Source organism: Sporolactobacillus pectinivorans (assembly GCF_002802965.1).
Classification (GTDB): Bacteria; Bacillota; Bacilli; order Bacillales; family Sporolactobacillaceae; genus Sporolactobacillus; species Sporolactobacillus pectinivorans.
Map to the genome: position 1 here is coordinate 2,310,465 of NZ_NXGA01000001.1, position 57,671 is coordinate 2,368,135.

Annotated in this window: 57 protein-coding genes and 1 riboswitch (2 of these 58 cut by a window edge); of the genes, 11 read left to right on the plus strand and 46 right to left on the minus strand. The window is 44.9% G+C overall.

The features are described 5' to 3' along the window. From plsX to COP04_RS11090, 4 genes are all read right to left on the minus strand, one after another. Positions 1-865, minus strand: the 5' portion of a protein-coding gene (plsX, locus tag COP04_RS11075; protein ID WP_100488076.1) for a phosphate acyltransferase PlsX. Its footprint begins 149 nt before the window's first position; the window shows 865 of its 1,014 coding nt (coding positions 1-865); it begins with the start codon at positions 863-865; the stop codon falls past the left edge of the window. A 138-nt stretch (positions 866-1,003) separates the two neighbouring features. Beyond that, a complete protein-coding gene (locus tag COP04_RS11080; protein ID WP_100488077.1) occupies positions 1,004-1,813 on the minus strand; it encodes a hypothetical protein in 810 nt (269 codons plus the stop codon). After that, complete coding sequence (locus COP04_RS11085; protein WP_100488078.1) at positions 1,810-2,232, minus strand: permease prefix domain 1-containing protein; 423 nt, start codon at positions 2,230-2,232, stop codon at positions 1,810-1,812. Before COP04_RS11085 ends, COP04_RS11080 begins: the two co-directional genes overlap by 4 nt. After that, the gene (locus COP04_RS11090) at positions 2,229-2,591 is read right to left on the minus strand and encodes a PadR family transcriptional regulator (RefSeq protein ID WP_239984842.1); all 363 of its coding nucleotides are present in this window, start codon (positions 2,589-2,591) and stop codon (positions 2,229-2,231) included. The genes COP04_RS11085 and COP04_RS11090 overlap by 4 nt, the downstream gene beginning before the upstream one ends. Positions 2,592-3,786: 1,195 nt before the next feature. Here COP04_RS11090 and abc-f point away from each other — a divergent pair. Next, a complete protein-coding gene (gene abc-f / locus COP04_RS11095; RefSeq protein WP_100488079.1) occupies positions 3,787-5,301 on the plus strand; it encodes a ribosomal protection-like ABC-F family protein in 1,515 nt (504 codons plus the stop codon). A gap of 331 nt (positions 5,302-5,632) precedes the next feature. Here the strand turns inward: abc-f and COP04_RS11100 are convergent, their stop codons facing one another. From COP04_RS11100 to COP04_RS11145, 10 genes are all read right to left on the minus strand, one after another. Beyond that, positions 5,633-6,553, minus strand: a complete 921-nt coding sequence (locus COP04_RS11100; RefSeq protein WP_100488080.1) for a branched-chain amino acid transaminase — start codon at positions 6,551-6,553, stop codon at positions 5,633-5,635. 186 nt (positions 6,554-6,739) lie between these two features. Then, on the minus strand, positions 6,740-6,952 hold the full coding sequence (locus COP04_RS11105) for a hypothetical protein (protein ID WP_100488081.1): 213 nt from the start codon (positions 6,950-6,952) through the stop codon (positions 6,740-6,742). Between the two features lie 391 nt (positions 6,953-7,343). After that, positions 7,344-9,206 carry a glycoside hydrolase family 13 protein gene (locus tag COP04_RS11110; protein ID WP_100488082.1) on the minus strand — a complete coding sequence of 621 codons (1,863 nt, stop codon included), beginning with the start codon at positions 9,204-9,206 and terminating at the stop codon, positions 7,344-7,346. A gap of 201 nt (positions 9,207-9,407) precedes the next feature. Next, positions 9,408-11,798, minus strand: coding sequence for a glycogen/starch/alpha-glucan phosphorylase (locus COP04_RS11115; protein WP_100488083.1), 2,391 nt, complete (start codon positions 11,796-11,798; stop codon positions 9,408-9,410). Positions 11,799-11,974: 176 nt separating this feature from the next. Further along, entirely contained in the window at positions 11,975-13,207 is a 1,233-nt protein-coding gene (gene glgD / locus COP04_RS11120) for a glucose-1-phosphate adenylyltransferase subunit GlgD (RefSeq protein ID WP_100488084.1), read from the minus strand. Next, the gene (locus tag COP04_RS11125; protein WP_100489646.1) at positions 13,194-14,339 is read right to left on the minus strand and encodes a glucose-1-phosphate adenylyltransferase; all 1,146 of its coding nucleotides are present in this window, start codon (positions 14,337-14,339) and stop codon (positions 13,194-13,196) included. The genes glgD and COP04_RS11125 overlap by 14 nt, the downstream gene beginning before the upstream one ends. Positions 14,340-14,692: 353 nt before the next feature. After that, entirely contained in the window at positions 14,693-16,120 is a 1,428-nt protein-coding gene (gene glgA / locus COP04_RS11130; RefSeq protein WP_100488085.1) for a glycogen synthase GlgA, read from the minus strand. Between the two features lie 35 nt (positions 16,121-16,155). Next, the gene (gene glgB / locus COP04_RS11135) at positions 16,156-18,099 is read right to left on the minus strand and encodes a 1,4-alpha-glucan branching protein GlgB (RefSeq protein ID WP_100488086.1); all 1,944 of its coding nucleotides are present in this window, start codon (positions 18,097-18,099) and stop codon (positions 16,156-16,158) included. Between the two features lie 212 nt (positions 18,100-18,311). Next, the gene (locus tag COP04_RS11140) at positions 18,312-19,736 is read right to left on the minus strand and encodes a branched-chain amino acid transporter BcaP (protein ID WP_100488087.1); all 1,425 of its coding nucleotides are present in this window, start codon (positions 19,734-19,736) and stop codon (positions 18,312-18,314) included. Between the two features lie 429 nt (positions 19,737-20,165). Next, the gene (locus tag COP04_RS11145; RefSeq protein ID WP_100488088.1) at positions 20,166-21,080 is read right to left on the minus strand and encodes a 5'-3' exonuclease; all 915 of its coding nucleotides are present in this window, start codon (positions 21,078-21,080) and stop codon (positions 20,166-20,168) included. A 462-nt stretch (positions 21,081-21,542) separates the two neighbouring features. Between COP04_RS11145 and COP04_RS11150 the strand changes: the two genes are divergently transcribed. The 6 genes from COP04_RS11150 (at position 21,543) to COP04_RS11175 (ending at position 25,353) form a co-directional block, all read left to right on the plus strand. Further along, positions 21,543-22,310, plus strand: coding sequence for an ABC transporter substrate-binding protein (locus tag COP04_RS11150; protein WP_100488089.1), 768 nt, complete (start codon positions 21,543-21,545; stop codon positions 22,308-22,310). A 42-nt stretch (positions 22,311-22,352) separates the two neighbouring features. Beyond that, a complete protein-coding gene (locus COP04_RS11155; RefSeq protein ID WP_100488090.1) occupies positions 22,353-22,703 on the plus strand; it encodes a hypothetical protein in 351 nt (116 codons plus the stop codon). 19 nt (positions 22,704-22,722) lie between these two features. After that, entirely contained in the window at positions 22,723-23,316 is a 594-nt protein-coding gene (locus COP04_RS11160; RefSeq protein ID WP_100488091.1) for an ABC transporter ATP-binding protein, read from the plus strand. Positions 23,317-23,494: 178 nt separating this feature from the next. Then, complete coding sequence (locus tag COP04_RS11165; RefSeq protein ID WP_100488092.1) at positions 23,495-23,674, plus strand: hypothetical protein; 180 nt, start codon at positions 23,495-23,497, stop codon at positions 23,672-23,674. Between the two features lie 220 nt (positions 23,675-23,894). After that, positions 23,895-24,560 carry an ABC transporter ATP-binding protein gene (locus COP04_RS11170; protein WP_100488093.1) on the plus strand — a complete coding sequence of 222 codons (666 nt, stop codon included), beginning with the start codon at positions 23,895-23,897 and terminating at the stop codon, positions 24,558-24,560. After that, the gene (locus COP04_RS11175) at positions 24,547-25,353 is read left to right on the plus strand and encodes an ABC transporter permease (protein WP_100488094.1); all 807 of its coding nucleotides are present in this window, start codon (positions 24,547-24,549) and stop codon (positions 25,351-25,353) included. The genes COP04_RS11170 and COP04_RS11175 overlap by 14 nt, the downstream gene beginning before the upstream one ends. Before the next feature lie 160 nt (positions 25,354-25,513). Here COP04_RS11175 and COP04_RS11180 read toward each other — a convergent pair whose 3' ends face one another. From COP04_RS11180 to COP04_RS11325, 30 genes are all read right to left on the minus strand, one after another. After that, positions 25,514-26,005: a QueT transporter family protein gene (locus COP04_RS11180; protein WP_100488095.1), complete on the minus strand. Its 492-nt coding sequence runs from the start codon at positions 26,003-26,005 to the stop codon at positions 25,514-25,516. A gap of 7 nt (positions 26,006-26,012) precedes the next feature. Continuing rightward, positions 26,013-26,061: riboswitch (PreQ1 riboswitch) on the minus strand. A 109-nt stretch (positions 26,062-26,170) separates the two neighbouring features. Continuing rightward, positions 26,171-26,854, minus strand: a complete 684-nt coding sequence (locus tag COP04_RS11185) for a zinc metallopeptidase (protein WP_100488096.1) — start codon at positions 26,852-26,854, stop codon at positions 26,171-26,173. An 80-nt stretch (positions 26,855-26,934) separates the two neighbouring features. Further along, positions 26,935-27,720 carry a sporulation protein YpjB gene (locus COP04_RS11190; RefSeq protein WP_100488097.1) on the minus strand — a complete coding sequence of 262 codons (786 nt, stop codon included), beginning with the start codon at positions 27,718-27,720 and terminating at the stop codon, positions 26,935-26,937. A gap of 150 nt (positions 27,721-27,870) precedes the next feature. Continuing rightward, positions 27,871-28,425 carry a YpiB family protein gene (locus tag COP04_RS11195; RefSeq protein WP_100488098.1) on the minus strand — a complete coding sequence of 185 codons (555 nt, stop codon included), beginning with the start codon at positions 28,423-28,425 and terminating at the stop codon, positions 27,871-27,873. 102 nt (positions 28,426-28,527) lie between these two features. Next, positions 28,528-29,784: a tetratricopeptide repeat protein gene (locus tag COP04_RS11200; protein WP_100488099.1), complete on the minus strand. Its 1,257-nt coding sequence runs from the start codon at positions 29,782-29,784 to the stop codon at positions 28,528-28,530. A gap of 228 nt (positions 29,785-30,012) precedes the next feature. Then, positions 30,013-30,834 (minus strand): tryptophan synthase subunit alpha, encoded by an 822-nt coding sequence (trpA, locus tag COP04_RS11205; protein ID WP_100488100.1) that lies wholly within the window; start codon positions 30,832-30,834, stop codon positions 30,013-30,015. After that, entirely contained in the window at positions 30,831-32,069 is a 1,239-nt protein-coding gene (trpB, locus tag COP04_RS11210; protein ID WP_100488101.1) for a tryptophan synthase subunit beta, read from the minus strand. The genes trpA and trpB overlap by 4 nt, the downstream gene beginning before the upstream one ends. Beyond that, positions 32,047-32,712: a phosphoribosylanthranilate isomerase gene (locus COP04_RS11215; RefSeq protein ID WP_100488102.1), complete on the minus strand. Its 666-nt coding sequence runs from the start codon at positions 32,710-32,712 to the stop codon at positions 32,047-32,049. Before COP04_RS11215 ends, trpB begins: the two co-directional genes overlap by 23 nt. Then, positions 32,696-33,478, minus strand: a complete 783-nt coding sequence (gene trpC, locus COP04_RS11220) for an indole-3-glycerol phosphate synthase TrpC (protein WP_193437465.1) — start codon at positions 33,476-33,478, stop codon at positions 32,696-32,698. Before trpC ends, COP04_RS11215 begins: the two co-directional genes overlap by 17 nt. Positions 33,479-33,482: 4 nt before the next feature. After that, positions 33,483-34,508, minus strand: a complete 1,026-nt coding sequence (gene trpD, locus COP04_RS11225; RefSeq protein ID WP_100488104.1) for an anthranilate phosphoribosyltransferase — start codon at positions 34,506-34,508, stop codon at positions 33,483-33,485. A gap of 398 nt (positions 34,509-34,906) precedes the next feature. Next, positions 34,907-35,689: a CheR family methyltransferase gene (locus tag COP04_RS11230; RefSeq protein WP_100488105.1), complete on the minus strand. Its 783-nt coding sequence runs from the start codon at positions 35,687-35,689 to the stop codon at positions 34,907-34,909. 52 nt (positions 35,690-35,741) lie between these two features. Next, the gene (ndk, locus tag COP04_RS11235; RefSeq protein ID WP_100488106.1) at positions 35,742-36,161 is read right to left on the minus strand and encodes a nucleoside-diphosphate kinase; all 420 of its coding nucleotides are present in this window, start codon (positions 36,159-36,161) and stop codon (positions 35,742-35,744) included. Between the two features lie 239 nt (positions 36,162-36,400). Continuing rightward, the gene (hepT, locus tag COP04_RS11240) at positions 36,401-37,369 is read right to left on the minus strand and encodes a heptaprenyl diphosphate synthase component II (protein ID WP_100488107.1); all 969 of its coding nucleotides are present in this window, start codon (positions 37,367-37,369) and stop codon (positions 36,401-36,403) included. A 92-nt stretch (positions 37,370-37,461) separates the two neighbouring features. Then, on the minus strand, positions 37,462-38,178 hold the full coding sequence (locus COP04_RS11245; protein ID WP_100488108.1) for a demethylmenaquinone methyltransferase: 717 nt from the start codon (positions 38,176-38,178) through the stop codon (positions 37,462-37,464). Positions 38,179-38,184: 6 nt separating this feature from the next. Continuing rightward, entirely contained in the window at positions 38,185-38,973 is a 789-nt protein-coding gene (locus COP04_RS11250) for a heptaprenyl diphosphate synthase component 1 (RefSeq protein WP_100488109.1), read from the minus strand. Between the two features lie 80 nt (positions 38,974-39,053). Beyond that, the gene (gene mtrB / locus COP04_RS11255; protein WP_100488110.1) at positions 39,054-39,284 is read right to left on the minus strand and encodes a trp RNA-binding attenuation protein MtrB; all 231 of its coding nucleotides are present in this window, start codon (positions 39,282-39,284) and stop codon (positions 39,054-39,056) included. Between the two features lie 31 nt (positions 39,285-39,315). Then, a complete protein-coding gene (gene folE / locus COP04_RS11260; RefSeq protein ID WP_100488111.1) occupies positions 39,316-39,879 on the minus strand; it encodes a GTP cyclohydrolase I FolE in 564 nt (187 codons plus the stop codon). 318 nt (positions 39,880-40,197) lie between these two features. Further along, the gene (locus tag COP04_RS11265; RefSeq protein WP_100488112.1) at positions 40,198-40,470 is read right to left on the minus strand and encodes an HU family DNA-binding protein; all 273 of its coding nucleotides are present in this window, start codon (positions 40,468-40,470) and stop codon (positions 40,198-40,200) included. Positions 40,471-40,768: 298 nt separating this feature from the next. Further along, positions 40,769-42,256, minus strand: a complete 1,488-nt coding sequence (gene spoIVA / locus COP04_RS11270) for a stage IV sporulation protein A (RefSeq protein ID WP_100489647.1) — start codon at positions 42,254-42,256, stop codon at positions 40,769-40,771. A gap of 377 nt (positions 42,257-42,633) precedes the next feature. Further along, positions 42,634-42,897, minus strand: a complete 264-nt coding sequence (locus tag COP04_RS11275) for a stage VI sporulation protein F (RefSeq protein ID WP_100488113.1) — start codon at positions 42,895-42,897, stop codon at positions 42,634-42,636. Positions 42,898-42,962: 65 nt separating this feature from the next. Beyond that, positions 42,963-44,012 (minus strand): NAD(P)H-dependent glycerol-3-phosphate dehydrogenase, encoded by a 1,050-nt coding sequence (locus tag COP04_RS11280; RefSeq protein ID WP_100488114.1) that lies wholly within the window; start codon positions 44,010-44,012, stop codon positions 42,963-42,965. A gap of 54 nt (positions 44,013-44,066) precedes the next feature. Next, positions 44,067-44,669 (minus strand): glycerol-3-phosphate 1-O-acyltransferase PlsY, encoded by a 603-nt coding sequence (gene plsY / locus COP04_RS11285; protein WP_100488115.1) that lies wholly within the window; start codon positions 44,667-44,669, stop codon positions 44,067-44,069. Between the two features lie 15 nt (positions 44,670-44,684). Continuing rightward, positions 44,685-46,001: a ribosome biogenesis GTPase Der gene (der, locus tag COP04_RS11290; protein WP_100488116.1), complete on the minus strand. Its 1,317-nt coding sequence runs from the start codon at positions 45,999-46,001 to the stop codon at positions 44,685-44,687. 297 nt (positions 46,002-46,298) lie between these two features. Beyond that, positions 46,299-47,459 (minus strand): 30S ribosomal protein S1, encoded by a 1,161-nt coding sequence (gene rpsA / locus COP04_RS11295; RefSeq protein WP_100488117.1) that lies wholly within the window; start codon positions 47,457-47,459, stop codon positions 46,299-46,301. A 102-nt stretch (positions 47,460-47,561) separates the two neighbouring features. Beyond that, on the minus strand, positions 47,562-48,143 hold the full coding sequence (locus COP04_RS11300; RefSeq protein WP_100488118.1) for a lysophospholipid acyltransferase family protein: 582 nt from the start codon (positions 48,141-48,143) through the stop codon (positions 47,562-47,564). Next, a complete protein-coding gene (cmk, locus tag COP04_RS11305; protein WP_100489648.1) occupies positions 48,140-48,817 on the minus strand; it encodes a (d)CMP kinase in 678 nt (225 codons plus the stop codon). The genes COP04_RS11300 and cmk overlap by 4 nt, the downstream gene beginning before the upstream one ends. A 91-nt stretch (positions 48,818-48,908) precedes the next feature. After that, positions 48,909-49,595 carry a flagellar brake protein gene (locus tag COP04_RS11310; RefSeq protein ID WP_100488119.1) on the minus strand — a complete coding sequence of 229 codons (687 nt, stop codon included), beginning with the start codon at positions 49,593-49,595 and terminating at the stop codon, positions 48,909-48,911. 134 nt (positions 49,596-49,729) lie between these two features. Continuing rightward, complete coding sequence (ypeB, locus tag COP04_RS11315; protein ID WP_100488120.1) at positions 49,730-51,058, minus strand: germination protein YpeB; 1,329 nt, start codon at positions 51,056-51,058, stop codon at positions 49,730-49,732. Positions 51,059-51,072: 14 nt separating this feature from the next. Next, a complete protein-coding gene (locus tag COP04_RS11320; protein WP_476749555.1) occupies positions 51,073-52,020 on the minus strand; it encodes a cell wall hydrolase in 948 nt (315 codons plus the stop codon). A gap of 431 nt (positions 52,021-52,451) precedes the next feature. Next, on the minus strand, positions 52,452-53,069 hold the full coding sequence (locus COP04_RS11325; RefSeq protein ID WP_100488122.1) for a genetic competence negative regulator: 618 nt from the start codon (positions 53,067-53,069) through the stop codon (positions 52,452-52,454). A 370-nt stretch (positions 53,070-53,439) separates the two neighbouring features. Here COP04_RS11325 and COP04_RS11330 point away from each other — a divergent pair, with 370 nt between their 5' ends. The 4 genes from COP04_RS11330 (at position 53,440) to COP04_RS11345 (ending at position 56,210) form a co-directional block, all read left to right on the plus strand. Then, on the plus strand, positions 53,440-53,664 hold the full coding sequence (locus COP04_RS11330) for a spore coat associated protein CotJA (protein ID WP_100488123.1): 225 nt from the start codon (positions 53,440-53,442) through the stop codon (positions 53,662-53,664). After that, complete coding sequence (locus COP04_RS11335; protein ID WP_420852752.1) at positions 53,664-53,936, plus strand: spore coat protein CotJB; 273 nt, start codon at positions 53,664-53,666, stop codon at positions 53,934-53,936. Before COP04_RS11330 ends, COP04_RS11335 begins: the two co-directional genes overlap by 1 nt. A gap of 35 nt (positions 53,937-53,971) precedes the next feature. Continuing rightward, positions 53,972-54,538, plus strand: coding sequence for a manganese catalase family protein (locus tag COP04_RS11340; RefSeq protein ID WP_100488124.1), 567 nt, complete (start codon positions 53,972-53,974; stop codon positions 54,536-54,538). Positions 54,539-54,779: 241 nt separating this feature from the next. Next, positions 54,780-56,210 carry a transposase gene (locus COP04_RS11345; protein ID WP_100488125.1) on the plus strand — a complete coding sequence of 477 codons (1,431 nt, stop codon included), beginning with the start codon at positions 54,780-54,782 and terminating at the stop codon, positions 56,208-56,210. Between the two features lie 25 nt (positions 56,211-56,235). On the opposite strand, the gene COP04_RS11350 is transcribed toward COP04_RS11345, so the two are convergent. Both COP04_RS11350 and COP04_RS11355 read right to left on the minus strand, forming a co-directional pair. After that, complete coding sequence (locus COP04_RS11350) at positions 56,236-56,682, minus strand: DUF2663 family protein (protein ID WP_100488126.1); 447 nt, start codon at positions 56,680-56,682, stop codon at positions 56,236-56,238. A gap of 78 nt (positions 56,683-56,760) precedes the next feature. After that, positions 56,761-57,671 carry the 3' portion of a RecQ family ATP-dependent DNA helicase gene (locus tag COP04_RS11355; protein ID WP_100488127.1) on the minus strand. Its footprint extends 628 nt past the window's final position, so 911 of the gene's 1,539 nt are visible here — the last part of the coding sequence; its start codon lies off the right edge, out of view — the gene reads right to left on this strand; the stop codon is at positions 56,761-56,763.

The following is a 57,671-nucleotide window of genomic DNA, read 5'->3' on the forward strand; positions in this document are numbered from 1 at the left end:
GTGCAGAAAGTCCAAAAAGCAATGCGCCGCCATACGCTGAATAATCCATACGCGTTTTAATCGACTTCAATTTTCCATACATCAGTCCGGTAAGCACCTTTGTATATAAAGAGCCACCAAGCGTTTCCTTCAATAGTTGCATCACTGACATAGCCGTTCCTTCGACGCTCTTCAGAACCAGATTTCCAGAAAACCCATCGGCAACGATGACATCTGCCGGGCCATGAAGCAGCTCGCGGGACTCCACGTTTCCGACAAAATTGAGCGGAGCTTCTTTCAACAGCTGATAAGCTTTCTTTGTTAGCTCATTACCCTTCCCGGGTTCTTCGCCAATGTTCAGCAGTCCGATACGCGGGTTCGGCCGGTGCAGGACTTTTTCAGCGTAAATTGAACCCATCAGTGCATATTGCAGCATATTTTCAGGCTTTGTCTCGGCATTAGCACCAACGTCAAGGAAAAGAAATCCCTTATTCTCGTGAATTGTGGGAAGCGTCGGTGCAAGAGCCGGACGGTCAATGCCTTTGATTCTTCCGACACCGAAAAGTCCGGAAGCCATCAAAGCGCCGGTATTGCCGGCGGAGACTGCCGCGGCGCACCTCTTCTCTCTGACCTCCTGAACAGCCAGCACCATTGACGCTTGTTTTTTCCGGCGTACAGCCTGTACCGGCGCATCCGTCCCTTCAATTTTTTCTGTTGTGTGAAGGATCTCGATCCGTTTCTGATCGCCAACAAACGGCTCAATTTTTTCTCGATCACCTACTAAAACAAACTGCAAATCAGGAAACGCCTTCGCTGCAAGAATTGTCCCTTCAACAATAGCTTCCGGTGCATTGTCGCCACCCATGGCGTCAATCGCAATTTTCATTTCATTTTCGCTCCTTTTATATTAACGAACATAAATCACTTGATGTCGTATCGCATATCCTGAGGCGTTTGATTTCACCTGAGTCCGCGCCTCGATTCATAACTCTAACACTTATTACGGCTTCTGTCCAAATAAGTTTCAAATCCTTTTTGCTTTGGGCTCAGAAAAAATACCATGACTTCTCTTCGGCCTACAGACGAAATAATATACCGAGAGCGGCCACCATAATATTGCAAATATCGGATAAGCGGCCCATAGCACCTGAGGAGAATATATGGCATTGATTGCGGAAAAATACGCGATAACCAGCACTGAGCCGCTCACTGCGTAGGCCATCGGTTTCCTTGCCAGCCACATGCTCAAGGGCCACCACAGTGTGGCACAGACAGGGTTGATCGCCCAGTTGATATGAGGTGACGTGACAAAATTAACAACAATTAAAAAAATACTGATTAAAGCTGACCCCGCTATAGCCAGTATTTTCGGCCTTCGCGCAAAGAAAAGAGACAGCGGCCACCAAAGCACAGCAAATGTTATAAAAATACTCCAGGGATACCTCGGTTCATAGAAAAGGTTCAATGCAATATAATACCCGATCAGGGCAAACCCGGAAAAAACAGAGAACGTTTTTGTCAGACTTTTCGTCCCGAAAAACATCATAATCGGACCCATCGCCAAGGGTGCCAAAAGATAAAGTATCCATAAATAATTCGGCGTTTCAATCATATTTTGGATGAAAAAAAGAGCTGTCAGCAAAAAACTCACAAAAAGGACATAAAGTTTCTGCTCCATACCTCTTCTAAGAAGCCAGAAAACAGGAAAAAGCAATAAAACGGCGGAATAGAAAGACCATAATAAAGAAGAATCTGTGAACAGATTGACTGCGATTAGAAAAACACCTGTTAAAACGCATCCGGAGGCTATAAAGCCAATCGTTCCCCGTCTCATGACTGATCCTCGACTTTTTTCCGGTACCAATTATAAAACATCGAGAGTGGCCACCAGGCAATACCAAAAGTCGGATAGATGAACCAAATGATATGCGGTGAATAATAAAAGTTAATAAATACCGACAGCGTGATAACGAGAATACTGCCCCAGATTGAAAAACCAAGATTCAAGCGTGCCAGCTCTTGTTTTCTTCGGCTGGGGTGATCAGGAAGATCGAGTTCCTGTTTTATTTCATCAATATCGCCGAATTCCACAATCGCTTTGTTGATTGCATCTTCCTGGGATTTTCCTTCCTCCATCAAATCAGCCACTTTTTCTTCCAGGTCACGAATGATTTCTTCTTTTGCCTGATCAGCCTGCTCACTTTTTGGGATATTTTCGAATGCTTTATCGATGTATGCATTTAATCTTTTCACTGGCCTTTCCCCTCCAAAAATGTATCTACGATTTTCTTCACTTCCTGCCACTCGTTCACCATTTCGTGAAAATAGGCCTTGCCAAGCGGTGTTATCGTATAATATTTCCTTTTTCCGCCATGCGTCCGTTCACCAAAATAAGAATCGATTAACTGTTTTTTTTCAAGCCGTTGGAATACGGCATATAGTGTGGCTTCTTTAATTTCAAACTTTCCTTCTGTCCAGCGGCTGATTGTCTTAGAAAGTTCGTAGCCATAAGAATCACCATCACGCAGCAATCGCAGGATGATTGAATCCAGATGCCCTCTTAAAATGTCACTGCGAATAAAATTACCCCCACTCTTCCTGATATGTGACAATAATCTGCTTTTTATTCACACCATTCAAACAAAAAGTACTCTATCTGATAAAGTAATGTTAGCACTTATTACTCTACCTGTCAAAGTACTTTTTTGCGTTCTTTAAAAAATGGGTTTTGTTAAACTAATCTGTTGCTTATCGCTCCATGCGCTCGCTTTCCGCGAGCCTGGTTTGCTGTTCCCTCAGGAGTCTCGCACCTTCCGTATCGACAAACTTAGCAACATAATCAACGAAAAGCAGGATTTTATCAATGAAAAACCAGCACTTATCGACTAACCTTTCCAATGTATCAACAAAAATGAATGAGATATCAATAAAGCTGAACTTTTAGACAGCTTATTGTTATTTTTAAACGACTTTATTGTAATAGAACATCTTTATTGTCAGTCTACACATTGCTTACTTCCATAGTGTAATTAACTGACTGAAAGAATATGATCTCTTACTTGGATAACGAAAGAGCTTGTTTCATTTTTTGTATGAAGGAGCCGTATGTATAGGTGAGCACGGATCATTGCAATTATCTCCTACCACTAAAGCCTTCCAGTTTTATACTATCATAGCTTGGGCTCACAATTAAATGGATCACATGTAGCGCAACCGCTTATTTTTTATAGATCTGCCTAAAGTCAATGAAGTGCTTTTATTATGAGTTCGGGTGTGATCTTACTCTTTATTCTGTAGAAACATCCGCCATTCGAGCAAAAAGATCAATTGATTTGTGGACTGACACTAAAGATGTTGCATTACAAATACAGTTGCGCCATGTTACTGCGTCGTGAACATGTACTGTGCTGAACGCGTGAACAGTGAATCGCCAAATATCCTTACCTTTATCTTATTTCCAGTTCATTTGCATTTTTTTAATATGTCTGCTAATATGAGCACAAGTAAATGTGGAAGGGACGTGTAGGGATTGAAAAAATGAGTCGTTTTTAATTGGATACAGACCGGTAAGTGGATTGATCCTCTTTCTGGTTGTCTTCATAAGCGGCTTGCTAACATTTTTCAGTCCGTACAGGTTTCATCACAAAGGTACCACTGCTTTAGTATTTTTTGGGATGTACTTTTCTAGCAGTGAATTCCTGAAAGTGACTTGTAAATGGACGCTAACTTGGCGTCCTTTTCTGTGTATTCATAACCGCTTTAAGGCGACACCATTTCCGGTCTCACAACTAAAATGAGGTGAGCAAAATGGGAACAATACAAATTCGCAACCTAACTTTTCGCTATGACAACATGGTGAAACCACTTTTTGATAACATCACACTTAAAATTGACGAAAGCTGGCGATTGGGTCTAATCGGGCGTAATGGCCGCGGAAAGACAACGCTGCTTCGACTATTACAAAATCAATTGACTTATTCGGGAATAATCGAGACTAATCTGAATTTTTCATATTTCCCACAATCCATTCAAGATCCAACGCAAATAACCTTTAACATTTTAACTGATCTTGGCCTAGTTGCCGATTATGAGATTTGGAAGATTGAGCGAGAACTGACACGATTGCAAGTTGACGTAAGCGTCCTTTATCGGTCTTTTGGCACGCTAAGTCCCGGTGAACAGACGAAGGTTCTCCTGGCCAGCATGTTTGTTGATGAAAATCACTACCAACTTATCGATGAACCAACTAACCATCTGGACCAAACAGGACGCGTCATTGTAGCCAACTATTTACGCCAAAAAACAGGGTTCATACTCATCAGTCATGATCGTCACTTTTTGAATCAAATCATTGATCATGTCATATCCATCGACCGAACTAATATCTCGGTCTATAGCGGAAATTATGAAACTTGGTATACGGCCAAAACGCAACAAGATGCACTTGAGCAGCGGGAAAATGATCAATTGAAATCTGAAATCAAACGTCTGGAAAAAACCGCTCGACAAAAAGAACAGTGGTCAAATAATGCCGAGCGCGGTAAATATGCCGGCGCAAAACGCAAAGACAACAGTGATATCGACCGTGGTTTTGTCGGTCATCGTGCAGCTAAAGTTATGAAACGTTCAGTAACGTTAGAAAAGCGCACAAACAACGCAGTGAACGAAAAAAAGAAACTTTTGAACAATGTTGAGGACATGACGCCTTTGACATTACCCTACCAGGCTGCCAGAGCCGATCAGGTACTGGTCACTGTCGCAGATCTCGTACTGAAGCATAACCAGAAAGTCCTGAATAAACCTTTGGGCTTCACGATAAAAACTGGCGATCGTGTTGCGTTAGTCGGACCAAATGGTGTAGGTAAATCGACGTTGATCAATGCCTTGCTTGATGGTCAACAAAGTCCCTTAATACGCAGCGGCTTCGCACAAATTCACTATGGGGTACGTGTATCCTATTTACCACAGGATTTCGCTAACCTTGCCGGGACAATCGAAAATTTTGCAAGCGAACATGAAGTGCCCTACAACATGTTACTAGCGACATTACGTAAACTTGGCTTCGAACGGCGCCTTTTCAATGATTGCATTGAAAATATGAGTATGGGGCAAAAGCGTAAATTAGCTCTGGCACGCTCTCTTTGTGAATCAGCACAGCTTTACATTTGGGATGAGCCACTGAACTATTTAGATGTCATCACCCGAGAGCAAGTCCAACAAATCATTTCCGAAGTACAGCCGACCATGTTAATCGTTGACCATGATCATGAATTCATAGATGAGGTCACCCTAACAAAAATCAAATTAGAAGGCGCCCAATAACACCTCAAACTTCGCTGCCAAGGCGTATGCCTATAGGAGTATTCATCCTATAGGCATTATTCGTCAACTTCGTAGTAAGTAGCAACGCTATACTTTCTCCGTTGTAAAATGGTATATGATTTATAATAGAGAACTGTTTAAAAAGCTTCATATGTCAATTATCAACGAAAGAATGTGATTTTTCTCTTTATTATCATTGATCATGATTTTGCGTATCGCTATTTTATGATCAGATCTTAAAGCCAGTCATTCAATATTTAAACAAAAAGCCGGATGACAGTTTCTACTGTCAGTCCGGCTTTTTGTTATATTCATAGATTCGTAAGGGTACTTATTTATCATAAACAGGGGTGCAGGATTCCGCATATTTCGGATTCTGCCCGAGTGTCAGTCCAAAGAACAGCTTCTTGATCTGCTTGCAGACTTCTCCTTCATGGCCTGTCCCAATTGTCCGGTGATCCACTTCAACGATCGGAGTGACTTCCATCGCGGTCCCGCTGAAGAAGACTTCGTCGGCCACATAAAGTTCGGACCTCGAAATGCTTCTTTCTTCAACTTCGAGGCCCATTTCTTCCCTGGCCAGCTTCATAACCAGATCACGGGTGATTCCTTCAAGGATGTTGTCGGAAGGCGGCGGAGTCACCAGTTTTCCTTTCTTGAACATAAATATATTTTCGCCGGATCCTTCACAGACATTATCGCCATTTGTCAGGAAGATCGCTTCGTCAAATCCCGCACGCTTCGTTTCCAGAGCGGCAAGGGCTGAGTTCATATAAGCGGCTGTCGCTTTCGTACGCGGCGGCAGCTGGTTGTTCGAGAGGCGTTTCCAAGAAGTAACACCGACACTCAGTTCAGGCTTTCCGGCATATTTATTTAACGGCTGTGTGTAAATAACGACTTTAACGTCCTTACCGTCAAGCGTCGGCCCAATATCCTGTGCGTCATTATAAACAATCGGACGTACATATGTAGTCGTGCGGCAATTGTTCGCTTTCAGAAGATCGATGGTTCCTTGGATCAGTTCGTCAACCGTTAGATCGAAATTCAGATTCACGGTCTTCGCAGACTGCTTCAGCCTTTCGTAGTGTTCCTTCAGTTTGAAACCGTACAGTTGTTCTTTCTCATCATCCCAATATGCACGGATTCCTTCGAAAACACCCAGGCCATAATTAAAAGCTTTGCTGCGGACGCTGATTTTTACATCGTCCTCTTTTACAATTTTGCCTTGAAAAAAAACATAAGACTCTGACATGTAAACTCCTCCTTGTTTCATATCTGTCGACAGATACCAGGCAGATGCCCCCAGATGGGCCTCTTGCAAACAGGTCCTGCCTTTTTTTGTAACCCTATCATAACATAATAGACAAGCACATTTTCAAAAAATCAAAATATTTTTCATAAACTGATTGATTACGAAATCTCAAAAATTGATTCATGATTATTGAACCAGTCCGCCTTTGATCATCGTTGCATGAATACTTTCATAACTGCCCTTAAATTTGAAAACTTCCTCATCATCAAGTGGAATGGCCGGTCTTCGTTCGATTCCATTCCTTCCGATGACACTCGGCAGGCTCAGTGCTGCCGTACTCCCCAACTCAAAATTAATTGTACGAGGAATCGATATGACTACTGCCCAGTGCTTCCTCAACCGCTTCTTCTTTGTCAAAATCTTATAGTATCAATCTCAGCGAAAAGGTTCAGGGCCAGAGCGTCGGTCAAACCTGTGAGCCCACATCTCCGAGCCCGATAATAACTTACTTGCTGTTCTTTATCTGTTTTCGCCTCTTATCTATTTATAGAGGGCCTTTGAAAAATCCCGTAAAAACTGCCGGCGGCTCTCTGCGTCAACCTGAGTTTCCNAACTGCCGGCTCTGCGTCAACCTGAGTTTCCGCTCCTCAAATATAACCGGGGTGTCCTTAAGCCTGCCATCCGGCGATTTGTCCTCCTTTTCGAACAGACTCTTACGTTTTATATTAACACAAAATTTGGAAATATTTTGCAGAATATCAAATTTACGCTGGACAAGTACAGCGTATGATTAACCGCTAACGCTTTCTTTAGTGATGACAAAATCGAGAGGACTGACATTGACGCCATTTCCAAATACCTTTTGCAACACTGAAAAAAGCCATTTTCCGTTAGTTTCATCCATCAGCTGATCCAACTCAAATCTCTGGTTCTCTAACGTTGTATTGAATATGGTCGCGGTAATGTCACCTTTGCCACAGGTTCGGATAAAGCCAAACAGTCTGCCCGCAGAAAAAGGCAGATAATCGCCCGACTGTAAATTCGGATCTGTTCTGCGCGCACGTATCGCTTCGCGAAAGAAAGACTCGATTTCTTTGTTCTCATGCCCCCAGGGGAAAAAACGTCGATTGTCCGGATCCTTTCCCCCCGTTAATCCGGCTTCGTCGCCGTAATAGACACACGGAACTCCCGGAAGGGTCATCAATAACCATACGGCCAGCCGGAGTTTCATTTTGTCACCGGAGAGACAGCTTAATATTCTTTCCGTATCATGGGTTCCGATGTTATTCATATTGGCAAGGAGGGCATCGGGCGGATAATTTGATTTCAAGGTCAGGCTTAACCGGGCAGCTTGTCTTGCATTAATCCGCTCAAGCAACAGATCAAGAATCATTTTTCTGAACGGGTAATTCATTACACCATGCAGCATGCTGCCTTCCAGATAATGGCGTCTTTTTCCGTAAGCCATTTTATTTGATGCGTCTTCCCAGACTTCGCCAATTAAAACCTTTCCATCATTCAGTGAAGCATGCCTTTCCATTGCGGCACGAATGCCCGCAATAAAATCATCAGGCAGTTCATCGGCAACATCTAGGCGCCACCCGCCAATACCTGTTTCAGTCCACATATCAACAATACTTTCATCAGACCGATAAATAAAATCACGATAGCCTTCATTGCTTTTATCGACGGCCGGCAGATCGCTGATGTTCCACCAGCAATCATAGCTGTCAGGATAATGATGAAATGAAAACCAGTCATAAAAGGGAGATTGCCGGTCATTAAAAGCGCCATCTTCCCCATAACGTTTGAAACGATTAAAATAAATACTGTCTGCGCCAACGTGATTGAAAACACCATCCAATATAATGTGCATACCTGCATTTTTTGCATGCGCCACTAGTTTCTGGAATGTTTTCGAGTCACCGAACATCGGGTCTATATGCCTGAAATCTGCAGTATTGTATTTATGATTGCTGCTGGCTTCAAAAATGGGGCTGAGGTAAAGAACGGTTACCCCAAGACCGCGAAGATAATGCAGCTTATCGATAACCCCCTTCAGATTACCTCCGAAGAAATCCCAACGGACAATATTACCTTCATGATCGCGTATATAATAAGGTTCGTCTTCTTCAGTTGCATAAATAAAAGAATTTTTCTTGGGATGATCGATTGTATGATATCGGTTTCCATTATTAAAGCGATCAACAAATATATGGTAGATGACGCCGTGGCAATACCATTCAGGAGCGGGATCCCGCTGTGCATAGACGGTTATCTGGTATTGGCGAATTTGAGACGGATCATTGCAAAGTACACCACTGCCTCCAAAGTCATCTTCCGCTCTACCATAATAAACCATTCTATTACTGCCCCGATCGTCCTGAAATTCAATTTTGAAATGATAGAAATACAGCCCCGCCGGTTCTTCAGTCGCGAATTTACACTTATAAATGTGAGCATCTTCCCCACCGGCTACCATCTCGATTTCTTCAAATGGATGACCGTCTTTCTGCATGACAAGCCGGACCTGCAGAACTTGGCTGAAATTCACCTCAATGGAGAAGTAAATATTCTGACCTGTCCGGACTGCTCCGAAAGGACGCCTGAATTTTTCAGACCACGAATTGAAATAAACCGGTGACGTTTCCATAATGCAATCCTTCTTCCCGGTTAAAAATCGATACTAGAGAACGTTCGAAAAGTTACCCTTTTATACGGGCAGCACTTGATTTCAGTCCTAGCTGCCATCCCAAGTGGTGGCTCAAAAGTCGTGGCATTTCGAATGGGCTTTATAGAGACTTTTATTGAAACCACCATACAGACAAATGAATTCTTTCAACCTGGTTTTTGATTATACGTCCCAAATGTCCGCTGCATATTGGCGTACCGTGTAATCCGACGAAAAGACACCTGCTCCGGCAATATTGATCAGCGCCATTCTCTGCCACTTGATCTGATCCCGATAAAGATGATCAATTCTTTTCTGAGTTTCAATATACGTCTCGAAATCTCTCAGTACAAAATATTCATCGCCGTACTTTACGAGGGAATCAAATATATCCCTGCCCTCAGTCTCAGCACCAGGTATAGTCCCGTCAATCAGCGTGTCGAGCACACGCTTCAACACGGGATCTTTCTCGTAATAGCTTGCAGCATGGTAGGATCCGTCCTGATAATATTGATAAACTTCCTTTTCCGTCAGGCCGAAAATAAAAATGTTTTCGGATCCAACCCGCTCACGGATTTCAACATTCGCTCCATCCAAAGTGGCGAGAGTTACAGCCCCGTTCAGCATGAGTTTCATGTTGCTTGTACCTGATGCCTCTTTCGATGCCAATGAAATCTGCTCGCTGACGTCTGCAGCAGGAATGATCCGCTCGGCCAGAGATACCCCATAATTCTCAACAAAAACGATCTTTAGTTTTCCTTTGATCGCCGCATCATGATTCACAAGATCTGCGACAGAATTTATGAGTTTAATAATTTCTTTGGCGTAAGTGTAGCTTGGTGCCGCTTTAGCGCCAAAGATAAAAACCCGCGGATAAATATCGGCATCCGGATCATCTTTCAGCGCCAGATAAAGTCTGACAATATTTAGTAAATTCAACAACTGCCTTTTATAAGCGTGCAACCTTTTAATTTGCACATCGAAAATGGCATCCGGACTGATTTCCAGATTCATCGTCTTCTGAACGAAATTGGCAAATCTGACTTTATTCTCACGCTTGATAGCACTCAACTCACGCAGTGTGCTTTCATCGTTGCGGAAAGCCTTCAGCATTTTCAATTCGGTCGGTGTTGTTTCCCAGTCATCCCCAATCTTGTCGTTAATCAGATGGCGCAACGGCTCATTAGCGAGCATCAACCACCGCCTCTGAGTGATACCATTTGTCTTGTTATTGAACCGCGAAGGGAAGATGATGAAAAAATCATGCAACACTTTTTCTTTCAGGATCGCCGTGTGTAATTTAGCCACACCATTAATGCTATGGCTGCCGATGATAGCCAGATGAGCCATTTTTACATGTCCGCCTTCAACAATGCGTGTTCGGTTGATAATGTCCCATTCAAATAAAGTACTCATTTTCATGACATAGCGTCTGTCAATCTCCTGAATGATCTGATAGATTCGCGGCAGAAGTGTGCTGATCATTTCAACCGGCCACTTCTCAAGCGCCTCAGACATAATTGTATGATTCGTATAGCTCATAACATTGACGGTTACATTCCAAGCGTGCTCCCAGTCCATTTTCTCATCATCCAGAAGAAGGCGCATCAGTTCGGGAACACAAAGAGAAGGATGGGTATCATTGATGTGTATGGCCACTTTTTCCGCCAGATGTGTCATATCCAGATTCATTTTCCGATAATGGCGCACGATGCTCTGCACACCGGCGGAAACGAAAAAATACTCCTGTTTTAGCCGCAGCAGCCGCCCGTCATAATTCGAATCATCCGGATATAAGACTTCTGAAATACTTTCAATCCGATCCCTTTGCTGTATGTAGGAACGGTAGTCACTGCTTTCGTCCTGCGGAGGCATTTCAGCCGACCAGAGCCGCAGCGTATTTACAGTTTCATTCTTGAATCCGATAATGGGTGTATCATAAGGCACGGCAAGAACGCGCTGGTCATGTTCATAATGGGGGATCAGATAGCCGCTTTTTGTATTTTCCATCCATACATTTCCATAGAAGCTGACAGTTACCGCCATGTTCAGTCGTCTTGTTTCCCATACGTTCCCATTCTGCAGCCAATTCTCAGGAAGTTCAACTTGATAGCCATTGACAAACTTCTGCTTAAACAGACCATATTTAAAACGAATACCATTTCCGTGTCCCGGAATGCGACATGTCGCGATTGAGTCGATAAAACAGGCTGCAAGGCGTCCGAGACCGCCGTTTCCTAGGCCCGGATCAGGTTCAACCTGTTCCAGCGTTTCCAAATCAATGCCAAGTTCTTTCAGGCCGGTGCGTACATTATCCAGGATGCCGAGATTCAGAAGGTTACTCTTTAACATGCGTCCCAGCAGAAACTCCATTGAAAAATAATAGGCCTGCTTTTTCTTTCTACCTAGATAAAGTTGGTTCGTTTTGCCCCAGTTTTTTGAACAATAAGAGCGCACAAGGTTTCCCAGTGTCACGTATTGTTCAGCTGGCGCTGATTGTGCCAAATCCATAGAGTAGAGTTCCGTCAGCATTCGTTTGAAATCATCTTTGAATTTTCTTTTTGAAAGTTCCATGTCTGCACCGTCCTTTATAAATAAAGCGCCCGGCACAGCCAATCAGCCGGGCAGATTGTAGTTTTGGATATACATGGTACATGAATCAGATGGTCACTTACAAAATTAGCATAACCCAAAATCCCGTATATTAAACTATTTTCCAAAAAGCGAAGCCATTCTTCACCGGCCAGCAATCAGGAAAGGGATGGATGGTAGTCTTCCCGGTCACCGGACTTTTCGGGAAGACTTTCAACTTGCGACAGCCCGGAATTTTCTTCAAGAATCCGGCTGATGATCGAGTTTTTCTCAATGACAATCGGCTTATCTTTCGTCCCAATCAGTTTTGTGTTTGCTTCGATTCGGACTTGTTTATCAAGGACGACATAACGAAGTTCAGCCCCGCTGCCGATGTAACTGCCCTGCATGACCAGAGAACTATTCAAAACTGCGCCTTTTTCCACTGTAACATTACGGAAAATAACAGAGTGAGTGACGTTCCCTTTGATGACGCAGCCATTGGCAACCAACGAATCACTGGCATCCGATGTTTTTGAGTAATAAGTGGGTGCCTCATTTTTGACTTTTGTATGGATCGGCTGGCTGCCCTTAAGCAATGCCGTCATGTTTGCATCCTGAAGCATATCCATGTTGGCGTCGTAATAGCTTTTGACTGAATTGATATTTTTTAAATATCCTGTATATTCAAAGCCGTTTGTCGGTAGTTTGACAATCGCCTGGTGAAGCACATCATTCAGATTGCAGTGCTCATTTTCAGCAACCACGTTTCGGATCAACTTCATCAAAAGTGTACTTTTCAGCAAATAAATTTCCATATTGATTAACGCTTTTTCTCCATTATTATGCAATGTACATGACCTCAGGCCCTGAACCAGCCCGTCGTCACCAATAGTCATACACGAAAGCCCTTCATCGCTCTTTGCCACTTGATCCACCGTCTTGTAAACAACGGTGATGTCCGCTCCCTGTTCGATATGATTGCGCAGTACAGCCTGCACATCAATGTTGCAGAGCATTTCCGTGCCCATCACAACAGCGTATTCTGCACCTGATTTTTCAATGAATTCCATGTTCTTGAAATAATTATAAATATCTCCATCCAGCAGTCTGCGCTGGCCCTCTCCAGGATCACTGGTAATTGAGGAGAAAAAGAACAGGCCGCCATGAACACTGTCCATCCCCCACTCTTTCCCGCTGCGGACGTGATCGTAGATCGAACGGATACTGTCATTTAAAAACACGCCGATCGTCTCGACACCCGCGGATGTCAGATTTGACAGAGGAAAATCGACCAGACGATACCTGCTGCAAAAGGGCAGGCTCGCAACCGGCCTGGCAAGTGTTAATGGAAACAACACATGGCGGGGTTCCGTTAAATTGAGAATACCGCATATTTTATTCTTCCTCATCAGTTAAGCCCCCCACTACTTCGTTATAACCGACGACCTCGATCTCATCCTCGCCGACAATCTGGGCGTTGTCGGCAAAAACGGCATGCTCGCCAACAATTGCATGTTCAATCGTTACATTTTTTCCGATCACGGTATTTGACATAATGATCGAGTCTTTAATCTTGCTGTTCAATCCGATTTTCACATTTTGCGAGATGATTGAATGGTCGACTTCGCCGGCAATATAACAACCGTCAACGATGAGCGACTCCTTGACCTTTGCTTCGCTGGTCAGATAATGAGGCGGCGCAACAGGATTTTTTGAATAGATCCGCCATGATTTGTCTCTGATATTCAGTTCGTGATCCGGATTGATGAATGCCATATTGGCATCCCACAGACTTTGAATCGTCCCGACATCTTTCCAGTATCCGTCAAAAGCGTATGCAAAAACATTTTCTCCATTAGCAAGAAATGAAGGAATTACATTTTTACCGAAGTCATCCATATTCTGCCCGGTTGCATGGCTCTCGGTCAAATATCTTCGCAACACTTCCCACGTAAAAATATAAATACCCATCGATGCAAGGTTGCTTTTTGGTTCAGCCGGCTTCTCTTCGAATTCGATAATTCTGTCTGTGTTATCCGTATTCATGATCCCGAACCGTGAAGCTTCTTCCAATGGAACGCGAATCACAGCCACGGTTGCTGTTGCTTTCTTCCTTTTATGAAAGTCCAGCATATGTTCATAATCCATTTTGTAAATATGGTCTCCTGACAAAATGAGAAGATAAGTCGGGTGATGGCTGTCTATATAACTGATATTCTGATAAATTGCGTGCGCTGTCCCTTCGAACCATTTCTCTCCGTCAAGGCTTGAATGCGGCTGAAGGATGGTTACTCCGCCTTCCTTGCTGTCCAATCCCCAATGGGAACCGTTGCCGATATGGCTGTTCAGTTCCAGCGGCTGATACTGAGTGACCACGCCAACCGTTTTGATGCCGGAATTGGAACAATTGCTTAATGAGAAGTCAATAATCCGGTATTTCCCACCGAAAGGCACCGCTGGTTTGGCAATCGTCCGCGTCAGCTTACCCAGTCTTGATCCCTGTCCACCTGCCAAAATCATCGCTATGACTTCATCATTCATCATCTGTGGAAAAAGGTTAAGAAACGGCCTCTTTCCTCTCACCTCCTTTGCGCATTCAAAGAGCTATAATTACATCATATGAACCTGGCAAACGATTAATAAACGTCCGAGACGCTTGCTGTAAATAATTTAATTTGGAAAGCAGAAGAAAGATTATTCCATTTTAAGAAAACGCTTACATATAAATGTTCTTTTAAATTTTTTCCTGCAAATTTATCCCGATGCCAGCATCCAGTGTAAACAAACGTTTCGTTTACACTATTATTATATTACTTTTTGTGGCAATTTCGGTTATATTTATAAAATATTTCTGAATTTTTTTGATTAAATTATGGAAATTTATTTTTTCGTGCTCACACCAGACTTTCGTACAAATTCTTATATTCCCGCGCTGAGGTTTGCCAGCCAAAATCCAAATTCAGCGCACGCTTAACAAGTTCGTTCCATTTTTTCGGGTCAGACTTGTAAAATCCCAGTGCTCTGTTTATCGTATACAGCATGTCATGCGCGTTATAATTGGTAAAACTGAAACCATAACCCTTATCATTCAATTCGTTATAAGGAATGACTGTGTCTTTAAGGCCCCCGGTCTCTCTGACGACGGGGAGGCTTCCATACCGCAAGGCAAGCAGCTGGCCAATGCCGCACGGTTCGAATTTTGAAGGCATAAGGAATAAATCAGACGCAGCATAAATTTTTCTTGCAAGGCCATCATCAAAATAAGTATTGATTGATACCGAACCAGGATACCGGCCCTCCAATGAGCGAAACGCCGATTCGTAATCCTGTTCGCCTGTCCCAAGAAGAACAAACTGTATACCACTGTTCATTAGTTCATGGAAAATGCGCAGAACAAGATCGATTCCCTTCTGTTCAGCAAGCCGTGTGATCATCGCCACAAGCGGTGTCCGGTTATCAATTCGGAGATTCAACTGCTTCTGCAGCTCTGTCTTATTGACTGACTTTCCCTCGGCACTACCATACGGAGCAAACAGGAGACTGTCCGCAGCCGGATTATATCTTTCCCGGTCAATGCCATTGACAATACCGTGAAGGTCTCCGCTGCGCGATCTCAGGAATCCGTCGAGATTTTCCCCATAGTACGGCATCTGAATTTCCTCAGCATACGTTTTGCTGACCGTTGTCAGGCTGTCCGCATAGGCCAGCCCCGCCTTCATATAGCTGACACAGCCGTAAAATTCAAGGCCACCCATCGTGAAAAAGCCATAATCAAGATCCAGCAATTCTTTAAGAACATGTTCCGGATAAACTCCCTGGTATTTTAAATTGTGTATCGTAAATACTGTACGAATATTTTGATAGAACGGGTTATCTTTATAGTGTCCGCTTTTGAGCAATGCACAAATAGGACCCGTCTGCCAATCATGACAGTGGATCACGTCCGGTTTTCCATCCAAATAAGCGAGTGCTTCTAATACGGCACGGGAAAAGAAGGCGAATCTTTCCCCGTCGTCATAATATCCGTAACACCCGTGACGTTTGAAGTAGTACTCGTTATCCAGGAAAAAATAACGGATGCCCTCTTCATCAAAATAGTGAATGCCGCAATATTGGCGTCTCCATCCAACAGGAACATCAATATGCCTGAGAAATGTCAGCTTGTCGCTGAATTCTGAGGGCATATCCGCGTATTTGGGCAAAATAACACTGACCTGAACATTCTCATCCTTGAGCGCTTTCGGCAGCGCGCCGACGACATCGCCCAGTCCCCCGGTTTTAATAAATGGAACGCATTCTGAAGCTGCAAATAGTACATGCATCTCTCTCTCTCCCATCTGATGCGCAGGCTCTTTTATCAATTATTCTGAGTTAAAATCTGGCTGCGTTTTTTTGTTTGTTTCATAAAAATTGATAGTCCAAGAGGCGGAACAGTGACCGCCATGCTGCATAACTGATTATGGTAAGGCTCCTCAACGGACTGGATCGGCTCGATGTTCAACTGCCCTGATCCTCCGAATACCGGCGCATCGCTGTTGAACATTTCCAAATAATTACCCACTGAAGGTACACCGATCTTGAAATTATGATAGACATTCGGTGTAAAATTGCAGATGACGACACAATAATCACCCTTCCTCTTGCCCTTTCTGATGAAACTGATGATACTCTGATCGGCATTATCCGGATCGATCCACTCGAAGCCCTCCTGTTCACGATCAAGTCGCCACAGACAGGAATTATCCTTATAAAATTGGTTTATTGCGATTGAGTAACGATTAAACGCACTGTGGGTATCAAAATCGAACAGTTTCCAGTCCAGTTGTTCTAAATCTTTCCATTCATCAAACTGAGCAAATTCACTGCCCATGAACAACAGCTTTTTCCCGGGATGAGTCATAAAATAGCCGTACAGCACGCGCAGATTAGCGAATTTCTGCCACATGTCCCCTGGCATTTTATTCAGCAGTGACCGCTTCCCGTAAACCAATTCATCGTGTGAAAAGGAAAGAATAAAATTTTCAGTATAGGCGTACAGCATCGAAAAAGTGATGAGATTGTGATGGTATCTCCGTTCAATCGGATCAAATCTCATGTACTGAAGAATATCGTGAACCCAGCCCATATTCCATTTGTAATTAAAGCCCAAGCCTCCCTGATCTACCGGAGCAGATACGAGCGGATAATCGGTGGCTTCTTCCGCAATCATCAGCGCGGACGGGAACTTGATAAATACAGATGCGTTAAGCTTCTTCAGAAAATCAATGGCTTCGAGATTTTCATCCCCGCCGAACTTGTTTTTTACTTCAAAAGGCAGATCACCATTATGATTCAGATAAATCATTGAAGAAACCGCATCAATCCTGAAACCCTCCACGTGATAAACATCCATCCAGAATCTTGCATTGGAAATCAGAAAGCTGACCACTTCTTTTTTCGAAAAGTCAAAGTTGTAAGTGCCCCACTGCGGGCGATCTGCGAGCTTCGGGTCATCAGGTTCATAAAGCGGCAATCCGTCAAATTTTCCAAGCCCATGCGTATCGCGGCAAAAGTGTGCGGGCGTCCAATCAAGAATAACGCCCATACCATGAGCATGACAAGTGTCTACAAAATACATGAAATCCTCAGGACTTCCAAATCTGCTGGTCGGAGCAAAATAACCTGTGATCTGATAACCCCAGGAACGGTCATAAGGGTGCTCCATAATTGGCATCAATTCTATATGAGTAAAATTGTGTTTCGCAACATAGTCCACCAGTTCATCGGCAAGCTCGCGGTAATTGAGCAACTTTCCATCTTTTTTCTTCTTCCATGAACCGAGGTGGCATTCATAGATGACCATTGGCCGATGATAAAAATCCTCTTTATCTTTTTGTCTGAGCCATTTACGGTCCGACCAGTTATAGTGATCCAGACTGCAAGTGAGCGAAGCCGTGTGGGGACGGGTCTCTGCGTAAAAAGCATAAGGATCCGCTTTAAGAAGGACAGATCCGGATGGAGACTGAATGGCGTATTTATAGCGTTGGTTTTCTCCCAATCCCTCCACAAACCCTGTCCACACACCGGAATTTTTAACAGCAGCCAACGGATTTTTTTCGGGCTCCCACTGATTGAAATCGCCAACCACAGATACACCGAGTGCGTGCGGTGCCCAGACCGTGAATCTGAAACCATCCCTTTCTCCGTAAACTTCGCGATGTGCTCCGAATATTTTGTAGCCTTCATGAAGGGTGCCTTCATGGAACAAGTAGAGATCGAAATCTGTTGGAAACTTCTGCGGCATGTTTTCGACGGTTATCATGATTTCACGCCCTTGTCATTTATTAATTACTTAGTATTTCTCCGAAAATCGTCCAGTTCCTTCATGAAATTTGCCCAAATTTTGTCAAAAGCAAAAATATTCTTCGGAAAAGTCGATATACAAAAAAGATTCCCACCTGAAGTGCAAGAATCTTGGTTAAAAATTACTAAGTACCTTATATTTCTGATTTCAAATAACCGTGCCTGTTCAGTTTACTGAAGTTGTTTTTTCAAATCGGACTCTGATTGCTCTGCTGATCCCAACACACTGTGACGATATCCGTAACTGAAATAAATGACCAGGCCGACTGCAAACCAAATAACAAATCTGATCCAGGTTACACCGGTAAGGTTGACCATCAGATAGCCGCAGGACAGGACAGCCAGAAGTGAGACTACCGGGACACATGGCACTTTGAAATATCTTTTGATATCGGGCTGGGTGATTCGGAGTACAGACACGCCGATTGAAACAACGATGAAAGCAAATAATGTACCGATATTGGTTAATTCCGCCAGATCGCTGAGTGGTATGAATGCCGAAAACAGAGTAGCCATCAGCCATGTCAGTAAAATACAACGAGACGGCGTTTTTGTCTTTTCAGTTAATTTGGAAATACTTTTCGGCAGCAGACCATCGCGGCTGATCGCGAAGAAGAGCCGTGTCTGTCCGTACATCATCACAAACAGAACGGTTGTGATGCCAAGAATAGCGCCTAAAGAAACAAAGCCGGCTACCCAATTCTGATGGACAAAATGCAGTGCAAAAGCGACCGGATCGCCAACGTTTAATTTCGCATAGGGGATCATTCCGGTCAGAACGGCTGAAACAGCAATATAAAGAACCATGCAGATGCCTAAGGATGAGAGAATGCCGATCGGCATATCCCTTTGCGGCTTCCTGACTTCTTCGGAAGCTGACGACACAGCATCAAAACCGATATAAGCAAGAAAAGCTGTCGCCGCGCCTTGCATGACACCCCCGAATCCGTGCGGCATAAAAGGTGACCAGTTAGACGGTTTGACATAGAAAGCGCCGACAGCGATAAACAACAGCACTACTGCAATTTTGACAACGACCACAATATCATTGATACGGCTTGATTGTTTCACACCGGTCAGTAAAACAGCCGACAGAATAAAGACGATGACGACAGCCATGACATCGACGTAGGTCCCGTTAGCCGGATTATAGGCACTGCTGATCGCCAACGGGAGAGTGATGCCGAAACCCCTGATCAGTTCCTGAAAATATGCAGACCAGCCGCTGGCAACTACCGAACAGGCCAGTCCGTATTCAAGAATCAGATCCCAGCCGAGGATCCAGGCAAATAATTCGCCGAAGGTTGTGTAACTATAAGTATAGGCGCTGCCGGACGCGGGAATCATTGACGCAAATTCCGCATAGCAGAGGGCAGCGAATGCGCAGGCCAGACCTGAAAAGACAAATGATAAAATAATAGCCGGGCCGGAAAACTTGGCGGCAACAACGCCGGTCAGTACAAATATGCCTGTTCCAATCACTGCCCCGACGCCAAGCATAGTTAAATCAAAGGCGCCTAATGCTTTCTGCAGGCCGCTTTTTCCACCGGCCTGCCTTAACATAAAATCCATCGACTTCTTCCGAAATAACTTCATTGTAAAGAACCCCTTCTGTGCGTTTATCCCTTTTTTCAACTTAAGATGAGACGACTTAATCGCTGTTTTCTATTTTTATAAACAGTGTCGAATTTTCTGACAATTATTAAATAATTGTCTCTCTATCTTTTTCTCGTCCATTCTCAAGTTGTAGTTCATATTCTACAAAAACTGACTTTTATTGTAAAGGTGTCTTTACGGTGTGAAACGTTTACAGGTTACTGGCCGTTAATGCGTCGAGATTTCTTGACCCGTCAGGCTTACATGAGGCATTTTCATCCAGAATGCTCCAAAGAGTCAACAAATTGTCACAACTTATAATACCAGAAGAATTCCGCCGACTGTTAGAATTGCCTCATACAGGAAAAAAGCCGGTCCACATAGTGTGACCGACTTTTACTCTCAACCGTTTAATTGTCAACAGGACAGCTAAAAAGCCTCGTTAATCGAATTTACAGGCTTGTTCCAGCGCATCTGGATTAAGTCATATTTGACCAGCTTCATGCCATAATCATTAATGCGCTCAATGAATGTTTCCGGAATTCCGCTATACCGCGATTCATTGAGTACAAAAGATAATGGAGCATCACAGTGAATTTCCGCCAGTTTTCTTGAAAGATGAAGCATGTCCAAATCCGAAGCGATTTTCTTTTTCTGACCGTTTGGCAAAAAGTCCAGATGGTCAAGCATGGCATCAATCGTCCCAAACTCCTTGATCAATTTAAATGCTGTTTTCTCTCCAATCCCGTGAACCCCTGGATAACCGTCGCTGGAGTCACCCATCAGTGCTTTGACATCAATAAATTGCCCTGGGGTCACACCAAACTTGTCCAAAAATGATTTTGCCGTGTAACTGCTGTAGTGGCCATATCCCTTCTGAAGCAGATTCACATCGATATGACGATCAAGAAGCTGCAAAAGATCGCGGTCTCCGGTGATAATCGAAATATCGGCATTGTCCTGCATTGTCTTGGCCAACGTTCCGATACAATCATCCGCTTCGTAACCGGAAATTCCCACATTTGGTATTTGAAAAGCCGCAGTCATTTCTTTTGCGAGGTCAAATTGCGGCACCATCTCAACAGGAGGCGCATCGCGATTCGCTTTATATCCGTCAAAAAGCCGGTGCCTGAATGTCTTTTCTCCCATATCCCAGCAAACAGCAACGTGCGTTGGCTTCCGGTTTTGAATAGCCAGCAGCAGATGTCTGAGAAAGCCCTGTACCCCGTTAGTTGGCAATCCCTCTTCATTAAACATGAACTGACCGGTAGGCGCTGTGGCATAGAAAGCCCGGAACAGCAGCGCCATACCGTCAATTAGAAGCAGTCTCGGTCTGCCTGTCAAACAATCCCCCCGTTTCTTTCATTGCCTGTTTCCTCCATTATATCATGGAGATCCTCCAATACGTCAAAACGGACAAACGTCGAAAAAAGGGCGCTCCATCCAAAACGTTCTGAGCGGATTCTACTCATTTTACTCTTTTTAACTTTATTTTAACTTTATTCACCCTTAACAAAGCGTTTACACTATCATTCTACAATAGCACTTGTGAAATCAAAAAATAGACGAGGGGTTATAAAATGAAAAAGGGTAAATTTCTGACCTTAATTTGCGATTTAACTCTGACTTTGTCTTTATTTATGACAGGATGTGGTTCGTCCGCGATCGGTAAAAATGGGTCAAGTTCGTCAAATAAGACTTCAAAAACAGCGAGTACAACAAAAACAATTGATTTTTTATTCAGCAGAAGGCTTTGATAAGGACATAGCGAACGTTTTTCAAAAGAAAACAGGCATATAAGTCAAAATGATTGACGATTCAACTGGTCCGATCCTAGCAAAACTGCAGGCAGAAAAAAACAATCCTCAGTGGGATGTTGTGTGGTTTGATGGCTCTTCATCCATGCAGGGCTTGGACGACCAAAACATGCTCTACAAGAACTATGTCTCGGCAAACGCTTCAAATTATACAGATTTAGGAAATAGCTTAAAACCTAAAGACAACGCATATTTCCCTGTTACCGTAACAGCGGCAGGTGCCATCGCCTACAATACCAAGCTTGTCAAGGCGTCGGATACTCCGAAAGACTGGTCTGATTTGTTGAATCCAAAATACAAGGGTACCTTTGCGATGAATAACCCAAGTATTTCCGGGCCGACCTATCCGGCTGTTTTTGGACTGATGAAATTACAGGGAAGCATTACCCAGGGCGAACAGTTCTTTAAAAATCTGAAAACCAACGGTCTGAAAGTATTTGATACAAACGGCCCTACACTGACAAATCTGGAAAAAGGAAATATTAAATACGCGATTGCTCAGGACTCTGCCATTTTGAAAGGAGCGCAGTCCGGACAGCCCATTAAACTGATTTATCCGGCCTCAGGTGTTTCTACTTTGAGCAGCAATATCGCTATAGATGCGAAGGCTCCGGATCTTCAAGCGGCCAAAGAGTTTGTCAATTATGTATTGAGTGTGGAAGGACAGAAAGTAGAATCCAGTGCCCAGGTGACACCAATTTCCAGTTCATTATTAAAAATGCTCCCGGAAAACAGGGCATTCGGCCAAACAATATAAAATGGAATGTTCTAGATCCTATCGAAGGGGCACAGCGTGAGAATGAAATCAAGCAATGGTTCACTCAAAATATCGTTCAATAATAAGCGCAGAAGATTCCATTTAGGGCAGCCGTTTTACCCGCTCTGTATTCTTACACTGCTCGCGCTGATTGCTTATCCGCTAGGAGCTGTGTTACTTCAGAGCGTTTTTCCAAATCTGTTTGATCAGGGTTTTTACCCTTTTTCATTGCAATCGTTCGTATCGATGTTTACAGAGACGTATACGTATCAATCGATTGTCAATGCATTTCTGTTTGGTTCTGGGTCAGCACTCATTGCTGCTGTCCTTGGAACCTTTTTTGCGGTTTTGATCCATCGGCAGAGGAAAAACACTTCGGCAAAAAGTGATTGACACGCTCTCTATATTCCATATGCAGGATTACTTAGAGCACTATCCTCATGAGCTATCGGGTGGCCAGAAACAGCGCATAGCAATCGCACGCACGATTGCAGTCAGCCCTCGCCTGATTCTGATGGATGAACCACTGTCAGCCCTTGATAACGTGTTTCGGGAGGAAATGCGTGTCGAGCTGGTGCGAATTTTTAAACGGTTGCGTATGACTGTTATTTACGTGACTCATGATCAGGAGGAAGCCATGAGTATGGCGGACGAAATTGTCCTGCTGAAGGATGGACAGTGCGAGCAGATAGGAACACCCGAAATGCTCTATAAAAATCCGGTTTCCAGATACGCCGCTAAGTTTATGGGCCATGCGAACTTTCTTCAAAAAGATGGAGAATCTGCTGTTCGTTTTATTCGTCCTGATGACATTCAGTTGGTACCCAACGAAGCTGAAGGAAAAAAAGGAAAAATAATCATGCGGAGTTACCTTAGCGGGTATTATCGTTATTTTGTCAAAATAAGCGACTATAAAGACCCTCTTGAATTTACAAGTCAGCAAAAATTAGAGATGGAATCGCTGGTTCAGGTTGATATACCGGCGAATAGATGCTTCCAGTTGTAGAAAACAGGCATTTTTAGCAATCGATCCTGTTCTTAATACTGCTGTTTAAGATCTATCGAGTTTAAAGAATCACCCCCTTTTCAGGTTTTCAATTTACCGGAAAAGCGATATGCTAAAGTCATGCTGTTTGAAAGCAGTGATTTTTGATGATTGATAGACTGATACGGGGTGTCTGAACGTGTATAAAAGAAATTTCTTTTTGCTGGTGATTTTGCTCATTATCGTCGCCATTTCCCTTTATTTTGCTAACAAAGTACTTTCCGGATTACACCAATCCGGCGGAATGGCAGTCCTTGCGTTAAAGCAGTCCTATGGCATAAGAAAGAAAATACATCAAACAGAGAAAAACAGTAAATGATTCTGGCTTCTTATCCGGGACTCTGAGCGAAATGATCAGAAGTTTGGCGCCATGTTAGTGCCTGACTATCACAGGCTCAGCAATAGGGTCAACAGACCGTGTACATCGCTCAACTTTTATTCAAATGGAACCTTCTGCAAAACAGCAGACATCAGATCCCGGAAGCCTGCCGAATTATTGCTGAATATTTTTGTGAAATCATACCAGTGAGGAGACTGACATGTCCGAAAAAATAAAATTTCATATTCATGCACTCAAATATAAAAACGTCTTGAACATAAACGAATTAAACATACCAGCGGATCATCTGACTTGTATTATTGGTGAAAGTGGAAGCGGAAAAACGACCCTTCTGAAAATGCTCAACCATTTGATCAGTCCGGACTCTGGAGATATTGAAATCGACGGAAAATCGGTTTTTGATTGGGACCCGATCAGTCTGCGGCGGACCATCGTCATGCTGTCTCAGTCTGCGGTGATGTTTCAGGGAACGGTCAGAGAAAATATGCTGGCCGGGCTTCGTTTTTCTGAAAAACCTTCTGCTCCAGACAGTGAGCTTAACCGTCTGCTTGACCTTCTAAATTTGCACATCTCTCTCGATGCCGACAGCGGATCTTTGTCAGGGGGGGAAAAGCAGCGGGTAGGTCTCGCCAGGGTACTTCTTCTCGATCCGTCCGTCCTACTTTTAGATGAACCATCTTCAGCGCTTGACGAAGATATGGCACATCAAGTATTGAAAGAACTGGCCGACTATGGACGTCAGCGGAACAAGACCATCGTGATGGTTACCCACTCCTCCGAACTTGTAAAGAATTTTGCCGAATACACTGTCCGTATCGAACATGGACAGTTGGTACAGGAGGCCGAAAAATATGCACAGCAGTGATCTGACGCTTTGGCAACTTGTTTCAGCTTACATATTTATACTCATTTTATTAATCATTGTCCGTATTAAGGGTATTCGCCGTGAAAGAGAAATTCTGATTTCCACAATCAGGATGACTGTTCAGCTGATGATTGTCGGCTACATTCTTGCCTACGTCTTCGGCAACTCTAATCCGTTTTATACGCTGATTATCCTGGCTTTCATGCTTCTATTTGCCATTTATAATATTTATCAGCGGGTAAAACTGCCATTGAACAGCGTCCTGAAGAAAAATATCATGACTGCAATGATTATTGGTATCACGGCAACGCTCATCTACTTTGTCTTAGTCACACTCACTGTATCACCGTGGTACAATCCCAGATATGTTATACCGATTGCCGGCATGATTATTGGCAATACAATGACAGGCGTTTCGCTGGGAATCAACACCCTGCTTGATGGTATGCAGTCAAAACGCAGCCTGGTAGAAACCGCGCTGACGCTTGGCGCCACCCCGCGGGAAGCAGCACGCCCCATAGTCAATCAGTCCTTTGACAGTGCCATGCTGCCGACGATCAACTCGATGGTCGGCATGGGTATCGTTTTTCTTCCCGGGATGATGACCGGACAGATGATTGGCGGTGCGTCACCGCTGACTGCGATCCGCTATCAGATTGCCGTCGAGCTCGGAATCGTCGGCGGCGTATCACTCACTGTATTCCTTTTCATTCAGATCGGATACAAAGCATTTTTTAACAGCCGCTGCCAGCTTAGAGAACCCTTTTCCAAAAAAGAGAAAATCGATGGATAATTGGCCGCTATGAAACCGCCGTTCTTATTAATAAGCATAAAAAAAGCCGTGTTTTGACGGCTTTTTTTATGCTTATTTTCTTCAGATCATTTTAGAAAGATGCACGCGTTTATTGACAGCATAGAAAACAAACGCCCCAATCAGCANTTTTTATGCTTCTTCAGATCATTTTAGAAAGATGCACGCGTTTATTGACAGCATAGAAAACAAACGCCCCAATCAGCATGACAATGAATTCCCCCGCCGCGATTGTCAGCCAGTTAATAAAGAATGGCACTTTACCCGCCACGCCGGCAAGGCTCAATTCCCATGCAATGATGCACATCATGAAAGTGAAGGATCCAATATTGATCGCCATTCTCGCTTTGATACTCTTCACAAATTTTGAACAGATTATCGTGATCAGCAAAGAAAGAATCGACTGACACGTGCCGAACACCAGATCGAAAGCCATCATCGGTGAAAAAAGATTGGCAATAAAAACACCGCAGACAATACCGATAAAATATTTTTTATTAAAAACGATCAAGTGATTCAGCATTTCCGAGATACGGAACTGCAGAGCATAAAAAGCAATCGGCTGGACAATCAGTGTCAGCACAACGTAAACCGCGGCGACAATGGCATTCACCGCAATGAATCTGAGCTTCATACAAAACTCCTCCTTAGTTTTTTGATAGACGTGGGATGGTTTCGAACCACGTGAGCTCACTGCCCAAACCATTCTAGTTTATAGCAGTGAAATAAAAAGTCAATATTAAAAAGCCCGGATCCTGCTGGGGATCCGAGCTTCACGCATTAAAAAGATCTGATAAAATCAGTTCTCGCGATTGTTCGCCATAACAATCATCAGAATAAAGCGGACAAGTTCCAAAGCAGACACGAGCGCAGCGGCAACATAAGTCATTGCAGCTGCGGAGAGCACTCTCTTTGCACCCTTCCGCTCATCTTCCTGTACAATTCCCAAAGTCACGATCTGTTTTAAAGCTCGTCCTGAAGCATCAAATTCAACCGGCAAAGTCACGATTTGAAAAAGAACTGCTGCTGCAAAGAAAAGTACACCAAGAATTGCAAGCTGCATTGCACCAAAAATAAATCCGGCAATAATCAAAAGGTAGGACAGATTTGAGCCCAAATTGGCGACCGGCACCAACGAACTCCTGATGCGCATAAACGTGTAATCTTTGTCATCCTGGATCGCGTGGCCGACCTCATGAGCTGCAACGGCCGTACCGGCTATTGAAGCCCCATGGTAAATATCTGTTGAAAGGTTGACCGTTTTATCGCGAGGATCATAATGATCGGTCAGTGATCCCTGAACCTCGCGAACCGCTACGTCATAAAGTCCGTTTTCGTCAAGAATTTTTCTTGCCGTCTGCGCTCCGGTCATCCCTGTGGAATTTTCCACTTCTGCATATTTAGAATACGTCGACTTAACTCGCATTTGTGCCCACAGAGGGATCAGCAGTAAAACTGCCATGTAAATCAAATATTGTATCATGCACACTCCCCCATGAATTCTATACACTAAATTTTAGTAAGACTTTTCGTCTTTGTCAAAAAAATTCACCGATATGTCATTTAATGAAAACCCTTCATGTAGGTAAACTTTCTACCGGAATATTTTCTCCAAGAAACATAAATCAATGTGAGGAATAAGCACCCTCCGATAACTGTTACTGCCGGAACGAAATTATTTTTTTCTCCAATGGATTTCGGATCAAATAACTGAATCAGTTCAGCATTGATTAAATTCAGCTGTGCGATCCGATCTGTTTTTTTAACGGCCGCAAGCCGATTATTTTCAAGCATCGCGACTGTCCGATCGACCAATTGTACTTGATCAACTGGTCCATCAATGACCAGAGAAGGATAGATCACCGCATATTGATCGAGAAAGTTATTCAACTGGCTCTGAAAGGTGAGCTGATCCTGATTTTCAATCGCCTTTTTCATTGTCTCAACAGGTGCAAGAACCTGCTCTTGCATATCTTTCCACAACGGAGACCCTCCGCCGGTCAATGCATCGACACATAACCGAAGTGAAAGCGCCGCTTCATTCATCGCGTGACTGTCAGCATCGGCATTCAATTGGAGCTGAAGCTGAAGCGATTCAGTATCAACAGTGCGCCAGTCCGTTTCTGAATAGGCACCTCTCGACTGTTCCCATTCTTTGTTGAATGACGACAGCAAACTTTTCGCCGCGTCTATCTGATTTGCACCGGTGTATTGCATAATATTATCAGTAAGATTTGTAAGCTCTTCACTTCGGGTGACATGGCTTCCTAAATTATCAGCATGTCCGATTGAAGGCCATGTAACAAGTAATATTAGAAAAAGGGCAGCAATTAAAAGTCCGAACTTCACGGCACGTCCCCCTCTGATTTTCTAGTACACTATATGAGTGTAACAATCAGAGTAGACCAACACCGCTAAAAGCAGAGGGCGGTTCGATCTTTAATTTTGTTTCTTCTGATCCCGTTTTGTCAGCCGATATTATGATATCTTGAGAAGCGTTTATTCGGTTGAGTTGCTTACTGCTCTCAATAACTTAAGTTCTTCGGTCAATTGATAAAAGGAAGCTTCATCGCCTATATCAAGCGCATGATTGATTGCCTGTTTTAAACTTTTTTCTTTGTAAGCTCTTTCGGCTGCACCGGCGGCAGCTTCCGCTGCTTTGCCATAAGCCTGATGGACAATTTGGGCATATGACGGATTGTCTTCTAGAACAGAGAAATATTCTGGACAGTCAGTAATCGATGGCAGGTTGACTTTGATATACACCGTTTTTTCCTGATTCAATCTCAAGTCGTGGAAAGCTTTTTCCGGATCGTCGGTGCGGACGGAGTTTTTAATATATTTGAACTCATCCGGAGTTTGCGGTGCAACATTAATTTCAATGGCTCTTTTGCAACCGCGTACATTATCGACAAAGTGTACAAGTCTGAGCATTTGTTCACTGCCCATCAGAAAGTTAAGAAGCCAGATTATCTCCCGATCATTAATCACATTCTGATTCAGTAACCATTTGATAAAGGATTTTTTCTGCACAGTCGACACTGTCTGTTCCATTCAGTCATCCCTCCTCTGGAATTCTTGATAAATTGATTTTTCTAAAGGGGTTCGAGAAGCCACCTTTTTGAACAGAATCTTATACTAAATATATTTCGCTTTCTACTCTCTATCATCCTGCCGCAACCGCTCAACAAATGATGCTAAATCTTGATTTTCCGGGCTGAGTCTTACCGCCTTCTCCAGCAATCGGAGCCCTTCTCCTGTTTTCCCCATTTCTCTTAAGTATTCGCCATACTCCTGAAGAAACTCTGGGTTTGCGGCAAATGCAGATGCGCAGCTCTCATAGCACTTCCCGGCTTCATTTAGCTGATCCGTACGATTTAGCGCCGTTGCCTTAAACCAAATCAGCATCGGATCGTCCAGCTCCTGGCTGTCAAGCAGCTTTATTATACCTGTATAATCCTCCTCCTGAGACTTAAGCTCAGCAAGCCGGGTAAGTGCTTCTGTACTCTCAGGATCCAGTTTATGCCATTCTTCAAAGTATTGGCCTGCTTTTTTCGGCTGATTAACCTTCACTGCAAGTTCACCGGCCTCTTTATAAAGCCTATCATTGTATTCATCCTCTTCAAGACCTGCTTCAATAATCCGCAGTGCATGATCAAGATCACCTTCATGTTCATAAGCATGAGCCAAAACCGGATACAGCGTGCTGTACCCGGGATCTAGATTTCTTAATTCTTCCAGTGAGCGGATGGCTGTTTTGTACTGCTCAATTCGGGTGGCAGTCACAGCATAACCAAACAAACCGTCCAGCGTTTTTTCCTTTTTCAAACCCTTTCGGTAAACTTTAAGCGACTGTTCAAACTCTCCGCAGAGGCTGAGTGCCTCTGCCAATTTCAAAGCGACGTTCTGATCCTCCAATGCGGGATCATCCTCAATTTTACTGAGCAAATCTACTGCTTTCAGTGCCTGGCCGGTTGCAAGATAAAGCTCGCCAAGCGCCAGCATGAGCACGGGTTCATCGGGCGCAATTTTCAGTGCGCCGATCAGCTTGTTTTCCGCCACCTCATCCAATCCTTCAAGCTGGTATAAGTCTGCAAGCATGACTTGAGCGCTTAAATAATTTTCATCAAGAACATGTATCTGGAGCAGATAGTCAATTGCCCTGTTTTCTTCTTTTTTGTCAATCAAAAGGTCAGAAATCTGAAGCAAAAGCCCGCTGTCATTTGGATATCGACCCAGGAGTGCTTTATATACATGTTCTGCCTCATCCAGAAAACCATATTGCTGATAGACTGAAGCCGCACCAAATAATAGTTCGTCATCGGCATGGCGAATTAGCTCACCAAGCATTTTAAGCCCATCTTCTGTCTGGCCGCTTTCAAGCAATGCATTAACTGTTTCCAAATCGTTCATCAAACTACCTCCAAGATTACTGATCGTGCTCTATGTACACCCTTATTCATCTAATCTAATCTTAGCCAAGTTAGAGCATAACATCAATAAATAAGAAAATACAAACAAGCTCTGCACACCTGCACAGAGCAATAAAATGTTATTTGGAAAATCAAGTATCCGCCGCAATCACCTATTTGCCCATTCCATGATTCCGGTGGCAGCCGACCGGCAACATTCAGTACGGATTCAGCTATTTTCGACCTTCTGATCCAGCAACTTATCTTCCAGCATTCTCCGAATCTCTGCCAGAGCTTTCGGACGTGTTTCGGGATCGGTCAGACGAGCGGTTCTGTCTGCAATCATTGAAACAATCGCGCTTCCGACAATGAATCCGTCGGCATGCCCGCTGAGCTCATCCACCTGATCACGGGAAGAGATACCGAATCCGACAGCGATGGGAAGCCTACAAACAGTGCGCACCCGGTCAAGAAATGAGAAGACAGCCGGATGAAATTTTTTGCGGACGCCTGTAACTCCGAGCGATGAGACACAGTACAGGAAACCCTGTGCCGAAGATGCGATCACTTTAAGTCTTTGCTCCGATGTCGTCGGCGCCACAAGCGAGATCAAACTTACATTGTGCAGATGGCATGCCTGCTCCAGTTCACGGCTCTCCTCAAAGGGCAGATCCGGCACGAGCAGTCCATCGATCTCGTTTTCAGCCGCTTCACGGAAAAATTTTTCCTGGCCCATTTGTAGCAGCGGGTTGAAATATGTAAAGATAATTACAGGAAGTTTCATGCCCCTCGAGCGCATTTTTCCAACCATGCGCAGTGCCTGAAGCAGTGTCATTCCTTTTTTCAATGCCCGCTGGGAAGCCTTTTGAATGACCGTTCCATCTGCAAGAGGATCGGAATAGGGAATACCCAGTTCCAATGCGCTTGCCCCGGCCGATTGCAGCATCTTGGCCAGTTCCATCGTGGCATCTTCTGTCGGGTCACCGGCAGTAATAAACGGAATAAACATCATTCCACGTTCTTTATTTACAAACTCTGTCATTCGGCTCATTGTTCGCTGCCTCCTTCATTCCCCTTACTGTCTGCCAAATAATTCATAACGGTACGGACGTCTTTGTCGCCCCTGCCGGAAAGGTTGACGAGCAGCGACTGATCCGGGCGCATTTTTTTTGCCTTTTTCATCGCCAGAGCCAGTCCGTGCGCGCTTTCAAGCGCCGGAAGAATACCTTCGAGCCGGTTCAGGGCCATCAGCGCATCGACTGCTTCCGCATCGGTGATTGCTTCATAATGCGCGCGCCCACTTTTCGCCAGATGTGCATGTTCCGGGCCGATTCCAGGATAGTCAAGTCCGGCAGAAATGGAATAGGGAGCAATAATCTGTCCGTTCGGATCCTGTATCAGATAAGTCATCGCTCCATGGATCACACCGAGACGCCCTTTGGTCAAAGTAGCGGCATGCAAAGCGGTATCTGTTCCCTTGCCGCCTGCTTCGGCTCCGTACAGAACGACGGGATCTTTCAAGAAAGCAGTGAACAGACCCATTGCATTGCTGCCACCGCCAACGCACGCACAGGCGGCTTCCGGAAGTTTTCCGGTCATTTCAATCATTTGTTTTCTTGCTTCGTCACCAATGATCCGCTGAAAATCGCGAACGATCATCGGGTAGGGATGCGGCCCGACCACCGATCCATCGACATAAGCGGTATCTTCAACATTAGCTGCCCAATAGCGGAGTGCCTCGTTGATTGCGTCTTTCAGCGTCCCGTTTCCACCTGACACCGGTATGACCTCCGCACCCAGCAGTTTCATGCGAAATACATTAAGCGCCTGCCTCTCAACGTCGACCTTACCCATAAAAACCTTGCATGGCATGCCGAAATAAGCAGCGACTGTTGCGGTCGCCACGCCGTGCTGCCCGGCTCCCGTCTCGGCGATCATCTTTTTTTTGCCCATCCGTTTGGCAAGCAATGCCTGCCCGACGGCATTGTTGATCTTATGCGCACCGGTATGATTCAAGTCTTCGCGCTTTAGATAAATCTGCGCTCCGCCGATTTCTCTGCTGAGCCGCCCGCAATGTGTCACGGGCGTCGGACGTCCAGAGTAATCTTGAAGAATGCGGTGATATTCTTTAAGAAATGATTCATCCTGCATCGCTTCCGTAAATCCCTTCTCCAGTTCGAGCAATGCATGCATCAGTGTTTCCGGAACATATTGCCCGCCGAATTCACCATAGCGTCCTTTCCGGTCTGATTTTCCGATCTTGTCAATTTGTGGTTGTTTGATCATTTATCCCCAACACCTTTGCTTCAATTTTCTGAATCTGTTTCCCGCTCTTGTGAAAATCTGTTTCTATTCCCGAAGAAATATCAATCCCGATGGGTTTATAGTGAAGCAGACTGTCGATATTTTCTGGTCTGATTCCACCTGCGATCAGGCAATCGACCCGCTGATGTCCGGCCTCGTCTACGTATTGCGGTACGCTGCTCCAGTCAAAGGAAATGCCCGTACCACCCAGATGTCCGCTGATCTTCGTATCGATGACAAATCCATCGGCAATCCCGCGAGAACGGCGCATTTCTTCCAGAGTGTCCCTGTCATGATGAAGCGCCTTCCACACTTTCAGGCCGGTCAGCTGCTTGATTAAAGCCGTATCGCTAGGACTCTCGCTGCCATGGAGCTGTATTACATCCAGTGGAACTTTCCGGGCAACTGCTTCTATGAATTCGGCTGAGTCATCGGCAAAGACGCCGACAATCTTTTTAGACTCATCCATTTCGCTCTGTTTCAGCCAATCCGCTACTTGTTCGGGTTTCACGGTTCTCCTGCTTTTACAGGTAAAAATAAAACCGATATAATCCGCATGGCTGTTTCGTGTAAGCTGTACATCCCGCAGCGAATGATTGCCGCAATATTTAAGCTTGGGATGCATTTTCGCTCACTTCCTCGCCAAACATGGATCGAATTTTTTCCTGAACAGATGCGGCGCAGATCAATGCTTCGCCGACCAATGCCGCACTCACTCCAAGTTTTTTCAGATATCGGACGTCCGTTGCAGAATGAATGCCGGATTCGCTGACAAATAGCACATTATCGGGAATCATCTTCCGGATTGATGCAGTCAGATGAATATCCGTTTTAAACGTCTGCAGATCGCGGTTATTCGCACCCATAATTTCCGGAGTGAAAAGATTGAGAATGCCGTCTGCTTCCTCAATCCGGTGCACTTCGACCAATGCTTCCAGCCCTCTGGCCTGAGCGGCCAGATACAATTCGTGCAATCGATGCGGTTCCAGTGCCGCCGCAATCAGCAGGATCGCATCCGCACCGACACGGGCAGCTTCTTCAATCTGGCGTTCATCAATAATAAAGTCTTTTCTAAGTAACGGCAGATCAACAGCTCGCTTGATTTCTACAAGGTTATCTATAGAACCGCGAAAATAAGTACGATCTGTTAGAACGCTGATCGCGTCTGCATTCGCTTCTTTATAGGCGGCCGCAATTTCCACGGGTTCGATCTTTTCTTTGAAAATGCCTTTGGACGGCGATGCCTGTTTCACTTCAGCAATCAATCCGAGTTCATGTTTCGGATGGCTCAGTGCGTGACGAAGTGAATGATGAAGCATTGAAGGACCCTTCTCAGGCATTCGGAAGACTTTCATTTCTTCTTCTTTTGTCTTAAGAATTTGATCAAGTATATTCTCAGGCATGGGCAGCTTCCTCTTTCTGCGCACGCAAAAGGCCTAATTGCCTGAATGCGATGCCTTCACCGACGGCCTTTTCCGCCTCATGAACGCCTTCAGCGATTGATGCTACTTTACCGGCAACAAAAAGACCGGTGCCTGCATTCAGGAGAACGGCTTCCAAAGCCGACCGATTATTTGTATTACCGCTGAAAATCGCTTCGATCAATGCAGCGCTTTCCGCAGGATTTTCCACCTGAATATCTTCCAGACGGCCCAAGTGCAGTCCAACATCTTCAGGAATAAGCGAGAACGGTTTGATCCGGCCGTTTTCGATCAAGTACCCGTCGGTTCTTCCGGTTACCGTGACCTCATCCATTCCGTCCTCTCCGGAGACAACAACCGTCCGGTGTGTCCCCAGACTGACAACAGCATGGGCATAAGCTTCGGCAGCTTTCCTGCTATATACACCAAGCAGCTGGCGCTGGGCTCCAGCCGGGTTGGTCAGCGGACCAAGAAGATTAAAAATAGTCCGGAACCCCAGCGCTTTTCTTGGTTCGATTGCATACTTCATTGACGCATGATACAAAGGGGCAAACAGGAAGCACATATGTGTTTGGTCAAGCTGCTTGGAAGCTTGTTCCGGAGTATATTTAATCGAAATGCCGAGCGCTTCAAGAACATCCGCAGCACCGCTTGTTGATGAAACCGACCGGTTACCGTGTTTTGCGATATTAACGCCGAGTGAAGAAAGAACAATGGCACTGGCTGTTGATATATTAAAAGTCGCCGTCCCGTCACCCCCGGTTCCGACAATGTCCAGCAGTTCTCTGTTACTGGTCATCGGCCTTGCATGTCCCCGCATACTTCTGACGCAGCCAGTCAGCTCCTCAACCGTCTCCCCTCTTGTACTCAGTATCGAGAGGAATCCTGCAATTTGACTCGGAGATGCTTTACCTTCCATGATTTCATCCATCATGCCTTCTGCTTCCAGCTCGGAAAGCGTTTTGCCTGCTACTAATTCTTTAAGTTTTTCCTGAAACATGTCTCCCACTCCTCTTTTTGAGGAATGAGCAGTTTGAGACGAAAGGGACCGATTTAAATGTGAATGGGGTATTCCTACCAAAAAACCCGCAGAGAAAGACCCTCTGCGGGTATAAGATTCATCATTTTAGCAAAGCACCCTCAGCTCTTCTCAACTCAGCTCATTCTCTTTTCTCATTCTGAAACCCGGCCGACGCTGTCCTCTGACACCGTCCGACTTGAAATCTATAGCTTCAATTTATAAAATGTATTCTCATAATAGCCGTCTTAGATAGAACTGTCAACCTTATTGTTCCATTCATTTGAACATTTCCAATGAAAAATCATCCGCGTTTTCGGGCTGAAATGTGTCTTTCACTCCATTAATCCCGATGAAATCTCACGTCCATTACTCCTCATTCATTGTTTTCTATAAAAAAATGTTTCCTCTGGTTTCAGCTGGTACGTTTCAGGATGAAAAATTTGCTCAGTGCTTCCAACAAACAATATGCCGCCGTCTTTCAAAGAGTCGCTCAGTTTGTGGTAAATAATATTTTTTCCGCCATCCGTAAAATAAATCAAAACATTTCTGCAGACAACAAGATCGAAATGACTGGGTACCGGATCGCTGAGCAGATCATGACGAATGAAGCGGATCGATTTCTTCAACGTCTGGCTTGCCGAATAGAACAATCCGTCATGCACAAAGTAGTTTTGGAGATCATCGGGTGGCAGACCTGCAACTGCGCGTTCCAGATACCTTCCTTCAGAAGCTTTTTCTAAAACGTCATTGTCAATATCGCTTGCGACAATTGAAAATCTACTATCGGGTACATATTTTCTAAGCAGCATCGCCAGAGAATACGGTTCCTCCCCGGTTGAGCAGGCCGCACTCCAGATAGAGATATTTTCCTTGTGCTCAGCAAGTTTCTGAATTTTTTTCTCCAGAATAGTCCATCGGGGTAAGTTCCGATAAAATTCAGTCACATTGATCGTCATTCTGCTGAGCACTTCCTTCAGGAGTTCATCCGACTTTCTCATTTCACTAAAGAAACTGATGAAATCCGGCATATTCTTCCTGATGCGAAACGTATTCAGGCGACGCTTCATCTGCTCTTCTTTGTACAAAGAAAGATTAATTCCTGTCAGGCGGAAAAACATGGTTTTAAATTGTTCATAGTCCTGATCGCTGCTGTTGTCCATTTTCATTCACCCGTTCATTTTTTTTGCTATTACTATTTTCGGGTGAAACCAATTATTTATTAATCCGTTCACTATCGCTAAAGAAAAGATGTATCTCTCTCTCCGCATTTTCAATTGAATCCGAGCCATGGATCACATTGCGGTTGACGAGCGTTGCAAAATCTCCTCTGATCGTGCCGGGAGTGGCACGCTCCGGATCAGTAGGACCCATCATGAGCCGCGCAAGGTTGACAATATTTTCACCCTCCCAGACCATGGCAAAAACCGGTCCGGAAGTCATGAAGGTAATCAAATCATGGTAATAAGGCATTCCTTCGTGTTCATGATAATGCTTTTTTGCCAGTTCCTCAGAAATTACCATGAACTTTCCGGCGACCATGCGGAATCCCTTCGATTCAAATCTTGAAAGGATTTGACCAATAAGCCCTCTCCTGACTGCATCCGGCTTTATCATTAAAAAAGTTTGCTGCATTGTTCCTATGCCCCCTTGTGGATTCTAGCAATTTTATATTAAAATCTCTGCCATCAATTAGAGTCTCGTCAGCAATTGATGTAGCTATTCTAAAAAACCGATAAGAAAATATGCCGATAAAGAAAACTTGCCGGTTGGAAGCCTTTAAGCAATGCCAGAGACCTAGTTGCACTTACACTTTAATCCTTGAAATTTTTATACTTTCTTAAAGTGTAAAAAAAGCTGCACCCCGGAATGATTTAATATTTTCGTGTGCCAATATATTCAGCAATCTCTTTCAGTGAATGTGTCACAGGCAGTTGTGGAAGTTCATGGAGCTTGACGATAGCTTTTTCGAGATACCGATCACTCAGGCTCTCAGCAGCCTGAATGGCCCCGGAATCCCTGATTGAATCAATAACCGACCGCCATTCCTGATCAGCGGGCTCATCAGACTCAATGATGGAAACAATCGACTGATGGAGTTCGCTGTCACGCAAGGCATAAAAAACCGGAAGCGTAATGTTGCCATTCCTGAGATCGCTTCCCGCCGGTTTCCCCAGCTGTTTCTCCGTTCCGACAAAATCAAGAATATCATCTGTTATCTGAAAACTCATTCCCAGAAAATAGCCAAAATAATAGAGCTTTTTTGCAACTGCATCTGTGCATCCTGCCGAAAAAGCGCCAAGCTGGCAACTGAGAGCCATCAAGATTGCTGTCTTACGCTTTATCCGGAGCAGATAGCAACGCAAATTCTGTTTCCAATTGTAAAGGTCTTTGATTTGATCAATTTCACCGAGGCTTAAATCACGAATGACTTTAGAGATAACCTGGTGAGCCTCGGGATGATCAAATGCGGCAATCAATTCGATGGCTCTTGCAAAAATATAATCGCCGGTGTACATTGCCACCCGGTTATCCCAGCGCGCTTTGACGGTAGGTTTGCCCCTTCTCAGGTCGGAGTCGTCAACCACATCGTCATGAACAAGAGACGCCATATGTATCAGTTCAAGCGTAACTGCAGCGTCAATGACTTCTTTTCGGTCCGGATCGCCATATTGAGCTGAAAGCAGAACGAGTAAAGGCCGAATCCTTTTCCCTCCTGCTTTAAGCAGATCCAGAGCAGCCTGATTCAGAATCGGGTGCGGTGCTTCAAGGGCCAATTCAAGTTTTTTTTCAATCATTTTCAAACTTTTTTTCTGTTCTGCATAAATCTGCGCCAGAGTCATCCATTTCACCTTTCAACCTGTTCCGGAAGAATTCACCGGCTACAGCATTTTCCCTACGGATATGATTTACCAGTCAACCGTGCCCTGTCTGATCACGCTTCGGGTTTACTTGCCCGATGAATCGCAGCGATTCCACCCATCAGCGGCATTGCCTTGACATTTTCAAATCCGGCCTTATGAAAAAGTTCCGTCAGCCTTTCCCGGTCTGGAAATTTGCTTGCTGACTCATTCAACCAGGCATATTCTTTATAGCTCCCCGCAAATACTTTTCCGAGCAGCGGCATGATACAACGAAAATAAAAAAAATAAAGTTGCCGGTAAACGGGGATTCGTGTTTGAGAGGTTTCCAGACAGACAATTTTCCCTCCCGGCTTCAAGACGCGGCACATTTCGCGAAGTACTGTTAGGTAGTCCGGGACGTTGCGCAATCCGAATCCGATCGTGGCACAATCGAAAGAGTTTGCCTCATAAGGTATTTTCATCGCATCCCCGTTTACAAAGGTTACATTGTCCAATTGAGAGGCTTCCAGCTTTGTTTTGGCAACCTTCAGCATATTATCGCTGAAATCAAGTCCGACGACATGACCTTCTGTACCGACAGCTTCCGCCAGAGACAGTGTCCAGTCGCCGGTTCCGCAGCATACATCGATCGCTTTATTTCCAAGTTTTGCGGAAACCAATGTATCCGCTTTGCGGCGCCACGATTTATGTTGATTAAAACTGATCAGCGAATTCATCGCGTCATATTTTTTATATATTGTCTGAAAAACCCGATGAACTTTTTCATGCTTTTCTTCCTGCTCATTCATATGTAGCTAACCCTCTTCCACCATGCAGCTGCAATAATGATGCATCTGATCGCTCAAATACGCCAGCAGGCCTGCAAGCTTTCCCGTGCGTTTTTCTGCTTTTTCGACGGACGATTTGAACCGCGAGGCCGAGTTCAGAATTTCCTTTTCAATATTCTCCCTGAACAGGCCGGGATCGCTTTTCAAAAGATCCTGAAGATATTGATTCAGAAAGGGCTGTAAAGTTCTCGCAGCTGCAGTCTGACGTTCCTTCATCAGCTTCTTAGCAAGAAAAAAATCACTCAAAACAGGAATCCAGTGCTTCAGCCCAAGTTTCGACGCAATCTGCGAGACAAGCGCGCTCTCGGTCGACCCCAGTGCTTCAATCGCCTGGGACCAGCCAAGTGCCCTTTTCGGATAATAGAGCCTGCATTTATCGATATTGAAGACCTGTATCGCCTGCGCCACCCATTTTACGACCTGAGTGTCCTTGTTTCTTGCAAGTGAATAGTAATAAAGTGCGCTGTAAAAATCACCGGAAAGCGCGATCAGCTGCCTTCTCTTGATCTCTTCTTTTTCTGTCAGTTTTGCGACGGTCATGCCCTCATGAGTCGAGAGACCAACTTCGGCAATCATGACACTTTTAGCATAAATACCGGCCAATTTGCGATCCACCCGCGTCTGGAAAAGGAGATAATACACGAGAAGTTTATCCCTATCTACGAATGGTTTGGGCAGTATTCGGTTTACGTAAGGGTGGTTCAGATCATCCGTTAATTGTTTATATATGATGTCAACTTCCTGCTTCACAGACATGATGATCCTCCCACGCTATAATTTCATCCATTATTTTCTGTTTTACGGTTCGTAAAGTCTTCAGAATGCATCACTAGCAATCAATCGGAAATGATCGTTCCATGCTTTGTCTGGATCGTTGCCTTTCCATGCACTTTAATTGCTGAGGTATGTTCGGTAAACTGAGCAATCATGACTTCACCCTTATCGAGCTTCTCGGTGTGAAAAAACCGTGTTTCTGCTCCCCTGGTCAGTCCGATCACATTCACACCGTCTTCTTCAGCTTTGATCACAAAATAATCTCCCAGAACTTCTTCGTTTCTGATATCCATACAAATACACCTGCTTTCCAGCAATAGATGATCAATGATTAATCAATGACAGTGCTTCAGCTCTGGCTGTTGCATCGGTCTGAAAAATGCCTCTTACAGCCGATGTAATTGTTTTGGCACCCGGCTTCTTAATGCCGCGCATTGTCATGCACATATGTTCGGCCTCAATAACAACAATAACGCCATACGGATGGAGCGTTTCAACAATGCTGTTTGCCACAGTTGTAGTCAGGCGTTCCTGAAGCTGAGGCCTCCTTGCGACAGCCTCCACAGCTCTTGCAAGTTTGCTCAAGCCTGTCACACGTCCGCCTCTTGGTATGTATCCCACGTGTGCCTTTCCGAAGAAGGGAACCAGATGGTGTTCACACATCGAGTAGAAAGGAATATCTTTAACAAGAACCAGCTCTTCGTGAGCTTCATCAAAAGTTTTCGCCAGGAAACTCTTTGGATCCTGATTCATGCCCTGAAATATCTCATCGTACATTCTGGCGACTCGCTGAGGCGTTTCTTTAAGACCCATACGATCGGGATCTTCGCCTATCGCTTCCAAAATCATTCTGACAGCCTTTTCAATCTTTTCATGATCAACACTCACAGTCCTGCCTCCAATTTCACCGTTGCCGGTGAAACAAACTGACCTATAAAAGAAAAGCAGACCGCCAAACCCCACCGGCCTGCTTTTTTCATCATCACGCCGGCAACCACTTCATAAACTTACATCCCCAAAAATTCTAGCATAGTGAAACTGGAAAAGTAAAGGATAGGCATCAAACAGTAATTATGTAGCAATGAAGAACAAGCAATAATAATTCCAGCTGTACTGCTAGTAGCAAAATGCCGGCTGCTGGTATCAAAAAAGAGCCACCACAGGGATGGCTCTCGCTTTCTTACTCCTGTCCTATGTATCGTCAGATCATTGGACGGCTTCTTTTAGTGCTTTTCCTGGTTTGAAGGCAGGAACCTTGCTTGCCTTAATTTCGATTTCTTCACCTGTCTGAGGGTTACGTCCCTTACGGGCACTCCGCTCACGAACTTCAAAGTTGCCAAATCCGATCAATTGAACTTTGCTGCCACTCTTTAGCGTATCAATAATCGTTGACAAGACAGTATCAACCGCTTTGGTAGCATCTTTTTTCGACAGTTCAGCAGATTCTGCAACTGCAGTAATCAATTCAGTCTTATTCAACACTTTCACCTCCTTAAAAAGGAATGCTTCCCTTTTGTGCTGGAAGAAACATCAACAACGCTAATAATATACGATGTGATGGAAGAATTCAACAGCTTTGATTAAAATATTACCATATTTAAGCTTTTTAAACCTTGCATTTGCAAAAAAATGTTCAAAAGCAAGAAAAGGCTTACACATCAGGTGGTTAGAGGGATTGCTGTATGATCCTCAGGCCGTAAACTCTTTCCGTTGAAAAAAGGGCCCCGTCCCCGGGGCCCCTCTCTGTATCATTCTTGCTTTAAAATGAAGCAATGGTTTACAAGATGATTGCGATCAGTCCGCCTGATCCTTCATTGATGATCCGCTCAAGGGTTTCTTTCAGCTTATATCGCGCATTTTCGGGCATCAGAGCCAGCTTTGCCGAGATGCCTTCCCTGACAATCGAATTGAGTGATCGCCCAAAAATATCCGAATTCCAGATTGACAGCGGGTCATCCTCAAAGTCTTGCATCAAATAGCGCACCAGCTCTTCACTTTGTTTTTCCGTTCCAATGATCGGGGCAAATTCCGACTCAACATCGACCTTAATCATGTGAATGGATGGAGCGACGGCTTTGAGTCGGACGCCAAAGCGGGAACCTTGGCGGATAATTTCAGGTTCATCCAGGCTCATGTCGTTTATTGACGGAGCTGCGATCCCGTAACCGGTTTGTTTCACCATTTTAAGCGCTTCGGCAACTTGATCGTATTCTCTTTTCGCATGGGCGAAATCCTGCATGAGCTGAAGCAGATGATCTTTTCCCCGGATCTCTACACCGACAATCTCCTTTAGAACCTGATCGTAGAGGTTATCCGGTGCGAACAAATCGATTTCCGCCGTCCCTTTGCCCATCTCGATTCCAGATAACTGTGCGTTTTCGATAAAGTCATATTCACCGAAGGAACCGACAACGCGGTCCACATCGCGCAGGCGTTTGATATCCTTCACCGTATCCTTCACTGCGTCCTCATAACTTTTTCGCAACCAGTGGTCTTCTCTCAGCACCATAACCCAGCTTGGAAGATTGACGTTGACTTCCAGGACAGGAAATTCAAACAATGTCTCACGCAAAATATTATTGATATCATGCTCCGTCATACTCTCAACGCTTTGCGCCAGCACTGGAATGTCATATTTCTCTGAGAGTTCTTTGCGAAGCGTTTCTGTGTCCGGGTGGTAAGGATGTGTTGAATTAATGATCAGAATGAAAGGTTTTCCTACTTCCTTCAGTTCATCGACAATCCTTTCTTCAGCTTCAATGTAATCCTCGCGTCCGATTTCGCCGATAGAGCCGTCCGTCGTGATGACAACGCCTAAAGTGGAGTGTTCCTGAATTACTTTTCGCGTTCCGATCTCAGCGGCTTCCTGAAACGGGATCGGCTCATCGTACCATGGTGTGTGAACCATACGGGGCCCGTTCTCATCCTCAAATCCTTTTGCTCCATTTACCGCATAACCGACGCAATCGACGACCCGAATATTCACTTCAAGCCCCTCTTCAACGGTTACCGTGACGGCATGATTCGGAACAAATTTGGGCTCAGTCGTCATGATCTGCTTGCCTGCAGCACTTTGCGGAAGTTCATCCTGGGCACGGACGCGATCCGCTTCATTTTCAATATTGGGAAGCACAACAAGTTCCATAAATTTTTTGATAAATGTCGATTTCCCTGTCCGAACGGCCCCGACAACTCCAAGATAAATATCCCCGCCGGTTCTCTCAGCAATATCTTTAAAGATATCCACACGCTCAAGTTTTTCCAAAGTTTGCACCCTCCCGCTCCTCCTTCTATCGATGACACCCGGTGATAATTCTATGCATATTGACTTTGTCCATTGATTATGCCAGAAAATTAACTGGGATGGGGCGTTCTACCCGTCGATTTCGGCTGGCTGCCTGTCTCGGGCGGCCTTTCCCTATAAAATATTGTCCGAATATGAAAATATGACTCTTCCAAACAGGAAAACTTTCAAAAACAGATCTGGGCAAAGGGGCTCCCTAAAAAAAAGCGGGAGAAAACGGATCCGTTTTCTCCCGGCTTGACTAAATCCTTCCACGCCATTCAGCTCTTGCAGAATGATTGACGCACGCTATACCGTATGTTATTCCAGTAAAAATTGCCGCTGACGGCAGCCCAGTGTTACTTCTTTGGGCCGAACATTTTCGACAGACTTGAGATATTGCCAGGCACATTACCTGAAGTAATAGCCTTAATCAGCGCCTCTTCTTTTTCTTTTGGCACTGCAACACCGGCCGTTTTCCCGATGCGCGCAATTAATTTTCTGACGACTTCAGGGTTGCTGAAATCGGCGTTTGAAACGGAATTGGCGATCGCAAAAATGTCCTCTTTCTTCATCTGAGTCTTCTTTTCGATGTTATCAAAAAAAGGATTATTAGAATTCAATGAGCGTCCTCCTTTTCCCATGCATTCCCTACATGGTATGCAGAAAAAAGAAACGGTGTGCTCAGCTACTGGCGCTTACCAGAGTTTTTGTCAGAAAGGCTTTCTGTCAGTGCGGCAATTTCATCTTTTTTTTCGCGCCCCATCAATTCGTCCACTGCATCCTTGGGATGTTTTCCTTCAAATAGCACTTGATAGATGGCTTCTGTGATCGGCATTTCTACATTGATTTTTTTTGAAAGGGCAAAAGCCGCTTCTGTGGTCCGTACCCCTTCGACGACCATGCCCATATGAGACAGTACATTCTCAAGTTTCCGGCCTTTCCCAAGCAAGTTTCCAGCACGCCAGTTTCTGCTGTGCACACTGGTACAGGTGACGATCAGGTCTCCCATCCCTGTAAGTCCGATAAACGTCAGCGGATGTGCGCCAAGCTTTGTGCCCAGCCTGGTAATCTCCGCAAGTCCTCGGGTAATCAGGGCAGCTTTAGCATTGTCGCCATATCCGAGCCCGTCTGAAATACCGGCGCCGAGCGCTATGATATTTTTCAGTGCGCCTCCGATTTCTACCCCGACAATGTCTTCATTCGTATAAACACGGAAATAGCGGTTAAAGAACAGATTTTGTGCCTCCTTGGCGGCTTCACTGTCCTTGGAGGCTACTGCAACGGTCGTAGGATGGCGCAGTGAAACTTCTTCAGCGTGACTCGGACCGGAAAGGACGACCACAGCCCTGCGCAGCTCTTCAGGAATCTCCTCGCAAATGACTTCAGACATGCGTTTAAAAGTAACGGGTTCTATTCCCTTAACGCCATGTATGAACAGCAGAGGGTGTTTCAGTAACCCGCGAATTCTTTTGAGCACTTCACGCATAGATTTTGCGGGAACGACAAGAAGGACAGCCTCTGAGCCATCCAGGGCTTTCGAAAGGCTGTCGGTGCCGCTCACACCACCGGGAATCGAGATACCCGGCAAGTATTTTGCGTTGGTATGCTTTTCTTGGATTTCTTCGGCCTGTTCCTTTCGATGGCTCCATAAATTAACAGAACATCCATTATCGGCAAGAACCATAGAAAGCGCTGTCCCCCAACTTCCCGCGCCTACAACTGCTATCTGTTTCACTCCTTATACCTCCTCGTACAGAAACAAGAACAAATCATCCCCATACTTTCTTATTCAGGACTGCACTTTTTTCTGACCGATTTTATTCTCGTTGCCGTGAATCAGACGCAAAATGTTGGCCCTGTGCTGAATGTAGGCGAGCAGCGAGATCACAAATGCAGCAGCCAGAACGCTCCATGAATAATTTCCAAAAATAAGGCCCAGCACCGGTGTAAACAAAAGGAAAAAAAGCGATCCAAGTGAAACAAAGCGTGTTACAGCGATGATCAGTAACGTAGCCAGTCCAGCGATCAGTGCGTAAAGTGGAAAAATCATAAAAAACACACCAATTGTTGTTGCAACGCCCTTCCCGCCTTTGAAACCAAAATATACCGGAAAATCGTGGCCAAGAATGGCAAAAAGCCCTGAAACAACTGTCGCCCATTCCGGAAGGCCGAAAGCGCGTGCCATCAGGACACAGACAATCCCTTTCATCACATCCAGGAGTAGAACGCCAATGGCAGGACCGGTCCCAAGTACACGCATGGTATTTGTCGCACCGGCATTGCCGCTGCCTATCTTTCTAATATCAATTTTTTTGATTTTTTTGGTGATCAGATAACTGAAACTGATCGATCCAATCAAATAAGAGAGAATAAATGATATAACTGTTAACACGGAGCCAGCACCTCTTTATTTTTCATTTCTTTGCCGCGACATGATTTTGATCGGAGTCCCGACGAAACCAAATGTTTCTCTGATGCGGTTTTCAATATGCCGGACATAAGAAAAATGAAGCAGTTCCGGATCATTGACAAATAGTACGAAAGCTGGGGGCCGAACTGCAACCTGCGTTGCATAATAAATTTTAAGCCTTTTTCCCTTATCCGATGGTGGCGGCGTCATTGCCACTGTATCCATAATGCAGTCATTCAGCACACTGGTTTTAATTCTGAGGCTGTGGTTCTCCGCAACTTGCTGGATTACCGGAAACAGCTGCGGAACCCTTTTGCCGGTGAGTGCTGAAAGGAAGATAATCGGCGCATAACTGATAAATTGAAACTCATCACGAATTTTTTTTCTGAACTTATCCATTGTTTTTTCGTCTTTTTCAACGACGTCCCATTTGTTGACAACAATAATCATGGCACGTCCGGCATCATGCGCGTATCCGGCAATTTTTTTGTCCTGCTCAATAATCCCTACTTCACCATCAATCAGCAGCATGACTACGTCAGACTCTTCAATGGCATGCTGTGCCCGCAGCACGCTATATTTTTCCGTCTTCTCATAAACTCTGCCGCGGCGTCTTATTCCCGCCGTATCAACAATGACATAGTCCTGATCTCCATGTGAAAAAAATGTATCAATAGCATCGCGCGTCGTCCCTGCAATGTCACTAACGATAACGCGTTCTTTACCAAGAATGGTATTTACAAGTGACGATTTACCCACATTAGGACGACCGATCAGGGCAAAGCGGATAGCCCCTTCAATTTCATTTTCCATATCATGTGTCGGAAATTTACCGACAACCTGATCCAGAAGGTCACCAATGCCAAGTCCGTGGGCTCCGGATATTCCCTGTGGATCGCCGAGCCCCAAAGCATAGAATTCATACATCTGATCTCTCTGCGCGTAGTTGTCCAGCTTATTTACACCCAAGACGACCGGTTTTTTTGATCGTCGCAGAATTTGAGCTACGGCTTCATCCGCATCAGTCAAGCCCGTTTTGCCATCAACGATAAACAGGATGACATCTGATTCATCCACTGCAATTTCAGCCTGAGCGCGCATTTGCCCCAGAAGCGGTTCATCGCTAATCTCAATGCCCCCGGTATCAATTACATGAAATTCGTGATCAAGCCATTCCCCATTGCCGTACAGGCGGTCGCGTGTCACACCCGGCCTGTCCTCAACAATCGCCGCGCGTCCGCCGACAATCCGGTTAAAAATTGTTGATTTACCGACATTAGGCCTGCCGACAATCGCTACTGTTGGTTTTGACATGTCAAACCTCCCTCTTGTATCCATAAAAGAAACCTTTCCCGTTCAGGAGAGGTCCATTACTCTGCAATGAAAATCTGGCGCATTCAATTACTAAGCTTATCTTGCCAACGGCACTGCCGACTCATTCAATAATAAAAATAACGCCATATACCTACTGGAAAAACGTTTTGCATTTTTAATCTTACCAAAAAAAACAAACTTGCTCAATAAGTGCCGACACACTCTGAAACGCACAAAAAAGCGGAAAAAGAGAGAAACAGACGTTCCCTCTTTTTCCGCTTCCTGCACATGTAACATTTATTTATACTTTTTTAACTGATCACCGATCATATCACCCAGTGAAAAGCCTGACGCCGCATCGTCATCGTCAGTCAAACTGTTTTGCGAAGGAGCAGCATTCTGCCTGGCAGGTTCTGCTTCTTCAAGAGCCTTGATGCTAAGTGAGACACGCTGATCGTCAAAATTAACATCAAGAACTTTAACCTTGATAATCTGTCCTTCAGAAAGCACTTCATCCGGTGTTCCAATATGTGTATGAGAAATCTCGGATATATGAACAAGTCCCTCAACGCCGGGAATCAATTCAACGAAAGCACCAAACGGAACAAGGCGTTTTACTGTCCCGTCAATTGCATCCCCAGGATGGATCTTATCCTTTGCGGTCTCCCAAGGACCTGGCTGTGTTGCCTTAATTGAAAGGGATATGCGTTCACTTTCGGGATCAACCGAAAGCACTTTGACTTTGACCTTATCGCCTTCGGATACAACTTCAGCAGGAGTCTCCACATGATAATAAGCAAGCTGCGAGATGTGGACCAGTCCGTCAACACCACCGATGTCAACAAATGCGCCGAAATCTGTCAGACGCTGAACTGTGCCGTCAATCACATCGCCCACTTTAAGGGACACAAGAGTATCTTCCTTTTTCTTATCCGCTTCCTCATCGAGAACGGCCCGATGTGAAAGAATAACTTTCCGTTTCTCTCGATCAAGCTCAACAATTTTGACATCCAACGGTTTCCCCTTATAATCGCTGAAATCCTCCACGAAGTGCCGTTCTACCAGCGATGCGGGTATAAATCCGCGAACACCGAGGTCAACGACCAGACCGCCTTTAACAACATCGGCAATTTCGATGGAGAATGTTTTTTTCTCATTATATTTTTGTTCCAAATCATCCCATGCTTTGTCTGCATCCACTTCACGCTTGGACAAAACAAGCTCGTCGTCTTCCAGCTTCGTGACTTTCACAGTGACCTCGTCGCCTTCATGCAGCAGGTCAATCACTTTTTCTACATGCAAGCTGGACAATTCACTGATAGGGAGAATACCATCGACTTTATATCCAACATCTACTAATGCATGTTTTTCTTCAACTTTGGTAACTTTCCCGTTGACAACGTCCCCCACTTTAAGTGCATCAAACGATGCCATTTCATCTTTGAAATCTTCAACCATTCTCCGGGACCTCCTTTAGATAGACCAAACACGAAATACCCTACACATAACTTCTTACAATTAGAGCGTTTTGTCAAGCAGTTGTACTCATTGCAAACCCTGTCATCTATACTGGTCCAGCAACTGCTGAATACCGTTCATAATGGCCGCGCTCGCTTCAGACGATTTTTTTTTCTGATTTTTCAACATTTTTGAGTCAATCGGCTCCCCAAATACGATTTTCACTTTTTTTCTAAAACCATAATGGCCTATGATTGCGCAGGGAATGACCGTGGCGTCGGTTTTGAGGGCAAAGAACCCTGCTCCGGAAAGCCCCTTGCGGAGCGGGGCATTCGGATTGCGGTGGCCTTCCGGGAAAATAAGCAGCGCATGACCGGCATTCAGCAAGCCCACCGCCGTCCGGATCGCGCCTCTATCCCCTGTTCCGCGTTTGATCGGGAAAGCATGTAAATGCCTAAGTAGTCTGCCAAATAAAGGAATTTCAAAAAGTTCTTCCTTAGCTACAAAACTTAAGCTTCGTTTCATCGAAATTCCCACGAGGGGGGGATCGAAATTGGAAAGATGGTTGCAGCAGATCAGCACCCCTCCATCTTTCGGAATGTTTTCTACACCTTCAACAGACATTCGAAAGCACAGGCTGTAAAAAAACGCTACTAAAGGTTTGCCAATTGAATAGAGACTCAAATGGAACGCCTCTTTTTCACAATCTCAAGAATCCCGGCAACCACTTCTTCCACAGAGAGGGAAGTCGTATCCATCTCCACCGCATCGTCAGCTTTGACAAGCGGCGATGCGGTGCGTTCCATGTCCATCTTGTCACGCAAAGCGATTGCCTCTTTCAAAGACTTAATCGACGGATGCCTCCCTTTCAATTCTTCCTCTTTAAAGCGCCTGACTGCCCGCTCATCCACGGACGCTTTAAGGAATATTTTGACCTGTGCTTTCGGAAGAACATGAGTCCCGACGTCCCGCCCGTCCATAACGACATTGCAGCGTTCAGCAAGCACCCTTTGTCTGCGGACCATCTCCGTCCTGACTTCCTGAAATGAAGAAACCAGAGAAACTTGCGCCGTCACATCCGGGTAGCGAATACGCTCTGTGACGTCTTCTCCATCAACAAAAACACGCTGACCGCTCTCGCTTTGGCGGAGAATAATTTCCGTTTCGCATAATAATGTTTGCAGCTTAACTCCGTTATTCAGATCTGTCCCCACTGCGAGCGCCTTATATGTCAGCGAGCGGTACATGGCTCCGGTATCGATATAAACATAACCAAGTTTCTTTGAAACAATTTTGGCCACTGTGCTTTTCCCCGCTGCAGCCGGCCCGTCAATGGCAATTTGAAATAACCTCTCCATTATCAGTATTTCTCCAATCTCTCTGATCTTCCAGAACATCTCTGGTTTTCAATCCCGCTTTTCTCCTGACAGTGTTCCATTGTTCTTGCTGTTATACATGACGATGATCCATTTCCCATTCAAGAAGCTTTCTGCGGCTTTCCAGCTGCTTTTCAAAGCAAAACCTGATAATGGGCTGCCGATCTTTCTCGCTGTCAAAGAGAAATTTAATCGATGCCTTCTTCTTATGCAACAATTTATCTGTAAAGATCCTGGCAATGATTCCCTTAATTTTCAAATACTGATTACGATTTGAAGTTGAGACGAGTGATAGCCATACTTCAACTGCCGTCTCACCGTTTATTTCCGGATCTCCGGGCAGGAAGACCAGCGCTCCGCCCCCTCCAATGTCGCTGGTCAGCGAAACAAAAGGACTGAAGAGACCCTCTGGTGAGTGGACCGCCACGTCAAGACTGGCGTCCACCCTTACAAAATCTCTTCTTTGAATCTGTTCGAGACTTTCCTCACCTTCATATCTGAGCCTCATCAGAGGAACATTGCCCGGGACTCTATTAATAAATTCTGTCCTGAAGCGAAATACACGATTATTCTTGACATAGTTCGCCATCATCAACGTTCCATTGAAAAACACCGCTGTTTTTCCGGTTATTTCGTCAATCGGGTAATCAATGAGTATTTCATTTTCTCTCAGGTCCTCAATTCGGCATCGATAACGCTTCACCTCAGCATTATCCTCGTTGAGTTCCAAAATCAGCGTTTCTCCGATCTTCAATAACATGCCGCAGCCTCCACACTCGAGTTAAAAATGTCCTGCAAATGGAATTTGATCCATAAGAAGGGAGGAAGCTTGCCTCCGATCTTCCAAAAGTTATTATACATGAAAAAAGGGGAAGAAAAAAAGAAGTCTCTCCCCTAATTTCTAAGTAATTCGACTTTTTCCTGATCCCCGTTTTCGGCATTTAATAGCAGACGATAGGTGTTATCGCCCTTCGTTGCAAAGAATTCATAGCATAAAACATTTTTCAGAAGTGAATTCTGAAAAACAGCGAGATGGGTTTCCTTGACTTGCAGATCTTTATTGATTTGATGCCGTACCTGCCTCTCTGAAAGTTTCGGCTTGAGCGAGACACCATCGCTTTTATTAAACAAATAATCGGTCTGATCAAATGCGATGATTTCGCCGTTATCCAGTGCAACTTTCACTTTTACAGAATTGGGATAAAATCTTATATTTCCTTCTTTTTTTACATAGGTCAAAACGGCAACGTTATGATACTGATCCCTTTTTGTCAGTTCCAATCCAGTCAGATGCCGCATTTGCAAAAAAGCTGCTGCATGCCTAGTTGCATCAAACAGGCTTATTTTCTCTTTCGCCACAGAACGCCCGGAGATGAACCAGATCACGTGGCCGCCCTTTTTGGTTACAGCTGCGTCCAGCGGCTGGCGATGATTGGGTTCCAGAGTTATTTCATAAGTATCTGTGAATGAACCTTTTCCGGTTTCGCTTATTTTTTCTACCCGGGCATTCTTCACATTTATCCATTTCTTTAAAGCGCTTGCTGCCTCCTCTTTGCTTAGAATAGAGCCCGTCATTTTTTTAATTTTTTGTCTCTCGAGTACCATATTGCGTGGGTTTTCCGGGCTGAAGCTTTGTGTATAGTCCGTTGCTTGTCCGTCGATTCTCTTCAATCCATCGATCACCTGGTTGTCCTGATTCTGCTTTTTTCCTTTTAATGCCCACTCGACATCCATCCATCGCAAATGGTTCACCATAACTTTCCCTTGGACATCTCTCAGGCCGTCACGTATCCCCCTGGACTCCGAGTACAGCTTTTTCAGGGTTGAATACTCCGACCCGGAAAGTGGCCTGTCGCTGCTCGTTTTGACTCCTGTATTGTAGGTGAATTCCCCGACATGCGCGAGAAATTCGTTTGTCCGATTAAAAGGGAGCAGTGTTAGTGGCAGCTCATTTGCAGCTGCATGTGCGAGCGTGCTTAGCCTCCACGTCTCAACGAGCTGCGGCCGCATCGTCTTGCGTGATTGCATAGCGAGGGACATCCCCAACGACTCTTCAAGTGAATCCACATAATAAGCCAGTGCATGAAAAGACTGTTGATAATGATTCTCTGCGTGGATCGTCACCAGATTTTTCATCTTATGCTCCTGATAGCCCCAGACGGCCAGTGCGAGAATCAGCGCGGTGACCACAGATCCCAAAATGATCAAGTAACGTCTCTTCATTTTTTACCACCCCCCTATTTACAGAAAATATGCTTGCCTATTTTTTCAATCTGGGGACGGGACCAGATCCATGCAGACGTTGCGGTGTCGGGATTGAAATAATAAAGTGCCCCCTGCGATGGATCCCAGCCATTGATCGCGTCCATGACGGCCTTTTTTGCCATTTCATTCGGCGTCAGCCAGATCTGGCCGTCGGAAACAGCGGTGAACGCACCTGGCTGAAAGATTACATCGGATATGTTGTNTAAAGTGCCCCATGGATCCCAGCCATTGATCGCGTCCATGACGGCCTTTTTTGCCATTTCATTCGGCGTCAGCCAGATCTGGCCGTCGGAAACAGCGGTGAACGCACCTGGCTGAAAGATTACATCGGATATGTTGTTTGGGAAACGTGGATCCGCCACTCGGTTAATGATGACCGCTGCAACAGCAACCTGCCCAATATATGGCTCACCGCGGGATTCTCCATAAACCGCATTTGCCATCAGATTGACATCGGCTTTTGAATACCCTTGGGGCAAATTGTCAATGGTATACTTTCCCTTTGACGATGGGGACTGGCTCCCTGAACTGCCGGTCTGCTGATTCTTTTTTTTCACCTGCTGTTCAAGCGGAATACCGCCGTAATAAGTAAAAGTGTTCCCTGCCTGAAGATTCTGGTAGATATATGCCCGATCGAATCTCGATGCGCTGACCAGTTTCTGTTTTGTTGCCGACCCGGCCTGCCCGTCTGCCTTCAATCCGAATTTTTTCTGGAAATTGAGAAGCGCCCAGTACGTGCTGTAGCCAAAGAAGCCATCAATTTTGCCTTTGTAAAAGCCGCTGTACTGAAGACGCGCTTGAAGCTCAATCACATCATCTCCGGAAGCCCCCCGCATAACGGTCTGTCCGGAAAAGGCTTCTGCATTTCCAGCACCCAGGAAAAGCACGTCCAGGATCAGCAATAGTCCCAAAACATGAATAATCAGATGCTTTCTCAATCGTATTCCTCCTCAACGGCGTTACGTTGTCCATTCAGAAATTTCTGCGTTTCACTAGGCTTCTTTTCTCTCAGAAATCATGCTTATATTGCCAAGTATAGGCCGGATTATTCACAGTTTTTACCGAGCAAAAAAAAGCGGACGGAAGAAGCTGTCAGCTTTTCCCGTTCGTTTAATGATTGCTGCGTCCGGTTTTCTATTTCAACCGCGCATGTTTTAATTTTTTTTACATCCATCAAACATGAATAATCAGAATCAAGCATAAAGTGATTTCAGGTCAACAAAACAAGCGTTATGTTATAAAGAAAGCTTGGTAAAGTCAAGCCTATGGCGCAGGCTGAGCCTTAGTTGTATTTAGCTTTAATTCTTTAAATTTTTATACTTTTTTAAAGTGTAAAAAAAGCTCCGCACGGTCAAGCATGCGAAGCATTGATAAAGTATTTGTATATATCAGAGACAGCTTTATCTTTTATCAGACATTTACCGTACTCTTCCAGACGATAAACGGTCATTGTTGACGTATTTCCAAACTCTGCAAGCAATGCAATCAGTGTTTCAAGATCAGCATCGTCGCCAAGCTTTTCTTCGTCAAAATATAAATAATATTTATGATCAAGCAGATAAAGGCTGCCATTCCTTATGCCCAGATCATGAAGCGTTTTTGAAAGCGTGATGATATCCTCAAACTGATTAAACTGATAAAGTACATCCTGACTCTCATCCATAGTGACTTGCATTTGAATAAAATCGTCATCTTCAAAAGCATCTTCACTTTCTGAATCCTCTGTGGATCTGCCCCTGGATACAATGACAACCATTCCCTGGGCGGGTAGTGAAAATATCTCGACATCGATAGGACCGTTTGCCTCAAAACCGAGTTCATCGCCGGCTTCAAGCATCATATCGCGAAAAAGCTGCTCTACTCTAGGCAAGTCGTGCCACATGTCTTCTTTGGAAATACCACGTTCTTTAAGATCATCGAAAGTCAGAAATATTTTGATTCTGTCCCCGTTTAAACGTTCCAGTCGCATCGCAAACACCCTCCTTGCCACCGAGCCCTATCTCTCTGAAATCCCGAAGACCCTTTTCTCTTATTTATATGTTTCTTGCAGTTTTCGGTGTCACGCAGTCTGCCCTAACAGCAATGCGTGGATTCAGAGGGCTGCAGATTTGTATGCAAACCACTTAAGCGTAGTATACAACGCAAATACAAAAAAGTACATGCTTTTGACCACCTAAGCGGCATGCTTCAGTAAAAGTGCTGAGCATCTTCATTTTGCCCTTTTTCACAGATTCGCCATGCATTATAAAAACCAATTGTTTTTTCCGTACTAATGACAAGCTGATGCCGCATATAAACATGTTGTTGAGAATGAAAAAAGTAAAAAGGGGTGGTCACAATTGCCAACATACAGAAAATGGTTTTATCCATATATCAGCCGGTATGACCCCTGCCCGCCGCTGACACCTGTTGCTTATGAAACACCTGTACAGCTTTATCTCGGTTTTCAGCCTCCGGGCATGCAGCAGTTTTCCCCTGTCCAGGCACTCTCACGTGGCACACTGTGGGTCGGATTGTACACACCATACACAAATCCGTATTTAAAGACAAATGAGGGGACCTGATGCAGATGGCCAATAATCAGCTTCTGGACAGTTATTATGATGACCTGCAGGCTCTCCAGGCCATTGATTTTTCTCTCGTTGAATTGACGCTTTACCTGGATACGCATCCGGATGATCTGGAAGCAATCAAACAATTTAATTCTACTGCACAAAAAAGTGCCGAGTTGACGACCGCTTTTGAAAACCAGTATGGGCCGCTCAGGCAATTCGGCCACAGTTATTCTTCTCACCCATGGCAATGGAGTAAATCCCCGTGGCCATGGCAGGTTTGACTGTCCTTTGAGCATGCGACAGGAGGTAATGAGCTATGTGGTATTATGAGAAAAAGCTTCAGTACCCTGTACGGGTCAGCACATGCAATCCGAAAGTTGCAAAATACCTGATTGAGCAGTATGGAGGGGCAGACGGAGAACTGGCAGCGGCTTTGCGCTATCTTAATCAGCGCTACACCATTCCTGATCGCGTTATAGGCCTCCTTAACGACATTGGAACCGAGGAATTTGCACATCTGGAAATGATCGCCACAATGGTCTATAAGCTGACAAAAGACGCAACGCCTGATCAATTGAAAGAAGCGGGACTGGGTGCGCATTACGTCAATCACGGAAAATCTCTTTATTATGAAAATGCGTCTGGTCAGGCGTTCAATATGGGTATTCAGTCCAAAGGGGATCCGATCGCCGACTTATATGAAGATATTGCCGCAGAAGAAAAAGCGCGGTCGACTTATCAGTGGATCATTAATTTATCAGATGATCCGGATTTGAATGATTCACTTGATTTCTTACGGGAGCGCGAAATCATCCACTCCCAGCGCTTCAGAGAAGCTGTTACGCTTATTCAAGAAGAACAGGGAAAGAAAAAAGTATATTGATTACTCTTTTTTCGGCCGGCTGCCCAACCTGCAGAACGGCTTTAATTTTTTGAAAAACTTGGCTGGCACTTAAGTATAAGTAACTATTTACTGGAGAGTGAAAAGTTCTGTGTAAATAAACAAAAGGATAACCCCTAAATGGGATTTTATGGTATCCTCTCTTTACCACAAGCGAGGAGAAAAATCACCTAGGGTTATCGTGTTTCTAGTTTACCCTGTCTCAGTGTGATTGACTAGGGCCATGTTAAAATATATTGATTCCGTACTTCTGTTGTTCCGTTCCCGTTTCCATAGATTCGCTGCGTTTCAATGGTTTGTTGTGATTATCACCGGTCTGATGATTCGTTCCGACTGTCTCGGTGTCACCTCTGTGATTCGTGACTTAGCGCTTCATCCGAAGGGGTATGAATCCATGATTCATTTTTTCCGTTCCTCCGCCTGGTCTCTGGATGAGCTGCGTCACCAGTGGTTGCGTGTTGTTCTCAAGGTTGCACCGCTCAGACGGGAGGGTGAAGCGGTCATTCTTGTTGGGGACGGCGTTAAACAGGCGAAAGAAGCACGCTTCATGCCCGGTGTGAAGAAACTGTATCAGGAATCCGAGGATGTGTCCAAGTCTGCCTTCATCTTTGGGCATCTCTGGGGATCCGTTGGCCTTCTCATTGGAGACGCCGGAAAAACGTTTTGTCTGCCACTCTCTCTTCGTCTTCATGATGGTATTCAGACGATTCACCAGTGGGAAAATGACGGTGAAGCACAGGGCTCCCATGTCGTGCAGATGATTGATCAAGGATTTTCAGCCGCTCGAGTGTTGGGGCGCGCGTTGTTTTTACTCGATCGCTATTTCTTGTCCGTGCCTGCCCTCCGTCGTTTGAATCAGCGGAATCAGGAAGAGCGCACGCGATTGGATCTGGTCACCAAAGCCAAAACTTCCTGTGTGGCTTATGAACATCCCGTTCAAACTGGAGGCCGGGGACGTCCACGAAAGAAAGGAACCCGTCTCAAAGTGAACACGTTGTTTGACACGCAAGCGAATCAATTCCAGGCCACCCGCCTGTCGCTGTACGACAAAGAAGAGAGGATATCCTATCTCTGTCGGGATCTGCTTTGGGGTCAGGGACTGTATCAAGACCTGCGCTTTGTGCTCGTGGTCATGGGTGGACGACGATCCATTCTGGTCAGTACGGATCCATCCCTGGAACCGGAGACCATCATCCGACTATACGCACGTCGCTTCACCACGGAAACGACTTTTCGCGCGCTGAAACAGTCACTCGGTGCTTTTACCTATCATTTTTGGAGTCGGTCAATGCCCAAATTGAACCGTTATCGCAAATCGGATGAAGCCGAACCGTTGGATCAAGTGACCGAAGAAAACGTGCAAAAACGAATTTGTCAAACCGTCAAAGCCATCGAAGGTTTTATGATGTGCAGTTGCATCGCAATGGGCCTACTTCAAATGATTGCGTTGCGCAAGGAAAACAAACGACAAAACAAAGCTTTTCGTTTTTTACGGACACCGTCCAAGAGAGCAGCCTCAGAGGCAACGATTATGGCCTATTTACGTCAGACGATTTTTCAACGGTTTGCACAAAATCAGCATTTAACCATAACGCAAATAATTCAAGAAAAGCAGGAAACACCTGAGGTACATGACGAGTTACTGATTTCTTAGTGGTTTAAAACTTTTGACTGTCCAGCTATTTATAGAACAGGTTAATATCCTTTTCATCAAGAAGATAGTGCATAACTTCATATCTTCCGTTTCCTTCATGTTCTTTTGGCCACAGCTCCCACCCTCTGTCAATCACTTCCGCACGCAATTCATCAAAATCGTCTTCGGCGTCCTCCGCTGCACGATAGGTACGGATGTAAATAAAAAACAGCAGCAAACCGGCTGCTCCAATCAGCCAACTTGACGGTTCACTAATGATCTGAGCAATGCCGTGAAGCGTAGTCAGCCGCTGGTTTCTGACAATAAAGAAATAAAGAACAAAAATGCAGCCGGATACCATCAGAAAAATACCAGCAATAGACTGCCGTTTCTTCCAAAAAGTTTCCTTTTCTTTCCTTTTTATCAGTTCCTGAAGAATCTCAAAAGTCAGAGCCGGAAGCATCCCTTTATCTTTCATTGTATCCAGTGACACGTGCCCACCCCCTCAAATAGGGTATGCATCAGAATACGCATTTAGGACAATCCTGTTTTTTCACCGACCATCCATCGATCAGCCATTTTCTTCTGTGCCGTCACAACAGAACAATTGATGCAGCCTTTCTTTCCAGTCTAATTCCAGAGCGGCCATCTCTTCGTCCCGATCTGTTCTACGCTGAAATTTTTCAATATCGATACCGCACCGGTCACAGCAAAGATCCGGTTTCTGTTCCAGCGTTTCATCAAAGTATTTTAGGCAGGAAGCCCTCCGACAGTCCGTTTCCTGGATCCAGGAACGCATGCGATTCAGGTCTTCAAGCTGGGCTGAACGACGCTTTTCAATTTGTCTGATGCACGGCTCATAAAGCGAACGATAGGGCTGACTTGCCGGTTTTGTTCTTACACGTTCAAGAATAAATCGTGCGGCAGTCTCACTAGCCCCCGCGTGCTGCATCGACTCGATGAAACGGTCAGGTTCTTGAAACGGGTGATACAGCCCTTGGTCAAGCTGACTCAGAACAAATTTTACAAGTGATTTCGAAGGATAATTACTGTCGATCAATGCCTCAGGCAACCGGTCATCTTCCGGCGTATGGAAAAGAACAGCAAGCCCCTGGCCTCCATCTCTGGCTGCGCGTCCAATTTCCTGAAGATAAGCATTCATCGTTCCGGGATAATGGAAATGAACGACAAGTCGGATATCCGGTTTATTAATACCCATGCCAAAAGCATTCGTGCAGCAAAGGACATCCAGTTGACCATTAAGAAACTGATTCTGGATTTTCCTGCGGTCCTCAGGAGTCATTCCACCGTGATAAAAGGCGGTCCGAATGGTCAGGTTTCTTGAAAGGGCTTCAGACAATTTTTCACTCCATTCTCTCCCAGAACAATAGATAATGCCGGGCAGAGCCACTTTTCTAATCAATTCGATCATCTGTCGCATTTTATCTTCAGTGTTTCTCACTTCACGGACAATCAGCGCAA

Coding starts and splice junctions, on each gene's coding strand:
- abc-f (WP_100488079.1), top strand. CDS start 3,787: ATGGGAACAATACAAATTCGCAACCTAACTTTTCGCTATGACAACATG.
- mtrB (WP_100488110.1), bottom strand. CDS start 39,284: ATGGATATCAGAAACGAAGAAGTTCTGGGAGATTATTTTGTGATCAAA.
- glgD (WP_100488084.1), bottom strand. CDS start 13,207: ATGAGGAAGAATAAAATATGCGGTATTCTCAATTTAACGGAACCCCGC.
- COP04_RS11115 (WP_100488083.1), bottom strand. CDS start 11,798: ATGGAACTTTCAAAAAGAAAATTCAAAGATGATTTCAAACGAATGCTG.
- COP04_RS11150 (WP_100488089.1), top strand. CDS start 21,543: ATGATTGACGATTCAACTGGTCCGATCCTAGCAAAACTGCAGGCAGAA.
- COP04_RS11110 (WP_100488082.1), bottom strand. CDS start 9,206: ATGGAAACGTCACCGGTTTATTTCAATTCGTGGTCTGAAAAATTCAGG.
- COP04_RS11195 (WP_100488098.1), bottom strand. CDS start 28,425: ATGGAACAGACAGTGTCGACTGTGCAGAAAAAATCCTTTATCAAATGG.
- COP04_RS11080 (WP_100488077.1), bottom strand. CDS start 1,813: ATGAGACGGGGAACGATTGGCTTTATAGCCTCCGGATGCGTTTTAACA.
- COP04_RS11100 (WP_100488080.1), bottom strand. CDS start 6,553: ATGTCAGAGTCTTATGTTTTTTTTCAAGGCAAAATTGTAAAAGAGGAC.
- der (WP_100488116.1), bottom strand. CDS start 46,001: ATGTCAAAACCAACAGTAGCGATTGTCGGCAGGCCTAATGTCGGTAAA.
- COP04_RS11125 (WP_100489646.1), bottom strand. CDS start 14,339: ATGAATGATGAAGTCATAGCGATGATTTTGGCAGGTGGACAGGGATCA.
- trpA (WP_100488100.1), bottom strand. CDS start 30,834: ATGAGCCGAATGACAGAGTTTGTAAATAAAGAACGTGGAATGATGTTT.
- COP04_RS11160 (WP_100488091.1), top strand. CDS start 22,723: ATGCAGGATTACTTAGAGCACTATCCTCATGAGCTATCGGGTGGCCAG.
- hepT (WP_100488107.1), bottom strand. CDS start 37,369: ATGACTCTGGCGCAGATTTATGCAGAACAGAAAAAAAGTTTGAAAATG.
- COP04_RS11215 (WP_100488102.1), bottom strand. CDS start 32,712: ATGCATCCCAAGCTTAAATATTGCGGCAATCATTCGCTGCGGGATGTA.
- cmk (WP_100489648.1), bottom strand. CDS start 48,817: ATGGAGAGGTTATTTCAAATTGCCATTGACGGGCCGGCTGCAGCGGGG.
- COP04_RS11230 (WP_100488105.1), bottom strand. CDS start 35,689: ATGGACAACAGCAGCGATCAGGACTATGAACAATTTAAAACCATGTTT.
- COP04_RS11140 (WP_100488087.1), bottom strand. CDS start 19,736: ATGAAGTTATTTCGGAAGAAGTCGATGGATTTTATGTTAAGGCAGGCC.
- COP04_RS11200 (WP_100488099.1), bottom strand. CDS start 29,784: ATGAACGATTTGGAAACAGTTAATGCATTGCTTGAAAGCGGCCAGACA.
- COP04_RS11180 (WP_100488095.1), bottom strand. CDS start 26,005: ATGAAGCTCAGATTCATTGCGGTGAATGCCATTGTCGCCGCGGTTTAC.
- ypeB (WP_100488120.1), bottom strand. CDS start 51,058: ATGAAGAGACGTTACTTGATCATTTTGGGATCTGTGGTCACCGCGCTG.
- trpB (WP_100488101.1), bottom strand. CDS start 32,069: ATGATCAAACAACCACAAATTGACAAGATCGGAAAATCAGACCGGAAA.
- COP04_RS11245 (WP_100488108.1), bottom strand. CDS start 38,178: ATGAATGAGCAGGAAGAAAAGCATGAAAAAGTTCATCGGGTTTTTCAG.
- COP04_RS11310 (WP_100488119.1), bottom strand. CDS start 49,595: ATGTTATTGAAGATCGGAGAAACGCTGATTTTGGAACTCAACGAGGAT.
- COP04_RS11170 (WP_100488093.1), top strand. CDS start 23,895: ATGTCCGAAAAAATAAAATTTCATATTCATGCACTCAAATATAAAAAC.
- COP04_RS11250 (WP_100488109.1), bottom strand. CDS start 38,973: ATGTCTGTGAAGCAGGAAGTTGACATCATATATAAACAATTAACGGAT.
- COP04_RS11340 (WP_100488124.1), top strand. CDS start 53,972: ATGTGGTATTATGAGAAAAAGCTTCAGTACCCTGTACGGGTCAGCACA.
- trpD (WP_100488104.1), bottom strand. CDS start 34,508: ATGTTTCAGGAAAAACTTAAAGAATTAGTAGCAGGCAAAACGCTTTCC.
- ndk (WP_100488106.1), bottom strand. CDS start 36,161: ATGCAGCAAACTTTTTTAATGATAAAGCCGGATGCAGTCAGGAGAGGG.
- COP04_RS11175 (WP_100488094.1), top strand. CDS start 24,547: ATGCACAGCAGTGATCTGACGCTTTGGCAACTTGTTTCAGCTTACATA.
- COP04_RS11335 (WP_420852752.1), top strand. CDS start 53,664: ATGCAGATGGCCAATAATCAGCTTCTGGACAGTTATTATGATGACCTG.
- COP04_RS11185 (WP_100488096.1), bottom strand. CDS start 26,854: ATGATACAATATTTGATTTACATGGCAGTTTTACTGCTGATCCCTCTG.
- rpsA (WP_100488117.1), bottom strand. CDS start 47,459: ATGGTTGAAGATTTCAAAGATGAAATGGCATCGTTTGATGCACTTAAA.
- glgB (WP_100488086.1), bottom strand. CDS start 18,099: ATGATAACCGTCGAAAACATGCCGCAGAAGTTTCCAACAGATTTCGAT.
- COP04_RS11325 (WP_100488122.1), bottom strand. CDS start 53,069: ATGCGACTGGAACGTTTAAACGGGGACAGAATCAAAATATTTCTGACT.
- COP04_RS11155 (WP_100488090.1), top strand. CDS start 22,353: ATGAAATCAAGCAATGGTTCACTCAAAATATCGTTCAATAATAAGCGC.
- COP04_RS11345 (WP_100488125.1), top strand. CDS start 54,780: ATGTTAAAATATATTGATTCCGTACTTCTGTTGTTCCGTTCCCGTTTC.
- glgA (WP_100488085.1), bottom strand. CDS start 16,120: ATGCATGTACTATTTGCAGCTTCAGAATGCGTTCCATTTATTAAAACC.